Source organism: Pricia antarctica (assembly GCF_900101815.1).
In the GTDB taxonomy this organism is placed as follows: Bacteria; Bacteroidota; Bacteroidia; order Flavobacteriales; family Flavobacteriaceae; genus Pricia; species Pricia antarctica.
The window spans coordinates 57,672-115,342 of the sequence record NZ_FNAO01000004.1; the positions used below are offsets into that span (position 1 = coordinate 57,672).

At 43.9% G+C, this 57,671-nt stretch carries 54 protein-coding genes (1 of these 54 only partly in view); 35 read left to right on the plus strand and 19 right to left on the minus strand.

Going from position 1 to position 57,671, the window contains the following annotated elements:
* Positions 1–18 precede the first annotated feature (18 nt).
* The 7 genes from BLT07_RS20935 to BLT07_RS07860 all read left to right on the plus strand — a co-directional run bounded on the left by BLT07_RS20935 (position 19) and on the right by BLT07_RS07860 (position 4,972).
* Positions 19–189, plus strand: coding sequence for a hypothetical protein (locus BLT07_RS20935; RefSeq protein ID WP_175455282.1), 171 nt, complete (start codon positions 19–21; stop codon positions 187–189).
* A gap of 92 nt (positions 190–281) precedes the next feature.
* The gene (locus tag BLT07_RS07835; protein WP_091867490.1) at positions 282–2,360 is read left to right on the plus strand and encodes a prolyl oligopeptidase family serine peptidase; all 2,079 of its coding nucleotides are present in this window, start codon (positions 282–284) and stop codon (positions 2,358–2,360) included.
* A gap of 143 nt (positions 2,361–2,503) precedes the next feature.
* Positions 2,504–2,683, plus strand: coding sequence for a hypothetical protein (locus BLT07_RS07840; RefSeq protein WP_091867492.1), 180 nt, complete (start codon positions 2,504–2,506; stop codon positions 2,681–2,683).
* A 279-nt stretch (positions 2,684–2,962) separates the two neighbouring features.
* Positions 2,963–3,451 (plus strand): alpha/beta fold hydrolase, encoded by a 489-nt coding sequence (locus BLT07_RS07845; protein ID WP_091867494.1) that lies wholly within the window; start codon positions 2,963–2,965, stop codon positions 3,449–3,451.
* Complete coding sequence (locus tag BLT07_RS07850) at positions 3,408–3,875, plus strand: alpha/beta fold hydrolase (RefSeq protein WP_139205119.1); 468 nt, start codon at positions 3,408–3,410, stop codon at positions 3,873–3,875. The genes BLT07_RS07845 and BLT07_RS07850 overlap by 44 nt, the downstream gene beginning before the upstream one ends.
* A gap of 478 nt (positions 3,876–4,353) precedes the next feature.
* The gene (locus tag BLT07_RS21700; protein WP_175455283.1) at positions 4,354–4,563 is read left to right on the plus strand and encodes a DoxX family protein; all 210 of its coding nucleotides are present in this window, start codon (positions 4,354–4,356) and stop codon (positions 4,561–4,563) included.
* Positions 4,564–4,594: 31 nt separating this feature from the next.
* Positions 4,595–4,972, plus strand: coding sequence for a VOC family protein (locus BLT07_RS07860; RefSeq protein WP_091867506.1), 378 nt, complete (start codon positions 4,595–4,597; stop codon positions 4,970–4,972).
* 111 nt (positions 4,973–5,083) lie between these two features.
* On the opposite strand, the gene BLT07_RS07865 is transcribed toward BLT07_RS07860, so the two are convergent.
* Complete coding sequence (locus BLT07_RS07865) at positions 5,084–5,443, minus strand: VOC family protein (protein WP_091867508.1); 360 nt, start codon at positions 5,441–5,443, stop codon at positions 5,084–5,086.
* Positions 5,444–5,620: 177 nt separating this feature from the next.
* On the opposite strand from BLT07_RS07865, the gene BLT07_RS07870 reads away from it, so the two are divergent.
* The 7 genes from BLT07_RS07870 (at position 5,621) to BLT07_RS07895 (ending at position 12,039) form a co-directional block, all read left to right on the plus strand.
* On the plus strand, positions 5,621–5,998 hold the full coding sequence (locus tag BLT07_RS07870; protein WP_091867509.1) for a DoxX family protein: 378 nt from the start codon (positions 5,621–5,623) through the stop codon (positions 5,996–5,998).
* A gap of 178 nt (positions 5,999–6,176) precedes the next feature.
* Positions 6,177–7,055: a universal stress protein gene (locus tag BLT07_RS07875; RefSeq protein ID WP_091867510.1), complete on the plus strand. Its 879-nt coding sequence runs from the start codon at positions 6,177–6,179 to the stop codon at positions 7,053–7,055.
* 450 nt (positions 7,056–7,505) lie between these two features.
* Positions 7,506–8,345: a helix-turn-helix domain-containing protein gene (locus BLT07_RS07880; RefSeq protein WP_091867517.1), complete on the plus strand. Its 840-nt coding sequence runs from the start codon at positions 7,506–7,508 to the stop codon at positions 8,343–8,345.
* 145 nt (positions 8,346–8,490) lie between these two features.
* Complete coding sequence (locus tag BLT07_RS07885) at positions 8,491–9,417, plus strand: hypothetical protein (protein ID WP_091867519.1); 927 nt, start codon at positions 8,491–8,493, stop codon at positions 9,415–9,417.
* Positions 9,414–9,602, plus strand: a complete 189-nt coding sequence (locus tag BLT07_RS20715; RefSeq protein WP_139205120.1) for a hypothetical protein — start codon at positions 9,414–9,416, stop codon at positions 9,600–9,602. The genes BLT07_RS07885 and BLT07_RS20715 overlap by 4 nt, the downstream gene beginning before the upstream one ends.
* A gap of 106 nt (positions 9,603–9,708) precedes the next feature.
* Positions 9,709–11,364, plus strand: coding sequence for a hypothetical protein (locus BLT07_RS07890; protein ID WP_091867521.1), 1,656 nt, complete (start codon positions 9,709–9,711; stop codon positions 11,362–11,364).
* Positions 11,365–11,475: 111 nt separating this feature from the next.
* Positions 11,476–12,039 (plus strand): cupin domain-containing protein, encoded by a 564-nt coding sequence (locus BLT07_RS07895; protein ID WP_091867523.1) that lies wholly within the window; start codon positions 11,476–11,478, stop codon positions 12,037–12,039.
* 242 nt (positions 12,040–12,281) lie between these two features.
* Here BLT07_RS07895 and BLT07_RS07900 read toward each other — a convergent pair whose 3' ends face one another.
* The 7 genes from BLT07_RS07900 to BLT07_RS07930 all read right to left on the minus strand — a co-directional run bounded on the left by BLT07_RS07900 (position 12,282) and on the right by BLT07_RS07930 (position 21,525).
* Positions 12,282–12,569, minus strand: coding sequence for a hypothetical protein (locus BLT07_RS07900; RefSeq protein WP_091867525.1), 288 nt, complete (start codon positions 12,567–12,569; stop codon positions 12,282–12,284).
* Positions 12,570–12,738: 169 nt separating this feature from the next.
* The gene (locus tag BLT07_RS07905; protein WP_139205121.1) at positions 12,739–14,040 is read right to left on the minus strand and encodes a hypothetical protein; all 1,302 of its coding nucleotides are present in this window, start codon (positions 14,038–14,040) and stop codon (positions 12,739–12,741) included.
* A 235-nt stretch (positions 14,041–14,275) separates the two neighbouring features.
* On the minus strand, positions 14,276–15,490 hold the full coding sequence (locus tag BLT07_RS07910) for an aspartate aminotransferase family protein (RefSeq protein WP_217633302.1): 1,215 nt from the start codon (positions 15,488–15,490) through the stop codon (positions 14,276–14,278).
* Between the two features lie 60 nt (positions 15,491–15,550).
* Entirely contained in the window at positions 15,551–17,329 is a 1,779-nt protein-coding gene (locus BLT07_RS07915; RefSeq protein ID WP_091867529.1) for a tail fiber domain-containing protein, read from the minus strand.
* Positions 17,330–17,422: 93 nt separating this feature from the next.
* Positions 17,423–18,331, minus strand: a complete 909-nt coding sequence (locus BLT07_RS07920) for a CE1 family esterase (protein ID WP_175455284.1) — start codon at positions 18,329–18,331, stop codon at positions 17,423–17,425.
* 321 nt (positions 18,332–18,652) lie between these two features.
* Positions 18,653–19,402 (minus strand): LytR/AlgR family response regulator transcription factor, encoded by a 750-nt coding sequence (locus tag BLT07_RS07925; RefSeq protein ID WP_091867533.1) that lies wholly within the window; start codon positions 19,400–19,402, stop codon positions 18,653–18,655.
* 131 nt (positions 19,403–19,533) lie between these two features.
* On the minus strand, positions 19,534–21,525 hold the full coding sequence (locus tag BLT07_RS07930; protein WP_139205122.1) for a tetratricopeptide repeat-containing sensor histidine kinase: 1,992 nt from the start codon (positions 21,523–21,525) through the stop codon (positions 19,534–19,536).
* 913 nt (positions 21,526–22,438) lie between these two features.
* Here BLT07_RS07930 and BLT07_RS07935 point away from each other — a divergent pair.
* The 4 genes from BLT07_RS07935 (at position 22,439) to BLT07_RS07950 (ending at position 26,144) form a co-directional block, all read left to right on the plus strand.
* On the plus strand, positions 22,439–23,215 hold the full coding sequence (locus BLT07_RS07935) for a ferritin-like domain-containing protein (protein ID WP_091867537.1): 777 nt from the start codon (positions 22,439–22,441) through the stop codon (positions 23,213–23,215).
* 31 nt (positions 23,216–23,246) lie between these two features.
* The gene (locus BLT07_RS07940; RefSeq protein WP_091867539.1) at positions 23,247–24,077 is read left to right on the plus strand and encodes a ferritin-like domain-containing protein; all 831 of its coding nucleotides are present in this window, start codon (positions 23,247–23,249) and stop codon (positions 24,075–24,077) included.
* A 206-nt stretch (positions 24,078–24,283) separates the two neighbouring features.
* A complete protein-coding gene (locus BLT07_RS07945; protein ID WP_091867541.1) occupies positions 24,284–25,504 on the plus strand; it encodes a sulfite oxidase in 1,221 nt (406 codons plus the stop codon).
* A gap of 175 nt (positions 25,505–25,679) precedes the next feature.
* The gene (locus BLT07_RS07950) at positions 25,680–26,144 is read left to right on the plus strand and encodes a monoheme cytochrome C (RefSeq protein WP_091867543.1); all 465 of its coding nucleotides are present in this window, start codon (positions 25,680–25,682) and stop codon (positions 26,142–26,144) included.
* 114 nt (positions 26,145–26,258) lie between these two features.
* Here the strand turns inward: BLT07_RS07950 and BLT07_RS07955 are convergent, their stop codons facing one another.
* The 3 genes from BLT07_RS07955 to BLT07_RS07965 form a co-directional block, all read right to left on the minus strand.
* On the minus strand, positions 26,259–28,478 hold the full coding sequence (locus tag BLT07_RS07955) for a TonB-dependent receptor (protein WP_091868208.1): 2,220 nt from the start codon (positions 28,476–28,478) through the stop codon (positions 26,259–26,261).
* A gap of 449 nt (positions 28,479–28,927) precedes the next feature.
* Positions 28,928–29,230: a DUF6787 family protein gene (locus BLT07_RS07960; RefSeq protein ID WP_091868210.1), complete on the minus strand. Its 303-nt coding sequence runs from the start codon at positions 29,228–29,230 to the stop codon at positions 28,928–28,930.
* A 66-nt stretch (positions 29,231–29,296) separates the two neighbouring features.
* Positions 29,297–29,815, minus strand: coding sequence for a hypothetical protein (locus BLT07_RS07965; protein WP_091867545.1), 519 nt, complete (start codon positions 29,813–29,815; stop codon positions 29,297–29,299).
* A gap of 111 nt (positions 29,816–29,926) precedes the next feature.
* On the opposite strand from BLT07_RS07965, the gene BLT07_RS07970 reads away from it, so the two are divergent.
* Positions 29,927–32,836, plus strand: a complete 2,910-nt coding sequence (locus BLT07_RS07970; protein WP_091867547.1) for an FAD-binding and (Fe-S)-binding domain-containing protein — start codon at positions 29,927–29,929, stop codon at positions 32,834–32,836.
* Between the two features lie 170 nt (positions 32,837–33,006).
* Positions 33,007–34,263, plus strand: a complete 1,257-nt coding sequence (locus tag BLT07_RS07975) for a glycosyltransferase (protein WP_245726475.1) — start codon at positions 33,007–33,009, stop codon at positions 34,261–34,263.
* 214 nt (positions 34,264–34,477) lie between these two features.
* On the opposite strand, the gene BLT07_RS07980 is transcribed toward BLT07_RS07975, so the two are convergent.
* Entirely contained in the window at positions 34,478–35,593 is a 1,116-nt protein-coding gene (locus BLT07_RS07980; protein ID WP_091867549.1) for a DUF2914 domain-containing protein, read from the minus strand.
* Positions 35,594–35,782: 189 nt separating this feature from the next.
* Between BLT07_RS07980 and BLT07_RS07985 the strand changes: the two genes are divergently transcribed.
* Positions 35,783–36,625 (plus strand): 1,4-dihydroxy-2-naphthoyl-CoA synthase, encoded by an 843-nt coding sequence (locus BLT07_RS07985; protein ID WP_091867551.1) that lies wholly within the window; start codon positions 35,783–35,785, stop codon positions 36,623–36,625.
* Between the two features lie 446 nt (positions 36,626–37,071).
* Here the strand turns inward: BLT07_RS07985 and BLT07_RS07995 are convergent, their stop codons facing one another.
* Entirely contained in the window at positions 37,072–38,406 is a 1,335-nt protein-coding gene (locus BLT07_RS07995) for a serine hydrolase domain-containing protein (RefSeq protein ID WP_091867555.1), read from the minus strand.
* Between the two features lie 145 nt (positions 38,407–38,551).
* On the opposite strand from BLT07_RS07995, the gene BLT07_RS08000 reads away from it, so the two are divergent.
* The 14 genes from BLT07_RS08000 (at position 38,552) to BLT07_RS08065 (ending at position 52,375) form a co-directional block, all read left to right on the plus strand.
* A complete protein-coding gene (locus BLT07_RS08000) occupies positions 38,552–38,965 on the plus strand; it encodes a 3D domain-containing protein (RefSeq protein WP_245726476.1) in 414 nt (137 codons plus the stop codon).
* Positions 38,966–38,967: 2 nt separating this feature from the next.
* Positions 38,968–39,621, plus strand: a complete 654-nt coding sequence (locus BLT07_RS08005) for a peptidoglycan recognition protein family protein (RefSeq protein ID WP_091867557.1) — start codon at positions 38,968–38,970, stop codon at positions 39,619–39,621.
* An 84-nt stretch (positions 39,622–39,705) separates the two neighbouring features.
* Positions 39,706–41,169 carry a M14 family metallopeptidase gene (locus BLT07_RS08010; RefSeq protein ID WP_091867559.1) on the plus strand — a complete coding sequence of 488 codons (1,464 nt, stop codon included), beginning with the start codon at positions 39,706–39,708 and terminating at the stop codon, positions 41,167–41,169.
* Positions 41,170–41,379: 210 nt separating this feature from the next.
* Complete coding sequence (locus BLT07_RS08015) at positions 41,380–42,216, plus strand: outer membrane protein assembly factor BamD (RefSeq protein WP_091867561.1); 837 nt, start codon at positions 41,380–41,382, stop codon at positions 42,214–42,216.
* Positions 42,217–42,230: 14 nt separating this feature from the next.
* The gene (locus BLT07_RS08020) at positions 42,231–42,563 is read left to right on the plus strand and encodes a DNA-directed RNA polymerase subunit omega (protein ID WP_175455285.1); all 333 of its coding nucleotides are present in this window, start codon (positions 42,231–42,233) and stop codon (positions 42,561–42,563) included.
* Positions 42,564–42,610: 47 nt separating this feature from the next.
* Positions 42,611–43,816, plus strand: coding sequence for a bifunctional phosphopantothenoylcysteine decarboxylase/phosphopantothenate--cysteine ligase CoaBC (coaBC, locus tag BLT07_RS08025; protein ID WP_091867563.1), 1,206 nt, complete (start codon positions 42,611–42,613; stop codon positions 43,814–43,816).
* A complete protein-coding gene (porD, locus tag BLT07_RS08030) occupies positions 43,809–44,696 on the plus strand; it encodes a type IX secretion system protein PorD (protein ID WP_091867565.1) in 888 nt (295 codons plus the stop codon). Before coaBC ends, porD begins: the two co-directional genes overlap by 8 nt.
* An 81-nt stretch (positions 44,697–44,777) precedes the next feature.
* Positions 44,778–46,433, plus strand: a complete 1,656-nt coding sequence (gene recN / locus BLT07_RS08035; RefSeq protein ID WP_091867567.1) for a DNA repair protein RecN — start codon at positions 44,778–44,780, stop codon at positions 46,431–46,433.
* 38 nt (positions 46,434–46,471) lie between these two features.
* Positions 46,472–47,284, plus strand: coding sequence for an enoyl-ACP reductase FabI (locus BLT07_RS08040; protein WP_091867568.1), 813 nt, complete (start codon positions 46,472–46,474; stop codon positions 47,282–47,284).
* Positions 47,285–47,291: 7 nt separating this feature from the next.
* The gene (locus tag BLT07_RS08045; RefSeq protein WP_091867570.1) at positions 47,292–48,374 is read left to right on the plus strand and encodes a glycosyltransferase family 2 protein; all 1,083 of its coding nucleotides are present in this window, start codon (positions 47,292–47,294) and stop codon (positions 48,372–48,374) included.
* 34 nt (positions 48,375–48,408) lie between these two features.
* Positions 48,409–49,365, plus strand: a complete 957-nt coding sequence (locus BLT07_RS08050; RefSeq protein WP_091867572.1) for a CdaR family protein — start codon at positions 48,409–48,411, stop codon at positions 49,363–49,365.
* Positions 49,362–49,949 carry a dephospho-CoA kinase gene (gene coaE / locus BLT07_RS08055; RefSeq protein ID WP_091867574.1) on the plus strand — a complete coding sequence of 196 codons (588 nt, stop codon included), beginning with the start codon at positions 49,362–49,364 and terminating at the stop codon, positions 49,947–49,949. The genes BLT07_RS08050 and coaE overlap by 4 nt, the downstream gene beginning before the upstream one ends.
* Before the next feature lie 102 nt (positions 49,950–50,051).
* Positions 50,052–51,632, plus strand: coding sequence for a sensor histidine kinase (locus BLT07_RS08060; RefSeq protein WP_091867576.1), 1,581 nt, complete (start codon positions 50,052–50,054; stop codon positions 51,630–51,632).
* A gap of 29 nt (positions 51,633–51,661) precedes the next feature.
* Positions 51,662–52,375 carry a response regulator transcription factor gene (locus tag BLT07_RS08065; RefSeq protein ID WP_091867577.1) on the plus strand — a complete coding sequence of 238 codons (714 nt, stop codon included), beginning with the start codon at positions 51,662–51,664 and terminating at the stop codon, positions 52,373–52,375.
* A gap of 127 nt (positions 52,376–52,502) precedes the next feature.
* On the opposite strand, the gene BLT07_RS08070 is transcribed toward BLT07_RS08065, so the two are convergent.
* The 6 genes from BLT07_RS08070 to BLT07_RS08095 form a co-directional block, all read right to left on the minus strand.
* Positions 52,503–53,009 carry a gluconokinase gene (locus BLT07_RS08070; protein ID WP_091867579.1) on the minus strand — a complete coding sequence of 169 codons (507 nt, stop codon included), beginning with the start codon at positions 53,007–53,009 and terminating at the stop codon, positions 52,503–52,505.
* A gap of 103 nt (positions 53,010–53,112) precedes the next feature.
* On the minus strand, positions 53,113–54,027 hold the full coding sequence (gene miaA, locus BLT07_RS08075; RefSeq protein ID WP_091867581.1) for a tRNA (adenosine(37)-N6)-dimethylallyltransferase MiaA: 915 nt from the start codon (positions 54,025–54,027) through the stop codon (positions 53,113–53,115).
* Positions 54,027–54,875, minus strand: a complete 849-nt coding sequence (locus BLT07_RS08080) for an ion transporter (RefSeq protein WP_245726477.1) — start codon at positions 54,873–54,875, stop codon at positions 54,027–54,029. Before BLT07_RS08080 ends, miaA begins: the two co-directional genes overlap by 1 nt.
* 3 nt (positions 54,876–54,878) lie before the next feature.
* Positions 54,879–56,246 carry an exonuclease domain-containing protein gene (locus BLT07_RS08085; RefSeq protein ID WP_091867583.1) on the minus strand — a complete coding sequence of 456 codons (1,368 nt, stop codon included), beginning with the start codon at positions 56,244–56,246 and terminating at the stop codon, positions 54,879–54,881.
* Between the two features lie 85 nt (positions 56,247–56,331).
* On the minus strand, positions 56,332–56,985 hold the full coding sequence (locus BLT07_RS08090) for a YggS family pyridoxal phosphate-dependent enzyme (RefSeq protein WP_091867585.1): 654 nt from the start codon (positions 56,983–56,985) through the stop codon (positions 56,332–56,334).
* A 153-nt stretch (positions 56,986–57,138) separates the two neighbouring features.
* Positions 57,139–57,671 carry the 3' portion of a 3-hydroxyacyl-CoA dehydrogenase family protein gene (locus tag BLT07_RS08095; protein WP_091867587.1) on the minus strand. It continues 355 nt past the right edge of the window, so the window shows 533 of its 888 coding nt (coding positions 356–888); its start codon lies off the right edge, out of view — the gene reads right to left on this strand; its stop codon occupies positions 57,139–57,141.

The window sequence follows — 57,671 nt, forward strand, 5'->3', positions numbered from 1 at the left end:
ATGGTCACACCATAAACAATGCAGAATAAACACACCTCTGAATTTAATAAACTCAACACTGGTGTTCATAACAAATGGGAAAAAAATGTGGGTGATGATCAAAGCATCATGGCAATTTCGAGAGTAGGAAAAACCTTTTTTAGAATAAACCAAGATACAAGGCTAGTGGAAAAGAATGAAGAAGCATAGAAAATTGTAAACTTCTGCGCACTTCGGATACGGTGCGGGAAATGTCATGTTATAGCCTAAACTAGATGGTATCGAGTACACATTGAAACGCTATGAACACAAAAAAGTGCATTCTAATTCAATGGGTGATTTTAGCCTCCTTTTTCATCCTTCAGGCGCAAGACGACCCTTATTTGTGGTTGGAAGAGGTGGAGGGCGAAAAAGCTTTGGCATTTGTCGGCGAACAATCCAAGGCCACATTCGATAGTCTCAGTAAGGAAAAAGAATATAAAAATATTTACGATAATTCCCTGAAAATCTACAATTCACCGGATAAAATTCCCTATCCAACCATATACGGCGATTTCATTTATAACTCTTGGAAGGACAAAGATCACGAAAGGGGCATTTGGCGTAGAATGTCCAAAACCGAATATTTACGTAAAGATACGGTTTGGGAAGTTCTTCTGGACTTGGACCAAATGACCAAAAATGATTCCATACCATGGGTTTTTGCAGGTGCCACCGGGTTATACCCCAAGTATGATCGGTTTCTTGTAAGTCTTTCCAAAGGCGGAGTAGATGCCGCTGTTGTCAGGGAATTCGACCCCACCACCAAAAGTTTTTTACAAGATGGGTTTTTTATCGATGAGGCCAAAAGCGATGTCGCTTTTCTTGATGAAAACACGGTCATGGTTTCGACTGATTTTGGGGAGAACACAATGACCACCTCAGGATATGCTAGGCAGGTCAAGTTATGGAATAGAGGAACTTTATTGAAGGACGCCAAATTGATCTATGAAGGAGATAGTAAGGATGTTGGCTGTTTTGGTTATGTGCTGAGAGATGACACTGTGAACTATCCTATAATCCTAAATTATCACACCACTTTTACGGGAAGTGCTTTTCTATGGATGGATGACAAAGCCGTCAAGCTCGATGTGCCCGAGGATTGTAATATTCAAGGTATCCTGAATAATCAGCTTATCCTCGACCTTAAATCAGATTGGGAGGTCCAAGAAAGAATATATCCGCAAGGTTCTTTGATCAGCCTAAACTTACCTGATCTATTGGAGGGGAAAAAAGAAATTCAACTCATACTGCAACCTGATGAGTTTTCTAGTATATCGCAAGTGTCACAAACGCAAAATAAACTGCTAGTTAATGTATTAAGGAATGTGATCGGTGAATTGCATATCTATTCTTTCGATAAGGATAAATGGGAACAAAAAAAAGTTCCAACTATGGATTTTGGGACTATTTATATCATTGAATCCGATGCATCTTCTGACATTTATTTTTGTCAGTACGAGAATTTCTTGCATCCATCCACCTTATATGTAGCGGATGCAACCGAAAATTCATTGAAACCCTATACATCTCTTCCCACATATTTTGACGGAAGCAAGTATGAGGTAAGGCAATTCAAGTCAACTTCAAAGGATGGGACTTTGGTGCCCTATTTTGTAGTCTCCGCCAAGAACATAAAAAATGATGGGAATAATCCGACCCTACTTTATGGCTACGGTGGATTTGAGATTCCGGTGGCCCCATTTTATGCCGGAACTTTTGGCACTTCATGGTTGGATAGTGGAGGGGTCTTTGTTCTCGCAAATATTCGCGGCGGGGGCGAGTATGGCCCTATGTGGCATCAGGCAGGAATAAAGGAGAAAAGACAGAACGTCTTTGATGACTTCTATTCCGTGGCCGAAAATTTGATTTCGAAAAAAATTACGTCTCCCCGACATTTAGGCATAATGGGCGGAAGTAACGGCGGTTTGCTCGTCGGGACCGCCTTTACGCAAAGACCGGAATTGTTCAACGCAGTGGCTTGCCTAAATCCTCTGCTAGATATGCAGCGTTATTCAAAATTGCTGGCAGGAGCAAGCTGGATAGGGGAATACGGAGATCCCGATAAACCTGAAGAATGGGCATACCTTCAAAAATACTCCCCGTACCAGAATCTAAAGAAAGAAGTACAATATCCAGATGTTTACTTCTTTACCGCCACAACCGACGATCGTGTTCATCCGGGCCATGCGCGCAAGATGGCGGCCAAAATGATTGATTTGGGACATAAAGTCTACTTTTACGAAAATACAGAAGGTGGGCATGCTGGATCTTCGACCAACGAACAAAGGGCGACGGAAGATGCCATGCTATTTTCTTATTTTCTGATGAAATTGAACTAATGGGATAGTTCTCCGCCAAAATCGATGATGGCCACCTCGGTAACAAGAATGGATAAGCCCTCGGGATGCGATGCAACAATTGGATATTCCGCCCATAATATTATGTACAATTCCAAAGTGGAAGGCGGGTAACCCATAACAAATTGGCCGCTTCGATAGCCCGTATCGATATCGTTCTACACGGCCAAGGGTCTATACTCGAAAACAGTACCATTAAAGACAGTGGCTCCTGGGGCATTGATTTTGTACAGGGCGGAAATAGCTTGACGGATACGAACAATACCTTCGTCAACAATGAAGACGGCAACATAGTACCCAACTAATCTTATTAGGAAAACAATAATACTTTCGTATGACTATTGGAATAACTTTGGCCAGATAAACCTAACGGTCTTGGGTTCCTTCTGATTTAATAGGCTCAATGAACATAAGGGAATCCTAAAATTATACTCATTGTACCTTTGATATCATGGTAGTATTCCCCATTTGCTTATTAAAGGTTGAGAATCCCATTCTGAAAAGAATTTAGATTTCGAATTGTCTACTTTGAATGAGTCATTCGTTGAAATACAAGTCGATGTATAACATAGTATTGGAAACTTATGAATGCCATAACAAAGTACCAAAACACAAGGGCCAAACTCTTTGAGGAATTTCATACTACGGCCCAATCCAAATATCTTGAAACGATAGGTCCGTTCGGTCAAATCCACTATTTGGAATCAGGCCAAGGAACCCCTTTAGTCTTGGTTCATGGAGGGCTTGGCCATTCTAGCGAGTGGATACCCATTCTTAAGCCTTTGTCGGAACGGTATCGCCTATTTATTGTTGACCGGCCCGGCCTTGGCCTCACGAGCCCAATGGAAAATCAAGGAATCGGTTTTCGGCAAAACTCAACGGCATTCATCCACACGTTTATGAAAGGAATCGGGGTACCAAAAGCTATCCTCCTCGGTAGCTCGATGGGCGGATATTTTAGCATTTGTTTTGCGCTGGAATATCCTTGGAAAGTTGAAAAACTGCTCTTGATAGGAGCACCGGCGGGGGTTGAAACGTTGGATTCCCGCCCTGTTGCGGGCATTAGGTACTAAAGGGCTAAATAAAATACTCATCAAGACCCTGACACGGCCCAGCATTGCAGGTCATAAAAAAATTCATAAAAAACTACTGGTCGCCGATATATCAAAAATTTCAAAAAACTATCTGGAGCATAGCTGCGAAAATCATCAGCTACCAGGCGCTCTTGATTCCATGACCGATATGTTGCAAAGTGTTTTGACGTATAGGGGATGGCGGAAGAAATTGTGTCTTATAAATGAATTGAAATATGTCAAAATGCCCGTACATTTTATATGGGGCGATCAAGATGCCTTTGAATCCCCGGAAACCGGCAAACAAAAAGCATCCCAAATTTCCGGAAGTACTTTTGATACGATTCAAAATGCGGGACATAGTCCTTGGTTGGATCAACCTGGCTTATGTGCTTGCCTAATCCTCAATAGACTTGGCCAATAATAATATTGGTTCAACATAGTGATTCTTTTTCCTTAGAGTCGTGAGGAAGATAGAATTTTTGAAAAGTGGGTATTGAATTTACCTTGCAAGAGCAGCTTCCTTGGATGATTTCCAAAAAAAAGGAAGTACCAGTGTGATACGTCCCTTTTTGCCCTTGTAGAAATCGGATATTATAATAAAAAGCCCTAAATTACTTAAGGTTTTTTTTGTGCTCTGAGCGGGCACTAGACTATCGAGATGGGCAAAAAAATTTTAAATTTTTACGACTTTGTTGAGAACAATCTAAATTTCAACTATTCAAGGTAAATGAAATACATTTCACGGAATATGATTGCCCTATTGAGGTAGCTATATTTCGGTTGGCGAGATGTTAAAGGATGTATTTAACATAGGTTGCCATGATTTCAGCTTTAAGCGCAGCGGATCCGTTAAAATTGTATAATTTTAATTCGTCGATAGACTGAATCATGTAGAATTAGTGAGTACGCTTCTATACGCCATCCCTAAGACATCTATCCTTGGGACCATCTTGCTTACGGCATGGCTGGGCGGGGCGGTAGCTACCCATATCATCCATCATGATTCTCATTTCTATTTGCTTTTTCCGGTACTTTTTGAGATGCTCACGTGGCTAAGTATTTGGTTAAGGGATGGGCAACTTAAAACGATATTCCCTATAAAAAAGTAGGAGGACGGAACAATCCATAAAATCTAATATCATGAAAATTCCAAAAGGACACCAAGCCATTATGCCCTACCTAATGCTAAACGGGGCGAAAAAGTTTTTCGATTTTACCGAAAGGGTATTCGATGCCGAGCAGACCTATCTCAAATTTAGGGAGGACGGCAAGACCATCATGCACTCCGAAATACAGATCAACGGGAGTACCATCATGTTTTGCGAGGCCACGGAAGAATGGAAGGCACAACCGGCCAATCTTTTTGTATACGTGGAAAATGCGGATGCATCCTATAAAAAAGCAATCGATGCCGAGGCAACGACCATCATGGAACTTAATGATCAAGACTATGGCCGAACCTGTGGCGTTCAAGATCCAGTTGGAAATGTATGGTGGATCACTTCCACACAAGCGTGACTAAACAGATTACTACGGTAACAGTATATAAACCTAATTGTTCGACCCTAGCTACCTGCCTTTCAATTTATCAGTGTTCAACTTCCCGAAGGCATGCATCCGGTAGTTTGTTCAAGGTACATCCTGCCCGAAAGTCAACAAGTTATGGTCGAGATTCAGCAATGAAAATTCCTTTTGCCCCCAAGGTTTGACCTGCAGAGACCCGTTCGGATGGATGGCTATTTTTTTATCCAATATCCATTGATATGGTTCTTCTATGTTGTCGGTCCGAACATAGACCTGTCCGTAATTTTGCTCAGGATCCAGTGCCGCAAATTCAAAAAAGTGGATTTGGATGCCGTCTTTTTGAACCATTAGGTAGCCCTCGAAATCGGCAGTTCCGAATTCTTCAAATTCCAATTGGCTAAAATAGTAGTCTTTGGTAAGCGCCTTGTTGCGCATGGGCAGCTTAGGGTTGATTTCCGTTAGCATGACGTGGCGAGTTTAAACGATTTTATACATATTGGTAACCTTCCAAAGTTAATCATAAACCGAAAAAAATCCACAGTGAAAACAAATGTCGTAATCGCCCCTCCATATTGTCAAATTTACCCCGCTTGAATAGGCAAGATTGGATTAACTTTGATAAACAATCCCAATCCAGAGATTATGGCATCCACAAAAACGAACAAAATCATCTTTTGGACAACTGCCATTATAATCTTTATAATGGAAGGACTTATCCCCGCATTTACTTCACAGACCGAACTTGCGAAAGAAGGGATAAGACACTTGGGCTATCCTGAATATTTTGGTAATGCGTTGGTTGTTTTTAAAGTTTTGGGCGCTTTAACATTAATCATTCCGCAAGTGCCAAAACGAATTAAAGAGTGGGCTTATGCAGGGTTTGCCTTTGACTTTATATTTGCGGGAATCAGCCATTTTGCCGTAGACGGAATGGATTTCCAGTCCTTTTTCCCATTTCTGTTTTTAGTGATTTTAATTGTTTCCTATTTTTCATATCACCAACTAAACACCATAAAATAATATGTCATTTCAAGTCTAGCTCGATACTATTAAAAAGACATTAAAATTAGTTGAGACGGCCATATTTATTTCTCGGTGCATCTTAACTTGAAATAGGCCATAAAATCTCAGTTTAGAATCCGTTAATTCAGTTCCTTGGAATATATTTGCAGCACGTATTAATTCTTTGGAAATACTTATGAAATGTGTTCTGCTTGTTACGGATTTTTCTGCAAACGCCCGGAATGCACTCAACTACGGAACCTTGCTTTTTGAACGAATCCCGACCGTTTTTCTTTTGCTCAATATCCACAAAAAGCCAGCGGACAATGCATACGAAGGCGATGGGTTGAACTTTTGGGAGGAACAAGCCACGCATGCGCTTGGAAAGTTCCTAAAAGAGGTAAAAAGTGATTACAAAAATCCCAAGCATTCCTTCACTACCATTGCCAAACCATTGCCGTTCGCCAATGCCATAAAGGATGTGGTGGACAAGAACGCCATCGATCTCATTCTGCTACCTACAAAAGGACCAAGGGGTGCCAGGGAAACCTTCTTGGGTACTGATACGGTAAGGGCGATCAATAGCATTAAAAATGTGCCGATAATTGTGGTCCCAAACACTTTTACCGCAAAAAAACCGGCCCAAATCGTATTTTCCACCAACTTTGAAAGGGCATTTCAAAGAAACGAACTCGACGTCTTGGTATTACTGACGAAATCACTGCGTTGCAAACTAAAAATAGTACAGATAATGAACGATAGTCATTTGGACGAGTTTCAGAAACTCAACAAGGACTATTTGACCGATATCTTTAACGGATTGGAACATTCCTTTCAAAAGATCAAGGTAGAAACTTCGGAAACGGAGGCCATCAACGAATATGTCAAGAGGATGGATGGCGATATGATCTCATTGGTCAACCATAGGTACAATTTTCTGCAAAAAATCATCCAGGAAAATGTGGTTAAAAAAGTAACGTTCAACAGCGAGGTGCCTATTTTGGTATTGCCGGAACTGGTAAGTAACAGGCCCATTTCGGTGCGTACAGTTAGTGATGGAAAGATGGTACTCTAATTTGAATTATTCATTATAAATTTGGGTAGAATCGTGACAAGAGCTTTTCCTACTTCCGCAAAAGGCTGGTAATGATTTCAAAAAGGGCTTTTAAATCACTTATGGCACTAAAACGAACCGCATTTTCTAACCGCACCGAGGCCCATCCTGATTGTGCACAAAACCCTACCATTCATACAATTTCCTTATAAGCTGATCGGAAAAGTACTATCTTTAATCTGAATATTTCCAACCAACATTCCAATAACTAAGTGTAAAAAAGTCTGGATGCGAACGCCAGCTTTTTAGCCATTCCCTACGTAGGTTCTTCCCTTCGTCCGCCATTGCAAATCTTTCTTGCAACATTCGATAATACCGGCTTATCCTAAATGGAAAGCCTATTATCAAAAAAATTCTACCCGATTGATAGAAGGTTTTTCAAAATCCTAAATAGATTTTAAAAGATTTGAAATGATAATAGCATCAGAAATCGCACCCTCGCCTGAATTGTCCCCTTTTGTACGGTGCTACACCTATAGGCAGTTTGATACAAAGGGCTTGGACATGAAAAAACCATGGCATGCGGCGCATGAAGTATCACTGGTTTTTTTCTTTAATGCCTGGCCTGTTCATTTGTTGGACCCACATACTGGACAAATCTTACAAACTGGATCATACGCGGGTGTTTCGGGATTGGGGAGCCACTATAATGGTGAAATGACCTTTAACGGAGATTACTCTTTTTTTGAGATATATTTCAGACCGACCGGCTTTAATAAGATATTCGGTATTCCTTCTTCAAAAATTACCAACCAAATTATTAATGCGGACGACATTTTCGATTCAGAGGCCAGATACCTTTTTGAACGGCTTTGCGAGGCAAAAAGTCTTGTGACCATGGGAATCTTGGCGAACACCTACCTTTTGGCGATATTAAAAAGTCGGAAATCCGGCCATGACGTTAGCTTGACGTTCCTTTCCAACCTGATTACAAAAAATCCGGGAATGTTCAATGTTGCACAACTGGCTTACACCGCCAATATGTGCAGTAGGAATCTGGAACGTTATTTTTTGGAACAGGTAGGTTTGTCGCCCAAACAGTTTTGTTCCGTAGTGCGGTTCAACAATGCCTTAAATCTTAAGCTAAGCCATCCCCAAAAAGATTGGACCTCCATTGCCCATGAAGGTGGTTATTTTGACCAGATGCACCTTATAAAGGACTTTAAAAGGTTTTCCGGAAATGCGCCATCCAGCTTTCTAAAACATACCCCGATAGCCCAGGAAACCTATACAAGCCGTGTCGCTACATAGTCTTTAAATTGTCGTGTTTTTACTATCCAGTTGTGGGGGCAGCCTCTAATTTTGGTGGACCTAAATACAGACTGGTGTCCTTGTAGCTATCCGACTTACAGACCGTCAATAAAAAATGTAAATTTTAATCCTAAAAAATGGGGCCATGGAAATTAAAACTACTGAACAAGGCGTAGATACCGAGGCAATGACATCACTCGAGCTTCGACTTACATATGATAAGGACCTGGCTATTACGGCAACGAATATTGATCGCGTTTTAGATCAAAACGGAAAGTTCGGTCAATTATACGAAACGATAAACCTACACAGGCAGGCAGGCTTGGAAAGTTTATTTAAGCGCCGGTTCTCCGACACTTTTAACCCTGCGAAATTCAGGTGGCCCGAATATCTGTTTATCCCTACAGCGGCAAATGGCCATGATTACTGGATAAGCTCCCCGCCGGATAATCATAGATACGCCCTTGCCTGGAAATCACCCAACGACGGACCCAACACGGCATCTGTTGAAACCGGCAATCTATTCGTATTCGGCCAACTTCACAATGAGGGACCGACAGATACCCAATCGTCTACCGCTGCCATCGGGGTATTTTATGAACCTTCGATGACTTTGGGCGTGGTCGACTTTCAACCGTCAGTGCATTTTAAGGCGGAATTCCGTACGGCCCTTGAGTATTTCCCGGCACTATCGGCGGGGGGCGTACATATTTATGCGGAACTGTTGCTTGCCTGCTGGCAAAAGATACCAGGGCCCCAGGAATTTGATCTCATCGGCGTAAAGCATTTCGATGTAGCTACATCGGGACGGCGTGACCAATCTTTTGGCCCGGAATTGCAGCAAATTGAAAAATCGCTGGATGGACCGGAGCTTTCGGCACCTTTTGTGGTCGAGCGGGGCCGAAAATATTTATTCGCGGTAACGGGAAGGATAACGGTTGCATCGAACCTAATTTCATCCGATGGGAAGCCGTTGCCCGTTTTTAGCAGCTCACAGCTTAAGGTATGGGGCTCGCTAAACTGTCTTGTACCTCAAATGAATATTTATACAAAACGGGTAGATATACCGTGAGCAAACCCCAGCAGTCCTTTGGAGAGATGTCTTATCGAAGAGGCTGCCAGGGTGCATCGGACCCTAATGATGCCGGTTCCCATGAAAGTACGGCTTCCGATGGGTCGGATATCGACATCAAACGGTGGGATGATCAAATAGTCCCACTTCTCTTTTGCATTGAATGTGCCCTAATGTTCATATAATTCACAAACAAATGATCCGAGCAATGAAAATCAACTATGCGAGCACTCGAAAAATATGAAATTAATTGTAATCTACGAATATAACCATTAATCTAAAAGCTGCATTATGCCACTTTCCCGTACAATTGTCAACGTAAATAACGACCTCTCTCTCATAACTTACCTTTTAAGTGAAAAAAGTTTTCAAAGTCCCTGGTCACATCCAAATGTGCCTGTTATCGTATTTGCTGACTCGGCATTGCCAGGATTTTCAGTTTCACCTCACGGGGGACCTGTGGGCAGTGGAATGCCTTTGGAATTATTGTTCTGGGGCGATTGGTGGAATACCTCAGAAGGTGCGGACAGGCGTAATTTGCTCATAAATCGCACACAGGCATTACTGGCAAGTGACTACTTTTCCGAACTGAAGCAATATGGAATTGATAAGCCGTACTGGAGGGGTGCAAAAATTGTAACCGAGCCTGGGCCCCTGGCTGCTTTCAATTCAAATGATGATGTACAATCGGTACCCGACTTGATAGATGACCTGCTAGACGATGATGTGTTTCCCGATCCGGATGATGAGAAAATAGCCTTTATGGTTTTCATGGCAAAAGGCTTTACGCAAAGTATTGGGGCAAACGGAAGCCATACCAAAGATTACAATTATACGTTTCCATGGGATAAAGACTGGTATTGGGTTGCATGGGTCCGCTCATTTGGGGCCGAAACGGGTGAAGACCCTGAAGATGCCATGCGCACTTTCAGCCATGAGCTGGTAGAAATGTTGTCTGATCCTGAAATTGATGGATGGTATGCTAATAACGATCCGGGAAAAGGTGAAATAGGCGATGCAGCGTTTTCAGGTAACGTAAGGCAAACGGCGTGGGTAAACGGCGTGCATGTTTCATCTTACTGGTCTAACCAGTATGGGGCAACGGTCATTCCTATAGACCGAGACTACCGGGCAAGGATACTCGGCACCATTAAGTTGGAACACCGCGCTTTAGAACATGGCACGTTTAGGCCTGAACCGGCAGAGAGCCGTCTTTGTGAACTGCTGCCGGAATGTTGTTTTGTCGATAAGGATTATAAATTCACTCTTGCGAAACGGGATGAATTGGTAAGATTGAGCTTAGAGACCGAACGTTACCGCCAGCCCCAGTTTGCATGGTTTGTGGATAATATAGCAGTAATGGGTGATGGTGTATTAAACTTAAACGTTTTAGGCGGAACTTATGTGGGCCGAAAGTCATGGTTCAGCCAAATGAACGTAGCCATTCAATGTAAACTGCTGAACAACGAACTTACCTTAAGAACAATTGGTACCAACGTAAACTTTGATATTTCGGTGAATTGTAAGGTAACAGATGCTTCCATTACGGGGAATGTGAAAATAAATGTAATAGCTAACCCATCGGTCACTATTGGCTTTGTAGGGGAAGAAATAACCATAGATCCCGAATATGCAAATCAAAAAGCAGCATGTATTAAATCGGCTACAAGAATGTTTAAAGATTTAGGCAAAACAAAGCCTAGGCGAAAGGTAACGATTGGAGACCCGTTGGAGTTTGACTCAACTATCTTAAATGACTTACCGGCCTGGGCAAGAGTAAATGACTATCAAAAAGCGAGGGAAGCAATCAACCTTTCAAAAATGGCTAATGCGTACCTGCCCGCAGAGGAGGCCAAAGTGGTGATAGATGCATTGATAAGGGAAGCACCAGCGTTAGAAGCAGCGATACATATACAATCAAATAAAGACACGGCAACCTCCCATTAAAAGCACAGGGTAAAATCGCTAATGCAGGAAATCGGTTAAAAGATAAAAATACATGAAAGTTTACAGAACGGCGGGCAACGGTGGCCTCAATTAAATTAAACTTAGAATAATATGAAAAGAAACAAATTTATTGCTTTAGCGATAGCGGCCGGTTCAGCCCCTGCCTTTCTCTTTTCGGAAAATAAAAGAACATTTACCGGCCCCGATAATGGATTTAAAATACCGGCAGGTGAAGGGAGGCTACATGGCCATATTAAATTGAAAGGGGTAAACGCGAACATTTTGGACCTAAAAATTTCCGGGGACGATACCGATGGGGGGATGGCCATTTTTGAGCAAACTTCGATATCACAGGGAAAGGGCACTCCGCTACATGTCCATCATTTCCAAAATGAGGTTTTTTATGTTATAGAAGGAAAATATTTCTTTAAGGTGGGAGATGACGAATTCCATTTATCGGATGGCGACAGTATTTTTTTACCTCGAAAAGTTCCACATGCATGGACGCAGGTCTCCGAAAGGGGTAAAATGACGGTTACATTTCAGCCCGCAGGTAAAATGGAAAACTTTTTTGTAACCGTTGCGGCACTAGACTATGAGCCCACGAAAGAAGAAATGGCCAGAATTTTCGAGGATAATGAAATGAGCGTGGTAGGGCCGCCGTTGACTTTTTAAACAAAATCCTGGTTTCGGATTTAGTTTTCATGATTTAACAATCCCGATATCTCTGCAATCTTACGGAACATGCTGTTTAGCACTATTCCATTGTTAATTGAAAATTTGCACTGTTGCGTTAAAAAATGTGCTATGGCCGCTCTCGGTAACCAAGTTCAAGTTCAACGGCGGATTTCTAAAATTGTGGATCGCTCCAGATTAACAGAACCCCAGGGATTTTGGTTTTAAGAAGCTACTGCTGACTACTGCCCTCTGTCCAAACATCGCCCCAAGGCATCGCCACATTGGCCTACACAGGCTTCCCGTGTTTTACGTTGGCATTCGACCTGGCATGTAAAGTCATTTGGGGGGCAGCGCTTAAAGCATGCGTCTGCGGCCTCTTCGCCCTCTTCTTCGGTAGGGCAATTGTTGCGGCATTCCTTCCATTCTTCTACACAGGCTCCTTGACAGCTTTGGTTCAGGCTTCCGAGAAGGCCCATTGCCAGCACAAGGGCCATTGTGATGTAATTTATGTTTTTACGTGTTTTCATGGATATATTTTTTAGTGATTTTTTAAAATTCAATACTATGGGCTCTGTTGCAACTATGGGCTCTGTTGCACTTTTCGCCCTTTTCACCCTCGCCTATCGTCGCTCAAAAGAACCCTGTTCTCCGACAAAAATGGACTGGCAAACAATTGCTTATTTAATAAGGAAAGGATTAATGAGTAACAATGTAAGGATTATCGCGGTTGTCGTACCATTCAAGCTCAAAATTTGACTTATCATCTACGTATTTTTTATAAACAAAACCCCATTCACCGCCTTCACCATCTTTGCGGGTCAAGATCAGCTGGTGGCATGTATATTGCAACTCATAGGTATTCTGGTTAAGAAAGCTTACAGGGCCCGACCCTTGATAAGGGTCAAACGTTAGGTTCATTGTGTTCGTACCAGGCGTAAAATCATGATTGCCATTATGGTGGAAATCAAATATGTTATAGGCCAGAGTTACGGTCGAATCGCAAAAATTGCGGGTACTCGGTATGATGGCGGCTTCATCTAACTTGCCAGCAGTCTGAAATCTTCCGTTATCATATATGAACAGATTTTCTCTTAGATCGGTCCGGCCGTCATGCGGGTTAAACTCTACCCAGGTTAGATTGGGTGCAGGGTTATTCTTTTTGCAACCTCCACCGCCACTACCCGCCAATACACTTTGTCCTGTTAGATTATTACAGCAACCCCCCAAATTTTTATTGAGGGCGACCTTGCGACCGGGCGCCTTTACCTGTAGGATCTCATCGTTGTACAAATGAATGGTAAATTCCCATTGCCAAATTTTTTCATGTGATGTAAAATTTTGCGCTTCTCTAAGAATACTATTGCAGACATCGGCCTCATCGGGATCATTGGGATCGTCTATCTCGACCGGTTCGATAAATGTACTAAAAGGGATGCCATCTACATAGGGCATAAGCTGTAACGGAAAAGAGATGGGGTAGTCCTTAAAATCGGCCACGGGAAATTCCGCATCAATGTTGACCACATCGGTCGAATCCGTACTTTCTTCCGGAACAATTGGTACATCGTAATAGTAGGAGGCCCCGGGCACGTACACATAAAAGCCGGTTACGTTTATCGCGGGATCGTGCAGAAAACGTACCCTGTCGCCTACGGGAAGACCGCGCATCAAATAAATGCTATCCTTTACGTTGTTCCAGATAGCGCCATCGCCTCCCGATGGCGGCTGGCCGGGAATCTTGGTGGCGTTTACCAGCTTTAGGTACTGCGCGATTACATCGGCTTCCAGGGAGTCGGCAGGGGCGACGATCGTATCCTGCCCGCCGCCCTGATTGCCTTCCCCGGGGGGCTTAGCAATGGGCGGCGACTCCTTTTTGATTTCCTCCTCGTCCTTACTGCAAGCCTCGATGCAGATAACGATGGTTCCAAGAATTAGGAGCATGCGAAGACATCTCCCGAATACACTTACGATTTTTGATTTTTTTCCTGTTGTAAACATGGCTTTTCATTATTGGGCCTGTCTTCCGATTGCTATCGGTAAGAACGGGCGGATTGAACATTTGATAAAAGGTCTGGGGGAGATATGGAACCCGGCTTGGGTTCATTACCATAAAGCTATATACAACAGAAGGTATTTGCGAGACGGGATCTATGGATGGAGGACTTGGGTTTGTAGGTGGTAGGAACGGGTCAATAGGTGGTCGGGTCCGGGGATTGGTCATCTACTTTTTCAGCTACCACCTCCCTTTTCTTTGGCCACTAGCTAGCACATCATCAACAGCGGCCAGCAACCTACCACAAGCCGACTTGATTTCCGCTTCCGAAATGATCAATGGCGGGGCCAGGCGTAGGGCGTTGTTACGGAAAAGGAACCAATCTGTCAGTAGACCCATTTCCATGGCCCGGTCGATGACCGCCTTTACGATTTCGAACGACTTGAATTCCACGGCCATGAGCAATCCCATGTTCCGTATTTCCAGTATGGCCGGATGTCGAAGGTATTTTTTAAACAGCTCGGCCTTGGTTTCGACTTCTTCGATAAGCCTACTTTCGGTCAATACATTCAAGTTTGCCAGTGCCGCCGCCGCACTTACCGGATGCCCACCAAAGGTGGAGATATGCCCCAAGATCGGTTTTCTCTTTAAAACGTCCATGATATGTTGGGGGGCGATAAAGGCTCCGATGGGCATGCCCCCGCCCATGGCTTTCGCACATACTACAATATCCGGAACGATATCATAATGTTCAAAGCCCCAGAACTTTCCGGTACGCCCGAAACCGGTCTGTACTTCGTCCAATATCAATAAGGTTCCGGTGGCATCACAGCGCTGTCGCAATTGTTTAAAATAGTACCGGCTCGCCGCCATAACGCCAGCTTCCCCTTGTACGGTCTCCAAAATGATGGCGGCGGTATTTGTGGATATTTCCGATAGATCTCTACCATTTCCAAAAGTGATATGCTTGACATCGGTAAGCAAGGGGCGATACCCTTTTTTTAATTCCTCATTGCCGCAGACGGAGAGGGCGCCATGGGTAGAGCCGTGGTAGCTGTTGTGGCAAGAAATCAGTCCCGCCCGCCCCGTAAAGCGTTTGGCCAATTTTAAGGCACCTTCCACGGCCTCGCTTCCCGAATTTACAAGATAGCAGTTGTCCAGCTTTTTGGGCAAGGTCCGCAACAGGTTTTCCACCAGTTTTACCTGAGGACTCTGTACCATTTCGCCATAGACCATGACGTGCAGGTATTTATCCGCCTGCTTCTTTATGGCCTGGATTACCTTCGGATGCCGATGCCCAATGTTGCTGACCCCGATACCGGAAATAAGATCCATAACTTTTTCGCCGTTTTCGCCGTATAGGTACATGCCCTCCGCGCGTTCTATTTCCAATAGCAACGGAAAGCTAGTGGTCTGCGCCAAATGGGACAGGAACAATTGTCGATTGGTAATCATGATTTTTAGTATTTAAGGTTTATACTTGTTGATTATCAGTTAATTAATTGGTCTGATCTTTTAGTTCTTTACCAAGGCTTCCAACCGTTCTAGCCTTGTTCCAATATCTTCGATTTCAATAATTTGCCGATTCAATCTGGCCTTTTGGGCTTCGATCAGCACTTGCTGTTCCTGGACTGCCTTGATCGCCAATACCTCGAAACCGGCATAGTTGAGGGAATAAATGCCCGGTGACCGCTCGTCCGTGGAAACGGAGACCAGTTCGGGAAACAGTTTTTCCATATCCTGGGCGATAAAGCCGAGGGAGGTCTTTTGATCGGGATTGCCCTCCTTGACTTTGTAGGAAGACGGCACCAATTGCATCATATTGCCCAAAATTCCCTTTATAGGATTGATGTCGGATTTGAACCGGCGATCGGACAACGCATAGTAGTTTCCATCCACGGCATTAAACTCGCCCCTGACACTGCCATTGAAAAAGAGATATAAACCATTTCCCGTATTTACATATAACTCCCAATCCTCGTCACTACTGGCGTTTTGAATATCCAGACCAAAACTTCCATGGACAATTTTCATCATATATCGTTCGGCTTCGCCGGGAGATTGGCCCACGATAAACCCCTTGGTCTGAATGGCGAGCTCGCTTAGTCCGTCGGGCATATATTGGGCATGGGAAACGATACGTGCCCGGCCCAGTGTATTCTCCGCTTCCAATCGAATGGAGTGTGCGGCGTTTCCGGCCTCAACTGCCCCGCCGTTCTCGTTGCCCACGGTTATTGCCGGCAGCTTCCAACTTGACCCGATATTGTTACCCACCACCAGCTCTTTATCGGGATCGGTATTCCCGATGCCTACTTTTCCATTACCAAGAAGGGTGACATGGTCGGCCTCGACATTGCTGTTCTTAAACCGGAAATTCAGTTTGGAATTTTTTTGGTTGTTGGCGGCAAGTCCGTTGATGTTCCAATGCACGTTCTTTACATCGTTGTTTCCAAAGGAAATTCGGGCATAGTCCCTTTCATTTTCGGTAAGCAGCAATTGGGGCAGTACGTTTGTCGAATTGTTGGTAATTTCCAATTGGGCAGCGGGCCGGTTTGTGCCGATACCGACCTGGCCATTCTGCACTAAAATCATTCGTCCTTCAAATTCGGAAGCACCATCGACCTTGGCCCCGAACAACAGATTGGCACCTTTGCCAGTGGTGGTCATGGCCCATTGGTCTCCGTTTTGCGGATAGCCCAGCATTAATTTGCCCACATCGGTATTTACCCGCATATCGCCGTTCACTTCAAGTTTTGCTTCGGGAATTTCAATTCCGATACCTACATTGCCATGGCCGGTTACCAGTGCAGCTCTTCCCGACGATTCAAAGAAACCCCTGAAACCCGTACCTTCGGCCCTTCCTATAATTCCGGCGCCGGACGGATTATCGGTACTACCCAATACCCCGGCCACATTACCGCTGCCGCTTGAAAAGCCCACGACCCCGGAACCCTGTTCGGAGGTACCGAAAATAGCGGCTGAGCGCACGGCCACGAGGGATGATCCTGCACCCTGCCGCCCGGCAATGGCCAACCCGTTTGCCGTGGTGGTATTGGCGATGCCGAAAGCCATGTTATCGGGAAAATCGATTTCTTCCATAACAGGAAGTGAAAACCTTAAGTAGGACAAAGGAATTCCACCTCCGCCTTTAGAGAGTTTCAGGGAATCGTTAAAGATTCCGATGTGCTGTATATCGTTCGAGAGACCATTGTCCCTGGTACCGCCGATGGACTGGCCAAAGGAAGCCGCGAAGAATCCCCATAGTAATGCTATATTTAATGTTACCTTTTTCATGATATTTCACGTTTTATCAAACAACGCTTTGCGCCATACGCCGTACGCAGTTTTTTGCGCATGCCGTACCGTATATGGCGCATAGCCTGCCTATTACAAATCAAAATCCTTCATCCACTCCCAATGTACCTTTGCCCCGTGCATCGGATGGTTTCTTCCATTGGGATATTCGTGTTCCAGATCTTTGACTATCGCAAAACCGAAATCGTTTCGGGGTCCCGAATTGTTCGAATATTTTGCGACTATATATTTGCCGGGATCCCCAGTAGCGGTATAATTTGGGTTAAGCCCAAAACTGTCGATATATGAATTCAATATGGACTGCACTTGGGGATAGGTTGCCAATACTTTCGGGAAATTCAAGGACAATGGCGATGTGGCGCCGAGCTTGGCCATCAATTTGGCATCGGCCGCCCCGATTTGTAACAGAACGGGTAGTCTTCGTAAGGGCGTGAACGTCGTATCGGGCGGTATGGAACCCGCACACGCCACCACCGCCGACAATTTATCCGAAAGTTCAATGGCGCAACGTGCCGCCATTTCGCCCCCGTTGGAAAAGCCGACCATATACACCCGTTCGGTTTCCGTGTTGTATCTTGACGCCACGGCCTCGATCACTTTTCCAAGGAACTTTACATCGTCCCTGCGAATTACGTTATCGCAGAGTTCGAGGTCGTACCCCGTCCATTTTTCGGCGTTGTGCTTTTGCATGCCATCATCTTCGACGCAATCGTATTTCCATGCGGACGGGAATACCGTAATGATGTTCGCATCCTCGCCCTGTTGTACCCAACCGGAGATTTTATAGAACTTTTCGCCGTTGCCCCCGCTTCCGTGGAGCATCAGCACTACCGGAAACCTCGAACTGCCTTCATAGGTTTGGTGAATGTGGACGTAATATTCCCTGTTGTCCCCATCGACCTGTATGGCGAAACGGTGTTTGCCGGGCGTCGAGTTTCTTTGCTCTTTCTTGGTGTCGCTACTTTTTACTTGTGTTTTCATCTTTTTATTATTTTTAAGATTATTTAATACGGATTTGGGGAAGTCGGCCATGCGCCTTTTGTATTGCGGTGCAAGCCGGTATCATTAAAATTTAAAAAAGGGGGAAGGAGAAAATTTTTAGGGGGGAATCAATAGTATAAAACTACTACTCGCCCTTCGAAACCTCTATTCAAGATCGATAGATGGACTGGTCGGGTTTGTAGATGGCGGGAATAGGAGGATAAGTGGAAAGCAAAGTCCTACCCTCTAAAGTCCAAAATTTTACAGGGATGGATATTGGGAATATTCATTTTATATTGGGGGATACTATAGGAGTATGGCCTAAACCCTATTCAACATCCCCAAGAAAGCATCCTTCCTTCTTCGGGAAATGTCCACATGATGGTCATCAGTCATGATGACGTAGCCACCATCGCCTTTGAAGTATTTTTGGATGTGCCCCATGTTGATAAGGTGGGAGTTGTGTACCCGACAAAATCCGGAACCGGTCAACAGGTTTTCAAAATCCTTAAGGTTTTTGGAGATGACCTGTTTTTGATGGCCGGAAAGATAGAGCGTGGTATAGCTGCCGTCGGCCTCGCAGTAGATGATATCGTTGGTCCTGAAAAAGTCGATGCCGTCCAAAGTGGGGACGGCCAGTTTTTCGATCTTGCCGGAAGTGTAGTTTATATTGTGCAGTACGGACTGATAGCGTTGTCGCTTTCCGTTTTTTTGTAAATTTTCCTTTGTTCTTTTTACGGCGTGGATCAGGTCGTCCACGTCCAAGGGTTTGAGTAGGTAGTCGATGGCGCTAAACTTGATGGCCTTGATGGCATATTGGTCGTAGGATGTAACGAAGATGACCTCAAATTCGATGGGGGACAATTTTTGCAGCACATCAAAACCGGACATATTGGGCATCTGGACGTCCAAAAAGACAAGATCCGGTTTGAGTTCCGCAATAGCTTTTATTCCCGCTTCGGGACTTTCGCAGATCTGCAGGATCTCAACTTCCGGGCAATACTGTTTAAGTGCCTGCTGTAGCGATTGCCGGCCGTAATGCTCGTCGTCGATGATCAGTGTCTTTATCATTTTAAGTTTAGGGATTTAGTAAATTCATAATTTTCAATTTTTCATTTTCACTTCGTACCCCATACTTCGTAGCTTGAATTTTTCGTAACTCGTAATGCATAACCTATAATTTGACTTTCGCTTAAACCTAATCAGGAAATAGGAATATTGACGGTCACGCGAGTCCCCAAAGCCTCCCCCGCCTGGTTTGTCAGGTCGGTAATATGGATTAGTTTTCTTTGTAGTTCCTTACTGAGCAGCCTCAGCCGTTCCTCTGTAATTTTCAGTCCTAGGGACTTGCTCTTATATACCGATCTTTGCTGTAGCTCGAAAGCTTTTTGGCGGCCCACGCCATTGTCCTCGATCTCGCACACCAATTGGTCACCTTGCTGTTCTATGGAAATGGTAATCTTTCCGTTCCCGATGTCCTTTCTGTGCATCAGGCCGTGCCAGATGGCATTTTCCACAAAGGGCTGTAAGACCATGGAGGGCAGGTAGGTGTTTTCCAGATCGATATCGCCCTTGATGTCGATGTTGTGCTGTATTTCCCCATTAAAACGAAGGGATTCAAGTTGAATATAAGCCTCCAATAGGCTCAGTTCATCTTTTAGGGAAACCTCGGTGGACTCCGCATTTTCCAAGACCATCCGGATCAGCTTGCCGAACTTGGTCAGATATTTGGAGGCGTTTTTGTTGTCTCCGTCCAAAATCATCTGGTTGATGGAATTCATACAGTTAAAAATAAAATGTGGGTTGATCTGTGCCTGCAAGGCCTTCATTTCAAGTTCGGTGAGTTGGCGCTTAAAGTTGACTTCCTTGATCTCCTCGTTTTTGGAAGCAAGAACTTTTTGGCTTTTTAGGCGTTGGTGAAGCGTGTAGTATAGCAAACCGGCCAAAAGGGCAATCAATAGTACTCCTATAATAAATGCATTTTTTAGGGTAGCTTGACGTTGTGCTTCTTTTCGCTGCATATTTTTTTCCTGATTCAATACTATTATTTGCTGGTTTTTTTTTTCGGCTTCATATTTAATCTGAAGTTCGGCCACTTGGTTAAGATGGTTTTCGTTGATTAGGCTATCCTTATATATTTCATAATTTTTTCGACTATCCAGTGCCTTAGCGAAGTTGCCGTTTTCCTCGTAGGCGTATGATAAAAGGTCATAAGATTCTCTAATATAAGACTTAAAGTTTTTTTTTATTGCTTCTTTGATCAACCCGTTAAGGGCATTTATGCTCTGTGTGTAATTTTTTAGCTTGTAATCAATCAGTGCTAAATTAAATTCCGAGCTTAGAATATATTGTGGCAGACCCAGCGATTCGGCAATATCCTTTGATTTTTTATGAAACTCCGATGCCGTTTTATAATCGCCTTTTGCAAAATATATAATACCGATATTGTTCAAATCCATCCGAGCATCGTATTGTAAATCATATTTTTCATTTATTCGGAGGGCTTGGTTATGATATTGCAGGGCCTTTTCATAGTCTTTTTTTCGCCCATAAATCAGTCCTATATTTCCCAAAGCATGAGCCATTCTTTTTTGATCTCCCATACCTCTGTACAGTCTAAATCCCTTTTGATAATATTCCAACGCCTTATCGTTGTTATTCAAATCCATATTCGATATTCCAAGGTTTAAGTAAACACGGCCCAATCCAGTTGAATCACCCACTTGTTCGTAAAGCGCAAGAGCCTTTAACTGATCTTCTACTGCCAAGTAATATTCTCCATTGAAGTTATACGCCATTCCCCTGTTTTGATAAAAATCGGCTTCAACAGAAGAATCATGAAAATTACGAAGTTGTTTTTCTACTTTTCCAAGTAAATTCAGTGATTTGGGTATGTTGCCATTATAGAGATAGAAGTGTGCTAGTTCAATTCGAGCAACGCATACTCTTTTTTCATCGTTGATTTTTTTCCCAAGTGTTTGTGCTTTTTTAAAATAGTCCTCAGCCTTGGTAGTATCGATAGAAGTCAGAGATTTTCCAAGTTCCACATACAGATCTGTTTTGACCGAATCTTGGGAAGTATTCTTCAATAAGTACAGCAAACTATCGACATTAGCCGTTTCTTGGGCCTTCAAAAAAAAGCATGTCAATAGAAAAAAAAAGTGGATGGTCGACCAAAATTTTCTCGTTTTCATGGTCTTGAGGGGAACATCCCAATTAACCAAAGGATGTCAACAAACCAAGTTAAAGTTTACAAGTACTCTTTTTAGATAATTATGTGCCGTTTACACCATTTACTGTATAGTTAGATCAATTACAATTAATTTGGGCAAATCGATAAGATCTTAAAAAATTGAATCGAGAGATTCAGTTTTGCAGATCATTATAAAATCGGACACTAACCAGCCTATTAAATATATTAATTAATCCTTGCCGACGGCAACTTCCGACAGCGTATCCAAGAGCATCTTTTACTACCTTTAGAACCTTCTCATTTTCGTAATACCATGACGCGTTACCCAAAGGCGGGGTCGTTGCGCAATATGTGGTTAATGCCATAATCGTCGGTCCACACCAACATTTTTCGAGTTAGCTCTAATGCGGTAGTTTCGCATATTACATCATAGGAGTTCCTAGATTGCGATTACCAAAAAATGACAATACGGTTGGGGGTTCAGCTCGAAATCGACCCTCCTATTGGTCCGTGGCTTGTCCAGATGATTACACTGAAATACCTTAAATCACGAAGAACCTGTAGATTAGCGATTAAAGCCTTAATGTCTCGAATAGTATCGGTAATATCGACAAAGCGTTCATTATGTCGATTATTTGGTACTATCATGGACATTTTTTTGAATCTCTCCTTCTCATATAAGAATTCATCTAAATCTTTTTATTCGCTTGATCTATCAAACTCCCATACCATCCTATTCAACTATTTATTTCATAAGATTGATCCGATACAAATACGGATCTCATATTAAAAAATGTTAAATAAATGGTATTTATGTTAAATATGGGTCCTTTTTAAAACCGCGTCGTTTCATGTTACGTTGGTATTAATAGTAAAGAATTACAAACGGATTTAATAACTAAAACACAATCATTATGAAAAAACAGAAGATTACGGTCATCCGACCGAACGGAAACTCCGGAAATCCCCGAAGACAGTTTCTCAAACTGGGCGGATTAGCGGTGGCCGGTGCCGGCCTAATGATGGCCTGTAGCAAAGACGAGATGGCTCAAGCGCCTCAACCAATGCCACAACCGAATGCCAATGGCGACGATGACATGACGCCGGATGAAATGGGTATTTTCGATTTGGGCGAGGGCGATCTGGGCGTTTTGAATTACGCCTATGCCCTTGAACAATTAGAGGCCGATTTTTACACCAAGGTGGTTAACGGTTTTTACACCAACTGCTCCCAAGAGGAAAAGATGGTATTGACCGACCTTTATAACCATGAGGTAAATCACCGAGAGTTCTTTAGGGCAGCGATTGGTGCTGCAGTAGGCGACAAGAAGGAGCTGATATTACCGGATCTGGAATTTGATTACGGCGATTTTGACTTTAGTAACCGAGATCAGGTATTGAATACCGCGAAGGTTCTTGAAGATACTGGCGTATCTGCTTATAACGGTGCCGGTCAACTACTAAAGAATCCGATATATTTGGTTTTGGCCGGTAAGATCGTTTCGGTTGAGGCGCGACATGCTTCTGCCATCCGGACCTTGGTAAATCCTGGATCTGCAGATTTTGCAGGTGATGACGTGGTCACGGTTGATAATGGACTCGACCTTGCCAAAAACCCTTCCGAGGTGCTTAGCGCGGTTGCAGGACTGGGCTGGCTGCAAACTGAATTCACAGCGAAATTTTTACCGTAAAGGACTACTAACACTATAAAAACAATATATCATGAATATTATAAAATTTTTAGATGAATTTACCACCGACAATTTGGTCGCGAAAAAATCTTCGAGACGAGATATGTTCGGCACTTTTGGATCTTTGGGAAAAAAAGCCGTTATGTCCGCCATACCATTTGGTTTGGCTACCATGCCAGCGAAAATGTTCGCACAGGATTCCGGAAACGCAGCTGTTGACGCCCTACAATTAGCCTTGACATTGGAATATCTCGAGAATGAGTTTTACAACCGCGCCATCAATTGTACGGTACTTCCCGACGGAAGGCCGCGTATCGTATACGAGCAAATCGCAAAACACGAGGCGGCTCACGTCGATTTTTTGATTGCCGGCTTGGAAGGCGCGGGCGTAGAGCCCGTAGCTAAACCGGAATTCGACTTTACCGCCGGGGGGATGTTCGATCCCTTTCTTGAAAACGGTACGGACAAAGAAACCGCATATGCCCAGCTGTTAGCATTGGCACAAGCATTCGAAGATACCGGCGTACGGGCCTACAAAGGTCAGGCGACCAATCTTCAGGGTACGCCGTTTTTAACGGCCGCCCTACAGATCCACTCCGTCGAAGCAAGACACGCTTCTGAAATTAGGAGATTGAGAGGATTAAAAGGATGGATTACCGGCAACGAAAGAGGCGCCGGAATGCCCGAAGCAACCCAAGCTGTTTACAATGGTGAGGAAAATATAACCCAAGGTGGCGTCGATGTGACCACATTGGGTGACGGAGACCCGTTCGGATTTGATGCTTCTACCGAAGCTTATGATGAGCCAATAACCGGTGATACTGCCGTAGCTATTGCGAGTCTATTTATTAAAGCGTCATAGTTGTAAAAACTTAATTGATTTTCGTTTTAGGTTTTTTGATGAGCACTGCTGGGTAAAACCAGTGGTGCTTTTTTTATGCCTTCACGTCCAATTACTCACAAATTTTAGATTGAGACCTCGGTAAACTTGTAAGATATCAAGGTTTATGTTTAATTTTAGAGTCGATTCGAAAGAAATTCAAAAAGTATAATACAACCCAGTAGTCGATGCAACGAAGAAATTTTGTACAAAAAGCCACGTTGGCTTCCATGACCGCTTTATTGAGCGCCGATATTGTATTTGGTGCGTCCATGCCCAAATATTACCTACCGCTCGGTCTGCAAGACCCCGATCCCTTTAAAATGTTCGACAAGAACAAGGAAATGGTGGTACTGAACGATAAACCATGGAATATCGAGGCCCAAGCCCATTTGTTGGATGACAAGGTAACTCCCAATACAGCTATGTTTATCCGAAACAACGGCCTTATACCCGATGACCCGGATACTGCGAGCTGGACACTAGCCATTGACGGGGAATCAGCAAAGGAACAAAAATCATACACCCTTCAAGAATTGAAATCAAAATTCAAAACGCATACCTATCAGCTTACCTTGGAGTGCGGAGGCAATGGTCGCAGCGAATTCGATCCCCCGGCCAAAGGAAATCAATGGACTATCGGTGCCGTGTCATGTGCGAAATGGACGGGCGTGCGATTGCGAGACGTTTTGGAAGATGTTGGCGTGAAACCGGACGCTGTCTATATCGGCTACCACGCTGCGGATAAACATTTGAGCCAGAATCCTGATAAAGAACCGATTTCGCGCGGCGCCCCAATGGCCAAAGCTATGCAAGAGGAGACGCTATTGGCATTTCAGATGAACGGCGCCGATATTCCCTTGGCACACGGATACCCCTTACGTCTAGTTGCAGGGGGATGGCCAGCCTCGGTTTCGGGCAAATGGTTGAACCGCATCAGTATCCGAAACAAGGTTCATGACGGTGCCAAGATGGAGAGTCCCTCTTATCGGGTGCCCTGCAATCCGGTCGCCCCCGGTGAAAAGGTTAAGGATGAGGATATGTGCATAATCGAATCCATGCCCGTTAAATCCTTGATTACGTATCCCAAATCGGGAGCGATGCTCAAGGAAGGGCAATCCCTGAACATCCGCGGCCATGCTTGGGCCGGGGAATTGGAGGTGGCCCAAATGGAATATTCCATCGATTTCGGGGCGACCTGGAAAGATTGTCCCATAGAAAGACCCGCCAATCGCTTGGCTTGGCAGCATTTTTCCGCTAGAATAAATTTTCCCAAAAAAGGGTATTACGAAATCTGGGCCAAGGCAACGGACTCCCAAGGCGTTTCACAACCTATGTTATTGCCGGCATGGAATCCTAAAGGGTATTTAAACAATGCGTGTCATCGCATTGCGGTGAAGATAGGTTGATGTCGGATAACCCGCGTCGTCGATGTTTCTTCGAGCCGCTCGACTACACTCAAGATAAAGTAAAGTTGAGAGGGGTTCTTGCTCGCATCATTTAGATCTCGCCTGCCCCTGTGCTGATCGCAGTAAAAGAGCTCGACCGGACCGTTAAGCTAAAACGAATTTAAATTGGATTGATATGTCGGAGCAAAATAAATTCTGGAAAAGTTCAAGGCGGATATACCGTTTTTTGATAGTGGTCTGCGTCTTGGCGCTCGTTTCGGGAATCGTCATTTTCTATTTGAACCACGACGATATCGATAGCGATGAGAATGGAGAAAAACAATACACAACGTTCTCCGATGACGATCCGAACCGCATAGAAAATGGCATACATGTCCGCACTGGCCTTACCGATGCACCGGGACTGCAAGAGACGGTAGCTAACTGTACCAGTTGCCATTCCGCTAAATTGGTCATGCAAAATCGGATGAGTGCCGAACGTTGGCATGCCACTATCCGCTGGATGCAGGAAACACAGAACCTATGGCCCTTGGGTGCAAACGAAGCTATTATCGTCAACTATCTGACAACCAATTATCCACCCAAGAACAAAGGCAGAAGGGAAACTTTGGTCGGTGTGGATTGGTACGAGTTGAAGTAATATCTGCCCTTATGGAATTTAGCATAAAGGGGACCAAAGAAAAAGCGGAAGGCGCGTGATGATTTTGGTACGGCTTTAGGGATTCTTTGCGCTCCTAGTGTTTTAATTACTGTTCTAGAGCGGGATGTTGATACCTAAACTAATATTCCGCCCAATATTCGAAATACCATTCGTTTTTAAACGGGAAAGGTGCGAAATATAGTCTCTATCCAAAATATTATTCCCGCTGACACGAATATCCATAGATTGCTTAAAAATAGAAACCGTTCCTCCAAATCCGATATTCACTAAAGAATATCCTTCCGTAGTGGTCTCAAACGTACTGACCTTATCCTGTTTAAAAACGGATTTCAAGGTTAGGAAAACGTAACTGGAGTTTAACCATGAATCTTTTCTAGCAAATTCTGTACGTAGCGTGTTCGTAAGGCTATTGGCTGGAATCAGCGGCAGATATTCATCAGTGGCCGATTTTCCGGTGACGGTCTCGAAACTGCTTTCCACATGCAACCAGTCTAAGGGATGCGGATGAATGTGCACTCCTATTTCGCCGCCGTAAAGGTTGGCATTCTGTTGATTGTATATGAAAACGGCGTTTCCGTCGATGGTTGAACCGTTGGGTTCTATAAAGATGTAATCGTTGATGGTATTATAAAAACCATTGACATAAATTTCTAGATGTTCGTTGCCATATTCCAATGAGAGGTCGGTCTGCAAATTCTGCTCGTTCTTCAGTGCGCCATTGCCGATTTCATACCGATTGGTGCCCTCGTGGACACCGTTGGAGGTCAGTTCCGCCAAGTTCGGTGCGCGAAATCCGGTAGCGAGGTTGATGCGGCCGGTAAAATTTTTCAGAATATCATTTTTATAGCCTATCGCTGCATTGAAGCTGTTGAATTTTCGATTCAAAGTCTCAATAAAACCTTCTTCTCCCAAGACTCCGTTCGCTTCCCCGGCAATGGAGCGGTGGTCGTACCGAATTCCTAATTGCAGGTCGCTATCGTTTTTAAAATGCAGGTGCGAGGTGCCCAGAACGCCAATATCATCGGTGGTGGCATCGGGAATTAATATTTCTTCGCCAAAATTGGTGTTCGTCTGGTGCATGCCTTGAGCGCCGACAATGGTTTCGAGGTTGCCCCATTTGGGCAAATGATACTGTAGGTTGTAATTAAAGGTGGCCAGGTTCATATCCAGTGTCGCACCTTCTTCGCCCTCCTCAAACTCCTTTCGAGTGTTGAAGGTGTAGCCCAAAGTGGCTTCCAAGCTCGATTTGTCGAAAAAAACGTTCGTTTTGGAACTTAGAATGTGGTTGTCGATCTGCTGATAAGGTGATTCCGGGCTCCGGTCGCTGGTCTGCTGACCGATTTCTTCGGGAACACCCAATTTTAAGTTGTTGTAGTTGTATCTCAGCTCGGTCTTGAAAGTGGTGGATTGATATCCCAGTCCCGTTTTCAAATCGTACTCCCCAAATCGGGAATTGGTGACGTTCTGACCCCCGCCGGTCCCGTAATCGGTATGGCTCGCCGCACTTCCCCGAATTAGGAATTTTAATTTTTCGGAAGATGTGGCTATGCCCGCGTTGCCATCGAATCCGGTGGTATTTGAGAAATAGTTCAGATTGACATCCCCCTCCGTTTCTCCCGCGTTGGCAAATTTCTCGGGATTCAGGTACAGCACCCCGCCCATGGCGTCCGATCCGTAGAGTAGGGTGGCGGGGCCTTTGATAACCTCCACGCTCTCGATGCCGGCATCGCTGATTCCCAAGCCGTGTTCGTCGCCAAATTGCTGGTTTTCAAGGCGAACGCCTTGTGTATAGACCAAAACGCGATTGGAGCTTAGGCCCCGAATCACGGGTTTGCCGATGCCCAGTCCAGTAGATACGCTTTCCACGCCCGGTATATTGGTGATGCCTTCCGAAAGTGTCACGGCGCCCTTGGTCTTCAGTTCGGCCACGCTGGCGCGTTCTACCTTCATTACGTTTTCACGTTGTAGTTTGTGAAAGGGCGTCGAGACGATGACCTCTTCCATTTCAATCGCAGTGGGAGAAAGCGCGACGTTAATCGCGTTGCTTCCCTTTTTGAGCGTTAAGGTTTTTGAATAGGTCTGGAAACCAATGGAGGAAACTAAGATCTTATAGTTTCCGGTAGGCAGTGCGTTGATTTTAAATTGTCCGTTTTCATCGCTGATACTGCCTTTTTCTAGTTGTGGAAAATAGACGTCCGCGCCGAAAAGTGGTGAACCTGACGCATCATCGCTGATACTGCCTTCCAGCGAATTTTGGGATTGCCCATAAAGGGCGAACATTGCCAAAAGCAATGTTATATAGATACGTTGCATATACATATTGATTAATGTAATTCTTAAATAAAACAATGTTAATGACAAAGAATTATGCAACACAGGGAGGACCCCTTAATACGAAATGATGTTTTTGGAATTTATTAAGGAAGGAATAGGGAGGGTAATTGTTTTGAGGTAAAACTACAGGAAGCTTTTTCGTAACCGTCCAAAAGGAAGGATAGAATTGGGGAGAAAGTTTGAACTTTTGAAAGGCGCAATCTACTTCAGCCTCATGTACATGCAACGTTTTAGCATTCTTACATTCCGGGTGGTGGTGTTCAAAAAGGGCATGGGACAATTTGGTCAGCGATGGCGCTAAAATGCAGGCGACCAAAAGCAGACAAATAGAGGAAACAAAAAAGGATGCAATCCGTCGCATGCGGTAAAACTAAGAAAACATAAGGTAGGTAGGTGTTAAGAAATTGTAAAGTGCTTCGACGTTGTATTCATTTGAACAGAAATCCCAATCCCAAACGGTTTAGCGTTTTCTTTTCAAAATTCCAGAAGAACGTGAACTGGCCGAAAAGCCATCCGATGAGTACCAATAAAACCTGATAGATAGGAAAAATCAATAGAATACGTACCGGCCAGAATAACCAAGGGTTCGTGGTTTCCCGGTCCAGCCCAATAAATTCTGTTATTGGGGCTGCCAATTTTGTCGCCGCGGAACCTGTCACGGCGAACACGATACAAATAATGACAATCTGGAAATTGGTGTCAATGCCCCAGCGTTTTTTTAGTTTTTCTATTTTCAAGCGAAATCCTTTGGGTTCAAATATACGGATTTACAGTTGAAAGAAATTGTACTGCACATATCAAAACTGATATCGGACACCTAGGGCAATATCAAAATTAAAGCGATTGTCAAAATTCCCGAAACCGACGACACCGTATTCGGGGCGAACGTCCAAGGAGACTAAAACCGGAATATCAAAGTTGTACTCGATACCGACATCGCCGGCGACAAGGGCAAAAAAGCCACCATCGACTTCTTCTATAACGTTAGGGTTATTTGCGTTGGGAACCGGTTCAAAGCTTACACTACCTACACCCGCACCGAAGCCATAATACCAGTTTAGGCCGCGATCGATGCCATATACCCATTGGTACAATCCGGTCAGTTTGATTGCATCGTGCTCCCGGCTATCCCTGTAGCCAAAATCGATTTCCGCTCTTGTGTATCGCCCTAATAACCGTTGGTACGATATTTCGGCGCCGAAACCGTCGCTGTCCCCCAAGCGGAGTCCGAAGGCGTTATCGGCGATTTCTTGGGCTTGTAAGTTGGTAAATGAAGTGCAGATGCCCATTAAAAGTAGCATACTAAATATTTTCATGGTATTTTGTTTGAATATGTTGATTTATATGGATTTCCGGGTTCAAAAATATAGTTTTGCCGTATCCCTTCAACCATAAAAACTTACTTTTGCAATCAAAATTGCTTTCCATTGGATAAAAATTTACTTCAAGAGCTTGGCGCGTCGCTGCAAGGGCAGTTGGTATCCGATAATCTTACCAAAGCCCTATATGCTACAGATGCCTCCGTGTATCGCAAAACACCCCTTGCCGTGGTCTTTCCACAAACTATCGCCGATATCAAAAATTTGATCGCTTTTGCCGGCACCCATAACGTAGGACTGATTCCGCGAACGGCAGGAACTTCTTTGGCCGGGCAATGTGTTGGCGAGGGTATCGTTGTGGACGTTTCCAAACATTTCACTCAAATTATCCATCTCGACGAAGAGAAAAAGCAGGTTACCGTACAGCCGGGGGTGATTCGCGATGAGCTGAACCAATATCTCGCACCCTACGGACTATTCTTCGGCCCCAATACGTCCACCTCCAATCGCTGCATGATCGGCGGTATGGTCGGCAATAATTCCTCGGGTACGACCTCGATTCAATACGGTGTGACCCGGGACAAAGTGGTTTCGCTCAAAACGGTGCTTGCGGATGGTAGCGAAGCGGAATTTAAGGCCATTTCGAAGACGGATCATGAGTTTAAAAGGACAATGGATTCATTTGAATCATCTATTTATAAAAACATATATAACGAATTATCTGATAAGGATATAAGGGATGAAATACTATCCGAATTTCCCAAACCTGAAATTCACAGAAGAAATACGGGATACGCCGTAGACGCGCTTTTACAAAATCCCGTTTTTGGGATGGGCGATGCCGATTTCAACCTCTGCAAATTGTTATGTGGTAGCGAGGGCACCTTGGCATTCACCACGGAAATCACGTTGCAATTGGATGATTTGCCACCCAAGTTATCCGCTATGGTGGTAACACATTATTCCACTTTGGAAGATTGCTTGAGCGATGTGGCTCCCGTTATGCTCCACAGCTTGCATACCTGCGAGATGATGGACAAGGTGATACTGGACTGTACCAAGAACAATCGTGAACAGCTGAAAAACCGCTTCTTTGTAGAAGGCGATCCGGCAGCGCTCTTGATGCTTGAGATAAAAGCGGATACGGAAACCGATTTAGAACGACAATTGAAGGCCTTGCAGGCAACCATAGCCAAGTCGGGACTCAGTTATGCAAATCCAGTATTGAAGGGTGACGACATTAACAAAGCCATAGAATTGCGAAAAGCGGGACTCGGCCTCTTGGGCAACATGGTCGGTGACCGCAAGGCCGTGGCCTGTATTGAGGATACCGCCGTTGCCGTGGAAGACTTAAAGAATTTTATCGCAGAGTTCACTGAAATCATGAAAGGCTACGGTCAAGATGCCGTGTATTATGCCCACGCTGGGGCAGGGGAGTTGCATTTGCGTCCCATTTTGAATTTAAAGCAGTCCGCCGATGTGGGCATGTTCCGGGGCATTACGACCGATGTTGCCAAATTGACGAAAAAATACCGGGGCTCATTCAGCGGGGAGCACGGAGATGGCATCGTTCGGGCCGAATTCATTCCCCTGATGATTGGCGAGGCCAACTATGAGCTGCTCAAACGGATCAAGAAGTATTTTGATCCCCAGAACATATTCAATCCCGGTAAAATCGTCGATGCCTATCCGATGGACGAATCCATGCGCTACGAAATCGACCGCCGAGAACCGGAAATAAAGACGATGTTGGATTTTTCCGATAGCGAAGGTATCCTCAAAGCGGCCGAAAAATGTAACGGTAGCGGCGACTGTCGAAAGACAGAACACATGAACGGTGCTATGTGCCCCAGTTACCATGCCACCAGAAACGAGAAAGATACGACCCGCGGTAGGGCAAACGCATTACGGGAATTTTTGACCGTTTCGGACCAAAAGAACCGGTTCGACCAAAAAGAATTGAAGGAAGTGTTTGACTTATGCCTTAGCTGCAAGGCCTGTGCCAGCGAGTGCCCCAGTAACGTCGATGTTGCGATCCTAAAATCGGAATTCCTGTACCAATATCAAGAAGCGAACGGCTATCCACTGCGCAGTAAACTTTTTGCCTACAACACGAAATTGAACCGACTGGGCAGTAAGGTGGCGGGTCTCACTAATGCGGTCTATGGTTCTGAGTTTCTTAGCGGATGGTTGAAAAAATCCGCAGGGGTAGCCGCTCAGCGAAGCCTTCCCAAGGTATCAAGTTTTAATTTCGATATGTATCTTCAATCCTTTAAAAAAGAATATTCTACATCGAAACGAAAGCTTGTCTTGTATATTGATGAGTTCACGCATTATCTCGATATCGAATTGGGAAAAGATGCCATTGAATTATTGACACGCCTGGGGTATGAGGTGGAACTTTTTTATGGGGAAAGCGGGCGCACCTACATCTCCAAAGGATTTTTAAGACAAGCCAAAAAACTAGCTTTGACCCATATACCCAAACTTAAGGCTTTTGCCGACCAAGGCCATCCCGTGATCGGTTTGGAACCATCGGCCATTTTGACCTTTCGGGACGAATACAAACGTTTTTCCAAAGATTCCGTAACCACCAACGCCATTGCCGTGAACTCCTTTTTATTGGAGGAATTTCTATCCCAAGAAATCCAAAAGGGAGAACTGACAGCGGAACATTTTACCAAGGAGGCAAAAATCATAAAAATCCACAATCACTGTCATCAAAAGGCTTTGAGTAATCAAAAAGTAACCTTTGATGTACTCAATCTTCCAGAAAATTATATGGTTTCCATTATTACATCGGGCTGCTGTGGTATGGCGGGTTCCTTCGGGTATGAAAAGGAACATTATGATATTAGCATGCAGGTCGGGGAGTTGAAACTTTTTCCGGCGGTTCGGAAAGCTGCGGAAGACACTATCATCTCGGCCAATGGCACCAGTTGCCGGCACCAGATCTATGATGGCACCAAAAGAAAGGCGTTGCATCCGGTGACGATTTTGAAGGAGGCGCTGGCGTAAGGTTTGTCAGATCGAGCCTTTCGACGGCGCTCAAGATAGACTAAACTCGAAACCTAATGACAGGTAGCCTTTTGTCAGGTCGAGTGCAGTCGAGACCTAATTAGCGCGTAGCCACTTGGAGTTCTCGACTGCCCTCGAACGGACGTATCGACCTTGAAAAACTTTATAATTTGACATCTGAGCTCTTTTATAAAAAAACGGTCCTCTTCATCGGTTTCACTTGGCCTGAGCCCACCTCTACGGCTGCAGGCAACCGGATGCTCCAGCTGCTCTATTTTTTTCTGGAACAAAAATACCGAACGATTTTTGCTAGTGCCGCCGCCGAAACTCCACTTTCGCTGAACTTGGAAGCTATGGGCATAGAAAAGGCATCTATACAACTTAACGATGCTTCATTTGATGAATTTGTGATGGGTTTAAATCCCGATATCGTCATTTTCGACCGTTTCCTGACCGAAGAACAGTTCGGCTGGCGCGTGGCAGAATCCGTTCCCGATGCCTTACGGATCTTAGACACCGAAGATTTGCATTCGCTACGTAACACACGGCAGACTTTGTTTAAAAGGGATATTCCCTTTTCAATCGACGCCTGGTTGCAGAACGATACCACCAAACGTGAAATCGCAAGTATCTACCGAACAGACCTTTCCCTCATAATTTCGAGTTACGAGATGCAGTTGTTGACCGACACCTTGAAAATCGACAAAAACCTGTTGCTACATCTCCCTTTCATGTTGAAAGCTTTGGATGAACAGACCGTAAAAAAGTGGCCGTCTTTTGACGCCAGAAAAGATTTTGTATGTATAGGTAACGGTAAACATGCGCCCAATATCGATGCTATCCAATGGCTTAAAAATGAAATATGGCCGCTGATCCGAAATAAGTTGCCCGACGCTGAACTCCATATTTATGGGGCCTATCTCCCCGAACATATCCAACACCTGAATAATCTCAAAGAAGGATTCCGAATCATGGGATGGAGTGAAAATGCCGAAACCGTTTTAAGGGAAGCTAAAGTGAGCTTAGCTCCCTTGCGCTTTGGGGCGGGCATTAAAGGAAAATTGACCGATGCAATGCGGGCAGGCACTCCTACAGTCACTACCTCCATCGGTGCCGAGGGCATGCATACCGGTCTTAATTGGAACGGCCAGATTGCGGAGACGGCCGAGGATTTGGCCCGTGCCGCCGTTTCGCTGTATCAAAATCACGAGAAATGGCGTTCTGCCCAACTCAATGGCATAACTATCATAAATGGCTTGTATGATAAGCGTGTTTTGCATCAAAATCTAGCTGGAAAAATAGCGAATCTTGGAAATAGGCTCGAAGAACACCGAACCCAAAACTTTATAGGCGCTATGTTGAGGCATCAAACACTGGCCAGTACGAAGTTTATGTCAAAATGGATCGAGGAGAAAAATCGCAGTTAGAATTCGCCTATCTAGAAAGAATCACGATTATTAAAGATGTTAGCCGGGGATATTAAAAAAAATTAATAGGAATCCGCCGCGTTCTTCGGTGGGGGATTGAACATAACCCCTAAAGTTGCATTGGGGGCCAATTATCATCTGTTGTACTATTAAGGATAAGACTTTGTATACGAGTTCGATTATTCGGTTTGTGAACAGTGATTTTTAATCGCTGTCAAAATTTTCGCTGTGCGAATTTTAGACTATCCGAAGAAATACGAGTCACAATCTCAAAATCGATAACCCCCAACACCAGACCCTCTTTGGTGATGACGTCCACTTTCCATTGGCCGGATTTTACATTGCTTTTATAGGTATACCCACGAAAGCCGCCCGTACGGCCTCCGGTTATATTAAACCCGATGTCTTCAACAACTTCCCATTCTTCTGCGACGGCATTGTACCATTTCCAGCTATGGAGGATGGATTTTTTCAAATCCGTCGGTGCGAATATCGACGAGAAAACATAGACTTTTTCTCCGGGGGTAAAGCTGAATTTTAGCTTGTGGTCCCTCCAAAAAATATAATTATCTTCCTTTTCATAGCTGACCACGTATTTGTATTTTTCTATACTGATATCATGTGCCGCTATTCCTTCATCCAAAGCCAAGGGTACGGGGGGAATAAGTTTAAGGAAATACATCAGATTGATGAATACGTAAATGGACCCAATGATTCCGATCAATTTAGGCATACGGATTTCCATTCGTGTAGAGTGACTTGATGCGTATATCAAGATTATCAAGAGCAACGTACTTCCTAAACTGACAAAACCTGAAAATAGAAAAATGGAGGTGCCCATATCCCTAATAAATACGGGAACCATAAAGGTGAAAAATGTAAAACTGATAAAGAAATACACGCTGAACTGCAGGTATTTGTTGGAGATGCGTTTTTTAAGGAATTCGTTGGCAAAAAGCAAGGCGACCAATATGATAAAAAACGTCGCCGTTTTGGAGAGGGAAACACTTCTCGAAAAGTAGATGACGTAGGCACTGGAAAGTCCCCCGAAGAAAAACTGGATGGCCAGTGGAAAAAATTCCTCGAAACGCTCCAACACCGTGTTGTTCCATCGCCCGTCATCCGCTAAGTTATAGCCGTACAGGGTAAGGGTCAAACATGACATGTGCAGGCACAGCACCACTAAATCGTAGGTTCGGTCGATACGGCCAAGCGTTAAAGTATCAAAAATAAATCCTCCAATAAAACATAGGATAGGGGCGTATTTTTGGTGCTTTCTGAGGAATCTACGGAACTTACTGTTTCTAAACCGTGCAACTATTTTGTTCATGGTGTACCGAAGCAGTTTTTTTATGTTAATGAAGGGCGCCTAAACCTAGTCGGTCCTTACTGTAACGTTTTCGTTCCTGTTTATTGTATACATTCAATACTCTGTTTGGAATTTTGTTTTGAGGATAGGTAATATCCTAGGAATTCCACCAATATGTGTTACTTTGTAAGACAGTAAAAAAAATACACCATGCAAAAACCCGATTGGAAGACCGCCAAGGATTTCGAGGATATTACCTATAAAAAAAGTAACGGTGTGGCCCGTATCGCCTTTAACCGACCGAATGTACGCAACGCCTTTCGGCCAAAGACCACCAGTGAACTCTATCAGGCTTTTTACGATGCGCAGGAAGATACGTCGATCGGCGTCGTTCTGCTTTCCGCGGAAGGCCCATCGACCAAAGACGGCATCTATTCTTTTTGCAGCGGTGGCGACCAGAAGGCTAGGGGAGCGCAGGGCTATGTGGGGGAAGATGGACAGCATCGCCTGAATATTCTTGAAGTACAGCGGCAAATTCGTTTCATGCCGAAAGTGGTAATTGCCGTCGTGCCCGGTTGGGCCGTTGGGGGCGGACATAGTTTGCACGTGGTCTGTGACATGACCTTGGCCAGTAAAGAGCATGCCATCTTCAAACAGACCGATGCCGACGTTACCAGTTTTGACGGGGGATACGGATCTGCCTATCTCGCCAAAATGGTGGGACAGAAAAAGGCCCGTGAAATTTTCTTTTTGGGGAGGAACTACTCCGCGCAGGAAGCCTATGAAATGGGGATGGTCAACGCCGTAATTCCCCATGAAGAACTAGAAGCAACCGCGTACGAATGGGCGCAGGAAGTGTTGGAGAAATCTCCAACTTCGATAAAAATGCTAAAATTCGCCATGAACCTGACGGATGATGGTATGGTAGGGCAGCAAGTGTTTGCCGGGGAAGCGACTCGATTGGCGTATGGAACGGAAGAAGCCAAGGAAGGGCGGAATGCTTTTTTGGAGAAGCGTAAACCTAATTTTGGAAACGACAAGTGGCTACCTTAACCAAAAAGAGCCCCTCCGTTAGGAAAGGGCTCTTTTATCGAGAACACTATATGAAAAATGAAAAATTAACTCCGTTTTAATTACAGTGTAAACATACGGTCATCTTTCGTCGAAAGGAAAAGTTTGTTGCGAAATGGGGAATTGATGTGGTGTAAGGTGTTAAAATTGTTGTGTAGGGCTTTTCTTGCTATTTAAATTGGAATCTATTAATGATGATTGTTACAAACCTAATTTGAAAAGTAAGCTGAAAATTGGGCTTAATCCAGTTTGTGAATTCCTTGCCTTCTTTGTGTTCTTTGCTGTTAAAACAAATCTGCCTAGCAAAACCAAATCAAGCGAATTTAAATACAGAAAGCATTCAGGTTCACACAAAAGGAACGGAGAAAACGAAAGCGCTGAAGAAAATTTACTTCTCCGCGATTAGGTTGGCCCAAAAACGATTAATTCTATTGTATCGATGCGACCACATCCTTTAAAAAGCCATTAATATCAAATTCAGGCTCCTCGGCCAAGCCCGTTCTGACTATTACCAAGTCTTTAGAGGGGATGATAAATACCCGCTGCCCCTGATAGCCGTTGGCGGAATACATGTCCCTCGGCACATCGGGATATTTTCCACCGGAGTTCAGCCAAAAGTGGGCTCCATAGTCCCCGTCGGAATGGGCGGTCGGCAGAGTAATGTAGTCTATCCATTTTTTGTCAAAGAGCTGCTCACCGTTCCAGTTGCCCTTGTTGAGGTACAACAATCCGAATTTGGCCCAGTCGCGGGTGGTGGCCCATCCATAGGAAGAGCCTACGAAATTGCCTTCCATATCGGTTTCGATAAGCATGGAATGCATACCAATTTTATCTATGAGGGCGATGTAAGGAAAATCGATGTATTCATAGTGTGTTTTAAACTGTTTCCTTAAAATTCCAGATAACAGATTGGAGGTGCCGGAGGAATAGTTCCAAACTTTCGTAGGTGTAGCTATGGCTTCGTTTTTGGCCTGTGCCAAAGTCATATCGGAGTCGAGAAACAACATTTTGGTAACGTCGGAAATCGAGGTATAGTCCTCGTCCCAGGCGAGTCCGCTTTGCATGCGCAGTAGGTGGTTCAGGGTGATATTCTGACGACCGTCGTTTTTCCAATCGGGTACAGGGGCAGGTTCGTCGAGATCGATTTTGCCTTGATATTCCAAAATTCCGTACAGGGTTGCTACTATACTTTTCGTCATGCTCCATCCGAGTACCGGGGTATCTTTTTTAAAGCCCTTGATATATTTTTCGGCGACGATCTGATTTTTGTAGGTGACCAAAACCGTTCGGGTTTTTTGACTTTCAGGATTCGAGAAAACGTCTTCAACGGCTTTATCCAGCCGCTGATAATCTACATTGGCGAAGGTAGTGTCCTTGCTTCCATTATTTCCATAGGGAAAAGGCAGCTCGTTTTTTAAGCCCGTGCGATGGGGTTTGGGCGTAATGGTATTTGGATCATACTTGTCGTTGATTAGCGTGCAGCCGAGCCCGTCACGACAAATGGACTTTCGTTCCATCAACCCGAATACCGAGGCCGTGGCCTGTTTTTCGTTGGGATCCTCTTCAACATCTGCCAGTTTTATCAATGGTACGTCGTTGTCGTTCAGGGTGACGGATTCGGGACTTCTATCCGTCAGAAAAACAGTAGAAGCCATGTTCTTCGAGGCATAACCGGAAATGATATTGAGTTTGGGATAGTTAAAATAGGCCACCACTACAAAGATGACCAAGGCGACAAGTAATACTCTTTTAAATAATTTCATGGTTTGCGGTTAGAAGAATTCGTTTCAAAAATAAGTCAATCCATCCTTTAAATGGGAATGTTATATGAAAAGCTTACCGCCATCCGAACGAGGGAGCAAAAAAATACCGATATTGTCGTCAGAAATAATCATCCCCTTTCGATAAATGAACAGAATTCGCCCTCTTTTCCTGCTTTCCACGTTGCTGTTCGTTTCCTGCGCCGAGCAAAAGAAATATATTTGGAAGTCCAAGGTAGTAAAAGTATCCGCCTACAATTCCACTCGCGCCCAAACGGACGGATTGCCGACTTTGGCGGCATGGAGCGATACTTTGGTACCCGGAATGAAGGCTGTTGCGGTATCACGAGACCTTATTGCGCTAGGGCTCGACCATAACACCCAAGTGAAAATCGAAGGCCTAGAGGGTGTATTTTTGGTCAAGGATAAAATGGCCGGCCGAATGCGAAACAAAATAGACATTTATATGGGCAGGGATATTGAAAGAGCAAGGGAGTGGGGGACCAGGAGACTGAAAATCCAATTTCGGATCAGAAGGGATTCCGCAGCAATTATTGACTAACTATGAAGAATTTTTTGATACCCATACTGTTTGTGCTGCTCCATGTTTCCTGCAAACCGCAAGTGGAAATCATCGACAAACCCATAATTTTCGACGAAACCCGCAGGGAACTAACCTTGGAGTATCTCAAAGACCATTACGGATTGGACCAGGATGCCCCGACCATCGACCCAAAAATGATCGTGCTGCACTGGACGGCCATTCCCACCTTTGAAGGCTCGTTCGATGCGTTCAAAAATGTAAAATTACCGAGCTGGCGGCCGGATCTCGAGAATGCAAGTGCCCTTAATGTTTCCTCCCATTTTCTGATCGATCAAGACGGTACGATTTACCGCCTGATGCCTGAAACCACCATGGCCAGGCACGTCATCGGACTCAACCACACCGCCCTCGGGGTAGAGAACGTCGGTGGCACCGAAGGCAAGCCTCTTACCAAAGCACAACTCAAGTCGAACATAGGCTTAGTGGAGTACTTGGCCGCGAAATACAAAATTGATTATTTGATCGGTCATTACGAATACAGGAATTTTGAGAATCATCCGCTGTGGTTGGAAAAGGACGATGGCTACCGGACCAAAAAAACAGATCCGGGAGTAGATTTCATGCAGAAAGTCCGGCAAGCGACCCAAAATCTCAATTTTAAACAGAATCCCTAGAGTATCTATTGCCGTTTGTACTATCTAGATCTTCTACTAAAAGGAAAAACTTTCAAATCAATACCAAATTAAAACCGACCCCCAATGCACTTTAAACTTGTGTTCTTAGCCTTATTTACCATTATCATTGCCAACGCCCAAGAAAACGACATCACCGAATCGCTCTACGAAACCTATGACAAGTATCGTGAGACGTCCCTCGACAAGCGTCGTACCAAATACCATGAACTGCAGCCGCTAATCGATACATTCCGGAAAAATCCGAAATTTACCGTACAGGCCGTGGGCCAATCCATTGAAGGGAGAAAACTTTCGCTGATCAGTATCGGCTCGGGAAAGACCGACGTCTTCCTCTGGTCGCAGATGCACGGTGACGAACCGACGGCCACCCAGGCCATCTTCGATATCCTCAATTTTTTGGACAGTGAAGATTTTAAGGTAGAAAAACAGGCCATCCTAAAAAGCTGTACCCTTCATTTCCTGCCCATGCTGAATCCTGATGGGGCAGAGGTGTTCCAACGAAGAAATAGACTGGGCGTCGATATAAACCGGGATGCACTTCGGCTACAATCCCCAGAAAGCCGTGCGCTCAAACGGGTTCGGGACAGCCTTGATGCGGACTTTGGTTTCAACCTGCACGACCAAAGTACGTATTACAATGCGGAGCGCACGGAAAAACCAGCGACGATATCCTATTTAGCCCCCGCCTATAATTATGAAAAGGAAATCAACGATGTTCGTGCGAATGCCATGAAGGTCATCGTTTTTATGAACGGAATCCTTCAAAAATATGCACCAGGACAAGTAGGTCGGTATAACGATGATTTTGAGCCGCGCGCTTTTGGCGATAACATCCAAAAGTGGGGTACGAGTACTATTTTGATCGAATCCGGCGGATATCAAGAGGATGTGGAAAAACAGGAAATCCGTAAATTGAATTACGTCTCTATTTTATCCGCTATTTATACCATTGCCAATGGAAGCTATAATGACATCCCCTTGGGAGATTATGAGAAAATCCCTGAAAACGACCGGAAACTCTTCGACCTGAAAATCGAGAACGCCACTTATCCGTTACTCGACAACGACTATGTCATCGATATCGGCATGAATCGTTTGGAAGTTGACAAAGAAGACCATACTGATTTTTGGTATAGCAGCCGCATTCTCGATCAAGGCGATCTTTCGACCTATTATGGGTACGAAACCTTTGATGCATCTGGCTATACGATAGTTCCCGGAAAAGTATATCCTGAAACTTTAAAATCAGTGGAAGTCCTGGGAAGGCTAAAAATCGAATCCCTCTTAAAATCCGGACATACCTATATCCGGGTAGAAAATATTCCCAAGGATATGTTGGATTCGCCGTTTCCCATCCATATTATCGGACAAAAGTATGTGGTGCCAGAATTTAACATTGAGGTAGGCATTAACCCGACTTTCCTTCTTGAAAAAAACGGGAAGATCGAATATGCGGTTATCAACGGGTTTCTCGTCAATGTTAACAAGAGTGCGGCGGGCTTCGGAAATGCCATGATTTATAGGTGAAGTCTATAATTTGGGGATACATCTTTTGGAACTCGGCATCTCGACTGTAGTTTATGCTGAGCGCGGTGGAAGTGCTCGATATTACCAATTTACGATTGTCAAGTAGCCTGTTAAATCTTCCACAAAACCCTTGTTTTGCATATTTCTACGGCTAACTTAGCGTTATAGAAATAGTTTTCTTTATCCAAAAGGAATCCGTAATTTTGCAAAATGTTTTTTAAAATTAAGAGAATAGTCCCCCTATTGTTTTTGGCCGGTGCGCTGCATTCGTGCAGTGAGTACCAAAAAGTACTGAAAAACGAGGATGTTAAGGCCAAATACGATTTGGCCCAGAAGTTTTACGATAAGGGCGATATGAAACGTGCCAACCGCCTGTTTGAGCAAATTGCCCCGAAATATGTTGGGAAGCCTCAGGGTGAACGGGTCATGTTCTTCTTCGCGGATAGCTATTTTCAACGCGGGGATTTTAATATGGCGGGCTATCAGTTCGAACGTTTTGTCAAGTCGTATCCGAAAAGTGAAAAGGTGGCTGAAGCCTCCTTTTACGGTGCTAAAAGCTATTTCGAACTATCACCTCGGTACTCGCTCGATCAGACCGATACCGATAAGGCCTTGATTAAACTACAGAGTTTTATCAATATGTATCCCGATTCGGAATATTTTGCCGAGGCGAACGAGATGGCCAAAGATTTATCTACCAAGAAAGAGCAAAAAGCCTATGAGATCGGCAAACAATACAATAAGTTGGGGGAATTTGATTTTACGTTCCTAAATCCTGCCATCAGTGCTTTCGATAATTTTATTTCTGATTTTCCGGGATCGATCTACCGAGAGGATGCCATGTACTACCGTTTCGAATCGGCCACGCAGTTCGCGATGAATAGTTTTGAACGGCTAAAACCGGAAAGAGTAAAAGAGGCCCAAGCGGACTATGATGCCCTGAAAAAACAGTTTCCTGAAACCAAGTACGCCGTAAGGGCGGATAAATTGTTGGAAAAACTTACTTCAGATCAGCAAGAGATTGCACAAGAAAAAGAAGCCAAATAAATTGATATTAAATTATGGATATGAACGACTTGAAAAATTCAAAAGCTGCAGTTAGCACGAAAACGATCAATAAGAACGATTTCGACAAAAAAACGGATAATATATATGAAGCCATTTCCATTACGGCCAAGCGAGCCGTTCAAATCAATTCCGAAATCAAAAAGGAGTTGTTGGAGAAATTGGAAGAGTTCGCTACCTACAGCGATAGCCTAGAAGAGGTCTTCGAGAACAAAGAGCAGATCGAAGTTTCCAAATTCTACGAGAAACTTCCGAAACCCCATGCCTTGGCCGTCGAAGAGTGGTTAAACGATAAGATATATTTCAGGAATACGGAGAAGGAGGAGTAGTTTCTAGTGAGCAGCCCTGAATCCACGTTCAAATCTAATTTTGGCATATGCTAGATGGCAAGAACATCCTTTTAGGCATTACCGGAGGAATTGCCGCTTATAAAACCACGTTTTTAGTCCGTTTGTTGATAAAAGCCGGCGCCCACGTCAAAGTTATTTTGACGGAGCGTGCCGGCGATTTTGTTTCTCCCCTTACTTTAGCGACCCTTTCTAAAAATCCCGTTTTATCCTCTTTCATAAGTGAAGAGTCTGGAAGTACGGATTGGAACAATCATGTAGCACTGGGTCTTTGGGCCGATTTGATGTTGATTGCGCCAGCTACCGCCAATACCTTGTCAAAAATGGCGAACGGCACGTGCGATAATTTGTTATTGGCTACCTATCTTTCCGCAAAATGTCCTGTTTTCTTTGCGCCCGCAATGGATTTGGATATGTACAGGCATCCCTCTTCAAAAATGGCTTTCGAAAAATTAAAATCTTACGGCAATGTGATGATTCCCGCAACCTCGGGCGAATTGGCCAGCGGATTGCACGGTGAGGGCAGAATGGCGGAGCCCGAGGATATCGTCCGTTTTATACAGGAGTTTGTATCGCAAGGATTGCCCTTGTCCGGTAAAAAAGTACTGATAACGGCGGGACCCACTTATGAAGCAATCGACCCTGTCCGGTTTATCGGAAACCACGCTTCAGGACAGATGGGCTTTGAACTTGCGGCAGTTGCAGCAAATTTAGGAGCTAAAGTGGTATTGATTTCAGGACCATCCCATCAGACCGCCACCCATGAATCTATCCGTTTGGAAAAAGTGATTTCCGCCGATGATATGTACCATGCCGCGCATAAAAATTATCCAGATGCCGACATTGTTATTTGTGCCGCCGCAGTCGCCGATTATCGTCCGAAATCCGTATCCGAACAGAAAATTAAAAAGAACAAAGCCGAGCTTTCCATTGCGCTGGTCAAAACGAAGGACATCCTGTTATCGCTCGGAAAAGCAAAGAAAAAGCAATATCTGGTGGGCTTTGCTTTGGAAACCGAAAATGAACTCGATAATGCCAAGGCCAAACTGAAAAAGAAGCATTTGGATGCTATCGTGCTCAACTCCCTGAACGATACCGGGGCCGGATTCGGAACACCCACTAACAAAATTACCTTTTTAGATACCAATTCCGCAATAATACCGTTTGAACTAAAGAGCAAGGCCGAGGTAGCCCAAGATATTTTCTCCGAGATCATTAAACGAATCGATGCGTAAAATCCTTATTTTGTTGGTAGTTTCATGCTTGGGACTGTCGTTACAGGCGCAAGAGCTGAATTGTACGGTTACCGTAAATTCCGATCAGGTATCGCAGACCAACCAGCAGATATTCAAGACTTTGGAACGTTCGTTGAACGATTTTGTGAATAAAAACAAATGGACGAACCGCACCTATCAAGAAAACGAACGGGTCAATTGTCAGATGTTCATTACCATTACCAAGTACGAATCCAATCGTTTTGAAGGCAATATCCAAATCCAATCCTCCCGTCCCGTTTACAATACCTCGTACGATAGTCCGGTGTTTAATTATAAGGACAATGACTTCAATTTTGAATATATCGAATTTCAACCGCTAGTGTTCAACAAGAACGTTTTTGAATCGAACCTAATAGGCGTTGTATCCTATTACGTATACGTTATTCTGGGTTTGGATGCCGATACTTTTGCCTTGGAAGGGGGTACCGATTCGTTCCGAACGGCCCAACAAATAACCACACAGGCGCAGGGAAGCAATTTCTCGGGGTGGGATCAGAATAGTGATCGCAGCCGTTTCGAATTGATAGATAATCTGTTGTCGAACACGTATCGCGAATACCGTATCGCCATGTACAATTACCACCGAAAGGGTCTTGATATTTTAGGCGATAACAATAGTACAGGCAAACAGGTTATCGCCGGTACGATGAAACTCTTCGAGACGATGATCAAACGCCGTCCCAACGCGTTTTTGATACAGACCTTTTTTGACGCCAAGGCCGAAGAGATCCAAAATGTTTTCTCCGATGGCCCCAAAGTGGATATTGTCGAATTGAAGGAAACCCTAAATGCCGTCGCTCCCACCTATTCCAGTACTTGGAAGGATATTAAGTATTAAATTAGGCCTTCGCTTTTACTCCGATTGCCATTTTACTGAATTATCGATTATCTTTACCGCACTAAAACTTTACAGTAGCCAGTGCTCGCAAACCTTTCCATAAAAAACTACGCCCTTATCGATGAACTGAACGTTTCGTTCACGGACGGATTTACCGCTATCACAGGAGAAACCGGAGCGGGTAAGTCTATTTTACTGGGAGGCCTTTCGTTGGTCCTGGGAAAGCGGGCGGATCTTTCTTCTTTACGGGATAAGGATACAAAATGTATCATCGAGGCGGAGTTCAGAATTGATAAATATGGATTAAAGTCCTTTTTTGAGGATAACGATCTCGATTACGAGGAGCGTACGATCGTGCGAAGGGAAATACAGCCCAGCGGGAAGTCCCGTGCCTTTATCAACGATTCCCCGGTCACCTTGGATATCCTTACCGAACTGGGGGATAGCCTTATCGATGTGCACTCCCAGCACCAGACCTTGCGTTTGGCGGACAACGATTTTCAACTGAAAGTTATCGACGCCTTGGCGGATAACGGGAAACTGCTAGCCACCTATTTGGATAACCTGGAGGGATACCGCAAAACTTCTAAGGAACTTGAAGCGCTTATCGATTTTCAAAGGGAGGCCATAAAAGAACACGATTACAATAGCTTTTTGTTGGAAGAATTGGAAGCCGCTCCATTAAAAATGGGTATCCAAGAGGAGCTGGAAGAGCGCTACGAACAACTGAACAACGTTTCAACTATCTTGGAACTACTGTCCAAGGGATATCAACTGTTGAACGATGATCAGGTAGGCGTGGTCAATTCGCTCACTGAATTAAAACAAGTTTCCAACCGTTTGTCCGGTTTTGGAAGTCAATATACGGACCTGAACAAGCGGATACAGTCCGTATTCATCGAGATCGATGACATAGCCGAAGAGTTACAGCGATTTCAGGAGCGTGCCGAAGCCGATCCACAGTCGTTGGAAGAGACCAACACCAAACTACAGCAGCTTTACGATTTACAAAAAAAGCACGGGGCAGGGGATGTTTCAGAATTACTGGAAATCAAGGAAGCCCTATCCGAGAAGGTTAGTTTTACCGAAAATTTGGAATCCGATATCCAGAAAAAACAAGAATTGCAATCCGTTCAGCAAAAAGAACTGGATACCTTGGCGGAGTCATTATCCGCCCAGCGTAAAAAAGTGCTTCCCAGTCTTAAAAAACAATTGCAGGATAGTTTATCGTCCTTGGGCATGCCGAGTGCGACGTTCAAAATTGAAATATATCCTTCCAAAGAGTTCAAGAATAACGGAAAAGATGCGTTGATGTTTTTATTCTCCGCAAACAAGGGTACGGATTATGGTGAGCTTAAAAAAGTAGCCTCCGGAGGGGAACTTTCCCGAATCATGCTGACGATAAAGTCCATTCTAGCCAAATACGAGCACCTGCCCACCATGATGTTCGATGAGATCGATACCGGTGTTTCGGGCGAAATCTCCAATAAAATGGGCGACATCATGAACGCTATGAGCGAGACCATGCAGGTATTTTCCATCACCCATCTGCCGCAAGTAGCCTCAAAAGGCGATCATCATTTTAAGGTCTTTAAAATCGAGGAAGGCGGAACGACCCATACCAAAATGAAAAAGCTTGATCCCGACGAAAGGGTAAGGGAGCTCGCTGGCATGTTGGGCGGTAAAGATCTGACCGATTCGGCCATGGCGCATGCTAGGGAGTTGTTAAATTTTTAGATATCTTTGAAATTATTGTAATAAATTAACTTGAGAACATGGCATACAACTTATTGAAAGGAAAAAAAGGAATCATTTTTGGAGCTTTGGACGAGAATTCCATCGCCTGGAAGACCGCCGAAAGAATACACGAAGAAGGCGGTACTTTTGTGCTGACCAATGCACCCATCGCCCTGCGGATGGGCCAAATCGATGAACTGGCCAAAAAGACCGACTCTGAAGTCATACCTGCCGACGCCACCAGCGAAGAGGATTTGGAGAATTTAGTAGCCAAATCGACAGAAATTTTAGGGGGTAAACTTGATTTTGTACTACACGCGATAGGCATGTCCGTCAACGTACGTAAAGGCCGCGCCTATACGGATGAAAAATATGATTTCACTACCAAAGGCTGGGATATTTCCGCACTTTCCTTCCATAAGGTTTTACAAACGCTGCATAAGGCCGACGCCATGAACGAATGGGGCAGTATCGTTGCCCTGACTTACATGGCGGCGCAAAGGGTTTTCCCCGATTATAACGATATGGCGGATAATAAAGCGTATCTGGAATCGGTAGCCCGAAGCTTTGGCTATTTCTTCGGTAAGGACAAGAAAGTAAGGGTGAATACCATTTCGCAATCCCCCACGGCGACCACGGCAGGGCAGGGAGTTAAAGGCTTCGATGGCTTTATCAATTACGCTGAAAAGATGTCGCCATTAGGTAATGCCACGGCCCTAGAATGTGCGGATTATACCGTAACCTTATTTTCCGATCTCACTAAAAAAGTTACGATGCAAAACCTTTTTCACGACGGTGGATTTTCCAACACCGGTGTCAGCCAAGAAGTGATGGAGCAGTTTGCGAAGTGATTGCTGAATGAAAATAGCCTTCTCCTTCATAATCCCAGTGTATAACCGGCCCGAAGAGATAGGGGAGCTATTGGAAAGTCTGGCCCTACAGACCTATTCCGATGCCTTTGAAATCGTTATTGTCGAGGACGGTTCTACCATACCCTGCGAGCAGGTCATTGTGGATTTTTTGCATAGGCATGTGGAAGGAAAAGACATGCTTTCCGTCACCTACCTCAAAAAGCCCAATTCCGGTCCTGGTAGCTCTAGAAATTATGGGATGGTGCGCGCCAAAGGCGATTATTTTATTATTTTGGATTCCGATTGTATTTTACCGCCCCAGTATCTCGCTACCGTAGAAAAATCGCTTCTAAACCACTATGTTCATTGCTATGGTGGTCCAGATGCGGCGCACGGGTCTTTCAGTTTGGTTCAAAAGGGGATTAATTATGCCATGACGGCCATATTGACCACGGGCGGCATTCGCGGTAACCGAAAAGTATCGGATAAGCTTTCAGGCGATAAAAGTACAACTTTTGGACAAAAAGGAGGGTTTCAACCGCGTAGCTTTAACATGGGCATTTCCAAATTGGCATTCGAGGCAACGGGCGGTTTTGGAAATATCCATCCGGGGGAAGATCCGGACCTAAGCTTTAGAATTTGGGAGAAGGGTTTTACCACGAAGTTGATACCCGAAGCTTTCGTTTATCATAAAAGACGCATCGACTGGCATAAATTCTTCGTTCAAGTAAAAAAATTCGGTATGGTCCGTCCAATTTTGAACCGTCGTTATCCGAAAATGGCAAAGATGACGTATTGGTTTCCTACCCTGTTTTGCCTGGGATTTTTAACGGCAGTCCTATTTTGGAATCTTGGAATAATACTTCCTATGGGGTTGTATGCCTTCTATTTTGGACTTATTTTTTTGGATTCCCTATTAAAAAACAAAAGCTTGGCCATAGCAATTCTATCTTTGGTAGCTGTATGCATTCAATTTGTGGGATATGGTTACGGTTTCCTTAAGTCCACCATCTTCCTTAACTTTAGCGGCAAGAAGCCTGAGACGCTATTTCCGTATTTATTTTTTAAGGATGCGGATAGGGTAGATTGAACTCGTCTTGAGACAGGTTCATTAATTCAAATCGATGATAAAAAGCATAAAACGAGCCCTGAAAAAACGAAAAGCAAAGGTATTCTTTGCATTTTTGGGATGTTCTGCCGCTATTTGGTTTATCAATGCCCTATCACAAACCTATGTCAGTACCGCAGCCTTTGATTTGGAATACGTGAACTTCCCCGAGGGATATTTGTTCAAAGGTGCCTCCAAAAAAGAAATGGATGTAAAGATCAGGGCCGGAGGATTCCAGTTTCTCGGATTTAATTTCAAAAATAAAAAAGTGAGTATTGACGTATCCGAAGCGGAGAAAAGCGATTCCAAATTCTATGTTCCCGAAAATGACTACCGCACTCAAATAGAAAAACAGATGACCGGTTCGATGGCCCTTTTAGAAATCGACAATGACACCCTCTTTCTTAATATGCTTCCGGTAATCACTAAAAAGTTGCCCGTTAGACCCCGGGTGAAAATTAACCTGGCGCAGAACTATCTGTTAGACGGAGAAATTCTGATGACTCCCGATTCGATTTCGGTGATCGGTCCAGAAGATGAAATAGATAGCATCACCCAAATACGAACAGAAAAATTAACGTTGCCCGATCTTACCTCCGATTTTGTGGAAGAGCTGAACTTGTTTAAATCCCCAACACTAAAGAATACGTCCTATTCAGAAAGTACTGTCATATTGAGCGGTAAGATTGCCCGTTTTTCGGAAAAGATTTTTGAAGTGCCCGTTATGGTCATTAATCTTCCCGACGACCTAGACGTCAAGACGTTTCCCGATAAGGTATCCGTTATATGCAAAGCGAAAATGAACTATTTAAAGGAATTACAACAAACGGACTTTGAAGTGGTCGCGGATTATAAGGGTAAAAAAAAGGAAGCATCCAAAGCATTACCGCTCGTGCTGCTCAAAAAACCTGAAGGGCTCCATAGCGTAAAGCTTAAGGAGACCGAAGTCGAATATATTGTCAAAAAGATATGAAATATGTAGGCTTGACCGGGGGAATAGGCAGTGGTAAAACTACCGTTGCCAAGATGTTTACCCAGCTCGGCGTTCCGGTATATAACTCGGATGATGAGGCCAAACAACTCATGGAAAACTCCACATCCTTAAAAAAAGCGCTAAAAACCCTCCTTGGCGAAGCCGCCTACAAAAATGAAAGGTTAAACAAAACCTTCATCTCAGATCAGGTTTTTAATGACACATCCCTTTTAGGGCAGCTGAATTCCATCGTGCATCCGGCGGTAAGAACGCATTTTTTAGAATGGTCGAAACAACAAAAAACGGCCTATGTAATTCAAGAGGCCGCAATTATTTTTGAAATAGGCTCACAAAATTTTTACGATAGAATCATATTGGTGACGGCACCCGAAAATCTCCGAATACAACGTATTATGGATAGGGATCCGAAAAGCTCCCCTACGACTATAAAGGCCCGAATGCAAAACCAATGGAAGGATACCCGAAAAATCGCTTCCTCCGACTATATAATCGAAAACCTTGACCTGAAAACGACGGAGCGCCAAGTTTTGAAAATACACCGCGCCCTCCTTGAGAATAGCTAAAATTCCAAATTTTAACATTTCTGTTAAGGTTTGGTTAAACACTTCGATTGCTACTGTTAAATCTTTAATTTTACGAAAATAGGATTAACACAACACTAGTACATGAACAAAAGGTTATTTGTACTGTTGGTGGTGTTGATGAGCCTCTCCCTGATAGGAATAATCTTGGTGCAAGTTTTCTGGATCAAGCAATCGGTAGAGGATAAAGAGGAGCAATTCACCACTACGGTATCCGAAGTATTGCACAATGTTTCGGAAAAAATAGAGGAGCGGGAACGAAAGGATTATTTCGAACGCTATATTAATATAAAAGATAGTGTAGGCGAACCCAGGAGTTCGCATCTCAAGGATATATTTTTCATTGACCGAGACGTCAACTCCAACGAAATCCGTTTTTATTCCCACGGTATACTTGAAGAGGATTACAATATAGCATCAACGTTCTTTGACAATGGCAATGCCAGTGATACGACTACCATTAAGGGGTACACCAGTAAGCGCACCGAAACGATTTACAAAGAAGATTTCGGTTTAGACGGTAAGGGATATCGATTGACCGCGAAACAAAAGCTGGAAAAAATTGGTGGACTTTCTTCTATGGAAAAAGCGGCCTTTGAAGATGTTTTCAGAGAATTTGCCAAGAAAGTCCCGATTCACAAAAGAGTGAGCAAACAAGAAATTGAACTGCTTTTGGATCGTGAGCTGCGGAATCGCAATCTGAACCTTGACTTTGAATACGGCGTATATAGTAGGGGAATGCCGACGAAGGTAAAATCCCCAAAGTTTAAATTTGCAGAGAACACGCTATATAAGACCCCTATTTTTAAGGACAGTGAGGGAAACAGTAGTTTTTCGCTTTTGATTTCATTTCCGAAGAAGAAACGGTTTTTGATGGGTTCTATCTTGTGGCTGGCCATTTTGTCTTTATTGTTTACTCTTGTGATCGTAGCTTCCTATACAGGTGCTATTTATCAGCTGATTCGACAGAAACAGATAGCGGAAATAAAATCCGATTTTATAAACAATATGACCCATGAGTTCAAAACGCCTATAGCCACCATAAACTTGGCGGTGGAAGCCATACGGAATCCGAAAGTTATCGGTGACCACGAGAAGGTGCTGCGTTATCTTACCATGATACGGGACGAGAACAAGCGGATGCACGCACAGGTCGAGAACGTATTGCGCATATCGAAATTGGAAAAAAACCAGTTGGATATTAGTAAGGATAGGGTAGACGCACACGACATAATTCATGATGCCATAGCGCACGTCGAGCTTATTGTAGCAGATCGAGGTGGTTATATTGAAACCCATCTCGACGCAGAACGCAGTGAGGTAGTAGCCAATGAGATGCACTTTACCAATGTCATTGTCAATATTATGGACAATGCCATAAAATACTCCCCCGAAGCACCGCGTATCGATATTTTTACGGAAGTGGCCAAAAACCACATCATCATAAAAATACAAGACCATGGTGCCGGGATGAGCAAGGCGGTAGTTAAAAAAGTTTTTGAAAAATTCTACCGCGAGCATACGGGAGATATACATAACGTAAAAGGACACGGTCTTGGTCTCGCTTATGTTAAAAAAATTATAGATGATCATCAAGGCGAAGTCTATGCGGAGAGTGAAAAAGGAAAAGGAAGCACTTTCTACATAAAATTGCCTTTAATCTGAAGTCCCAGTGACTTCGCTAACTCAATACTATGGAAACAGTAAACAAGAAAATACTTTTGGTAGAAGACGATCCCAATTTCGGGATAGTACTCAAAGATTATCTGTCAATGAACGATTTTGACGTTACCTTGGCAAAAAACGGAATGGAGGGGTTTGAAAAATTTAAAAAGGATAATTATGACATCTGTATTTTAGATGTCATGATGCCCTATAAAGACGGCTTTACCTTGGCCAAGGAAATCCGCGAGAAAAACGAACATGTACCTATCGTTTTTCTTACCGCCAAGACCATGAAGGAAGACGTTCTCAAAGGCTATAAGGCCGGTGCCGACGATTACTTGAACAAGCCTTTCGATTCTGAAGTACTCTTGATGAAAATTAGGGCGATACTTCAAAGAAAATCGTCGAACTCATTGTCCGAAAGTAAGAAGTTTGAGTTTGAATTAGGTAACTTTCATTTGAATTCCAAATTACGTTTCCTAAAGTATAAAGACCAAGAAGCGATAAAACTATCACCCAAAGAAAATGAACTTTTGCGCTTGTTGGCCCTTCACGAAAACGATTTGATGCCAAGGGAACTCGCACTTACCAAAATTTGGCGTGACGACAATTATTTTACTTCAAGGAGTATGGATGTCTATATCGCTAAGTTGCGAAAATATTTGAAAATTGACGATGACGTTGAAATCCTGAACATCCATGGCGAAGGCTTTCGTTTGGTGGTGAAGGAAGAGCAGAAATAGAATTTCCCCCATACTTTAAGGGATACAATTATAAAAAAATAGACCGATTCTATCTAGAACCGGTCTATTTAAGTTGGTATTGTAAATTTTACAATTTAAAAAGAAAATAGGAAATCTAAGGCAGGGGTCAGCCGCGATGGTTTTGATTCAATTGCTTCATAATATCGGCAACTATTTCCGGGGGTGTGGCCGCGATGGAAACCGAAACCGCATGAACCGGAATTTCTAAAGCTTCAAATTGTGAACGTAAAAGCTCTGGTGGCATAAAATGACCCTTGCGATCGGCCAATCGTTTCGAAATCAGTTCAAAGGAGCCTTCAAGATACACAAATTGTATTCGATCTAAGCCTTTCCGAAGTAACTTTCGATACTTGCTTTTTAATGCGGAGCATGCAATGACCGCCCCTTTATCTGAATGTTCTTTGGCCAGTTCATTCAGCCGTTCAAGCCAGCCTTTGCGATCATCGTCGTTCAATGGATGTCCGTGGGCCATTTTTTCAACATTAGCTTCAGGATGATAACCGTCGCCGTCAAAAAAGGAAATTCCGAGTTTTTCTGCCAGAAGTTTTCCGATGGTAGTCTTTCCGGAACCGGAAACTCCCATGACGAAAAATATGTGGTCGTTTTTGTCCATCTTTAAAAGTGTATAGGTATTGGTTAAAAGTAATACTCCGGCTATCGTTGACCTCGGCGGCTATTAGCCCAACTCAATCCAACAAACCAAGGAACCCGAACCGTTAAACTGTATCTCGCATTTTATTTTCTACTTCAGAAATCAGGGCATTTCTCTCAATGTCGTTAGATACCCATAGGGTATCGTCGTTTTTTCGGAACCAGGTCATTTGGCGCTTGGCGAATCGGCGGGTATTCTTTTTTATTTCCGATATCGCAAAATCCAAAGTCCAGTTACCCTCCAAATAATGAAAAAGCTCTTTGTAACCGACTGTTTGAAGGGCATTTAGGTTTGAGTGCTCTTTTAGCTTTTCGACTTCCGATATCAGACCTCGGACGATCATGTCATCTACTCTTGAGTTGATGCGGTCATAGACGAGTTGCCTATCTGCCTTTAAACCTATGCTTATCGTTCTGAAAGGCCGCGATTTTTTCGCCTTTTCCAGAAAGGAGGAGTAGGGTTTTCCCGTGCCAAAACAAATCTCAAGGGCACGTATCAGACGATGGGGATTTTCTTTGTCCACTTTTTCATAGTAGCCGGGATCCTCCTCTTTTAATTGCTCCTGAAGTTTTTCGATGCCGTTTTGCTCATATACCTTATTCAATTGTTTTCTGATATCCGGATCGATTTTGGGAAATTTGTCCATTCCCTTCGTTACGGCATCGTTATATAAACCACTGCCGCCGACCATTACTACGATATCCTTTTTCGTAAAAAGTTTTTCCAGTAGTTGAAGCGCTTCCCTTTCAAAATCTCCGACCGAATACGCATCCAAAATACTCTTTTGCTGAATGAAATGATGCTTTGCGGCGGCCAGTTCTTCTGCTGATGGTACGGCGGTACCGATGCACATTTCCTTATAAAACTGTCTGGAATCCGACGAAATAATTTCCGTATCAAAATGCTTGGCGAGGAAAATTGCCACTGTGGTCTTTCCGATAGCGGTGGGGCCTACGATGGATAGCAAGGTCTTATTCATTATAGCTCACTTCCACAATTATAACAATATTTAGCATCGTCTCTATGGCCTTCTTTTGCACAAGTGGTACAGGCTTGAGTGTTTACGTGTACAAACTGATCGTCGTCCGCATCTTTATTACTTTTGACCTGTTTGCCCATTTCTGCAGTAACGATACCCGTCGGAACGGCAATGATGCCATAACCTAATAACATAATCATCGTGGCAATTAGCTGGCCTTGTGGGGTAATTGGTGCGATATCACCATAACCTACGGTAGTCAGCGTAACGATAGTCCAATAAATACTGGTGGGAATACTCGTAAAGCCAGCCTGTTCACCTTCGATGTAGTACATCAAGGTACCCATTATTACCGCTATGATGAACACGGCAAACAAAAAGACAGTGATTTTCGCCCTACTGTCTTTCAGGGCTTTGCGCAATTGAGAAGCTTCACCTAAAAACCGTACCAGTTTTAAAATTCTAAAAATCCTTAATAGTCTTAAGGCCCTTACCGCCAAAAACACCTGTGAACCCACTAAAATATACGAAAGATAAAGCGGTATGGTGGAAAGAAAATCGATGATTCCGTAAAAACTAAAAATATATTTCCACGGTTTTTTAATGGTGACGATACGGGCAATATATTCAATGGTAAACAAAATCGTGATGATCCACTCAAATACGAAGAGACTTCGATGATAGGTGGCATCGATCCATTTGACACTTTCCAGCATAACCAGCAGAACACTGATAATTATGAGTATGAACAAAAGAATGTCAAACCATTTACCCATAGGGGTATCGGCCTCATAAATAACTTCGTGGACTTTGTGTCTCCAGCCCTTTTCCGGTTTGGTTCTTGGCAAAACTTAGGTGCTTAGGTGCAAAATTTTAGAAACCTTTCTTTTTCTAAGGTAGGTTTCAATAATATGTTCGGAAGCATCGTTTCCGGTCATTGGAACGATAATGGATTCTAAAATATGGATGTTGTTGATTTGATGGTTCAAGTCGTAATAGCCTAAACCCTTAAAATGACCGTTTTTGATTAATATGGCACTGTGTTCACCAATATCACGTCCTTTGTCGACAATAACCATATTTTTATCACAGAGCGAATACTTGCTGACGGCTTCGGAAACTTTTTGATTGTAATGTTCAATACTTTCCTTTCTAATGCAGGCACCGTCACACTCACCGGAATCGTAATTGGAACAATTCTTTTTGGCCGCGGAGATACCATTCAGTTTATCGCACAATCGGAATTCCTTGGTCAGTTTACGGATAAAGTTCTCGGCGGCCATCATACTATTGAAGGTAGCGAAACTGCCGTTTTTATCCTTAAGATTTTTGGCCTTTAATATCTGGTAGCCATTTTCATCGGTGTGCGTACATACCCCATGAGAAAAGTTTTGTAGGGGGGATTTTTGATTGAATTTTGGTCGGTTGCGGACCAGTTCTTCGTTTTCCTTCAAAAGGGCCACAAGTTCGCTACCGGTTTTTTCGTAAGTCACCTTTTTGGTCGCTTTCTGTAGTTGCCTTCCCTTACTGCCGCTTTTGGTGAAATGTTGGTTTACCCGCTTTTTCATGTCGCTGCTCTTTCCCAAGAATATGATCTCACCCTCTTTGTCGTGCATGTAATAGACCCCGACCTCCGAGGGTATCGACTCCACGATATCCAATTGTCGATCGGACAGCTCCCCATGCGTCTCTTTTCGTATTACATTCTTAATAATGGTTTTATCAGAATCTTTTGTAAGTAATACTTTAAATAGTTTTAGGGTGGCCAACGCATCGCCGTTGGCCCGGTGACGGTCACTCACCGCAATACCGAGGGAGCGCACCAATTTTCCCAGACTGTGCGATTCCGCTTCGGGAATCAGTTGTTTCGAAAGGTCAACCGTACACAACGTCTTTCGTTCGAAATTATAGCCCAACCTACGGAATTCCGTCCGCAAAATTCTGTAATCGAATTGGGCATTGTGGGCTACCAGTACCGCATCTTGCGTTATCTCGACGATACGCTTGGCCACTTCATGGAATTTGGGAGCGGTGCGCAGCATTTTGTTGTTGATACCGGTAAGTTTGACCACAAAAGGCTGGATTTCCTTTTCGGGATTCACTAGACTGATAAATTGGTCCACCACTTGATGGCCATCGAACTTATGAATGGCGATTTCGGTGATGCCTTCTTCGTTGTATTTTCCTCCCGTCGTCTCTATATCGAGTATGGCGTACATTTAATTTTAATGTTTTTTCAAGATTCTTCGTTAGACTTACAAAGTACCCCTATTTGCCGTGGAATACATTGCATGTCTTTTTTGCTTATTTTCTAGCTCCAAAGATACTACTTCCTATGCGTACCATGGTGCTGCCTTCTTCGATGGCGATTTTATAGTCACCGCTCATACCCATGGAAAGGATATCTATTTCGGGAAGCCTGGTTTTCAATTCTACAAAATGGGATTTTAATTGTCTGAATTCCCGACGCACTTGGTTTTCGTCATCGGTAAGTGTGGCCATGCCCATCAGGCCTTTAATATTGATATTCTCCAATTTTTGGAATTCTTCGGAAGCCACAATTTCTTGCAGCTCCTTCTTATCCAAACCAAACTTGGTATCTTCTTCCGCAATATGAATCTGAAGGAGGCAATCGACGGTTCTATCCGCTTTTTTAGCCCTTTTATTGATTTCCTTTAACAATCGAAAACTATCTACACCGTGAATGAGGGCTACGAAGTCGATCATGTATTTCACTTTGTTGCGCTGTACGTGCCCGATCATGTGCCATTGGATGTCCTTTGGCAAACTTTCCCATTTGTCCACCATTTCCTGCACTTTGTTTTCGCCTAGAATACGTTGTCCGGCCTCATAGGCTTCCTGTAAATCGCTCACCGGTTTTGTTTTGGATACGGCGACTAGAGTCACCTGTTCGGGAATCGAACCTTTTATCTTTTCGAGATTTTCTTTTATGGACATATGACTGTTTGAATTAGAATTTTAAGGATAAAATGATGATTGAATTTGCACGGGCTATCAACCACTGGCTTTTAGCTGTTGACTGCTTGATTATTAGCACTGAGCGGACTTAACATTGACTAACAAACGACACTGCCCAACTTTAAATTCGTATTACAAGTGCCTACCGCTAACCTTCTCCGCTTTTTTCGACTCGGAATAATCATAAAATCCCTCTCCGGACTTGACGCCCAATTTCCCTGCGTTTACCATGTTGACGAGCAGGGGACAGGGGGCGTACTTGGGATTTTTGAGTCCGTCGTACATGACGTTTAAGATAGATAGACATACGTCCAATCCTATATAATCCGCCAATTGTAGGGGACCCATTGGATGCGCCATACCCAATTTCATAATGGTATCGATTTCAGATACTCCCGCTACGCCGTGATACAGGGTTTCAATAGCCTCGTTGATCATGGGCATTAAAATCCGATTGGCAACAAAACCGGGATAATCGTTGACCTCCGTTGGGGTCTTTCCCAATTTCTGGGAAACTTTCATGATAGTCTGGGTCGTTTTGTCGGAAGTTCTATAACCACGGATAATCTCTACGAGTTGCATGATGGGCACAGGATTCATAAAATGCATACCTATTACCTTGTCCGGTCGTTGAGTCGCCGCAGCAATTTTTGTGATGGATATGG

What these genes read in the sequence shown, in the direction of transcription:
- BLT07_RS20935 (WP_175455282.1), top strand. Translation starts at nt 19, where the DNA reads ATGCAGAATAAACACACCTCTGAATTTAATAAACTCAACACTGGTGTT.
- BLT07_RS07835 (WP_091867490.1), top strand. Translation starts at nt 282, where the DNA reads ATGAACACAAAAAAGTGCATTCTAATTCAATGGGTGATTTTAGCCTCC.
- BLT07_RS07845 (WP_091867494.1), top strand. Translation starts at nt 2,963, where the DNA reads ATGAATGCCATAACAAAGTACCAAAACACAAGGGCCAAACTCTTTGAG.
- BLT07_RS07860 (WP_091867506.1), top strand. Translation starts at nt 4,595, where the DNA reads ATGAAAATTCCAAAAGGACACCAAGCCATTATGCCCTACCTAATGCTA.
- BLT07_RS07865 (WP_091867508.1), bottom strand. Translation starts at nt 5,443, where the DNA reads ATGCTAACGGAAATCAACCCTAAGCTGCCCATGCGCAACAAGGCGCTT.
- BLT07_RS07870 (WP_091867509.1), top strand. Translation starts at nt 5,621, where the DNA reads ATGGCATCCACAAAAACGAACAAAATCATCTTTTGGACAACTGCCATT.
- BLT07_RS07875 (WP_091867510.1), top strand. Translation starts at nt 6,177, where the DNA reads ATGAAATGTGTTCTGCTTGTTACGGATTTTTCTGCAAACGCCCGGAAT.
- BLT07_RS07880 (WP_091867517.1), top strand. Translation starts at nt 7,506, where the DNA reads ATGATAATAGCATCAGAAATCGCACCCTCGCCTGAATTGTCCCCTTTT.
- BLT07_RS07885 (WP_091867519.1), top strand. Translation starts at nt 8,491, where the DNA reads ATGGAAATTAAAACTACTGAACAAGGCGTAGATACCGAGGCAATGACA.
- BLT07_RS07890 (WP_091867521.1), top strand. Translation starts at nt 9,709, where the DNA reads ATGCCACTTTCCCGTACAATTGTCAACGTAAATAACGACCTCTCTCTC.
- BLT07_RS07895 (WP_091867523.1), top strand. Translation starts at nt 11,476, where the DNA reads ATGAAAAGAAACAAATTTATTGCTTTAGCGATAGCGGCCGGTTCAGCC.
- BLT07_RS07900 (WP_091867525.1), bottom strand. Translation starts at nt 12,569, where the DNA reads ATGAAAACACGTAAAAACATAAATTACATCACAATGGCCCTTGTGCTG.
- BLT07_RS07905 (WP_139205121.1), bottom strand. Translation starts at nt 14,040, where the DNA reads ATGTTTACAACAGGAAAAAAATCAAAAATCGTAAGTGTATTCGGGAGA.
- BLT07_RS07910 (WP_217633302.1), bottom strand. Translation starts at nt 15,490, where the DNA reads ATGATTACCAATCGACAATTGTTCCTGTCCCATTTGGCGCAGACCACT.
- BLT07_RS07915 (WP_091867529.1), bottom strand. Translation starts at nt 17,329, where the DNA reads ATGAAAAAGGTAACATTAAATATAGCATTACTATGGGGATTCTTCGCG.
- BLT07_RS07920 (WP_175455284.1), bottom strand. Translation starts at nt 18,331, where the DNA reads ATGAAAACACAAGTAAAAAGTAGCGACACCAAGAAAGAGCAAAGAAAC.
- BLT07_RS07925 (WP_091867533.1), bottom strand. Translation starts at nt 19,402, where the DNA reads ATGATAAAGACACTGATCATCGACGACGAGCATTACGGCCGGCAATCG.
- BLT07_RS07930 (WP_139205122.1), bottom strand. Translation starts at nt 21,525, where the DNA reads ATGAAAACGAGAAAATTTTGGTCGACCATCCACTTTTTTTTTCTATTG.
- BLT07_RS07935 (WP_091867537.1), top strand. Translation starts at nt 22,439, where the DNA reads ATGAAAAAACAGAAGATTACGGTCATCCGACCGAACGGAAACTCCGGA.
- BLT07_RS07940 (WP_091867539.1), top strand. Translation starts at nt 23,247, where the DNA reads ATGAATATTATAAAATTTTTAGATGAATTTACCACCGACAATTTGGTC.
- BLT07_RS07945 (WP_091867541.1), top strand. Translation starts at nt 24,284, where the DNA reads ATGCAACGAAGAAATTTTGTACAAAAAGCCACGTTGGCTTCCATGACC.
- BLT07_RS07950 (WP_091867543.1), top strand. Translation starts at nt 25,680, where the DNA reads ATGTCGGAGCAAAATAAATTCTGGAAAAGTTCAAGGCGGATATACCGT.
- BLT07_RS07955 (WP_091868208.1), bottom strand. Translation starts at nt 28,478, where the DNA reads ATGCAACGTATCTATATAACATTGCTTTTGGCAATGTTCGCCCTTTAT.
- BLT07_RS07965 (WP_091867545.1), bottom strand. Translation starts at nt 29,815, where the DNA reads ATGAAAATATTTAGTATGCTACTTTTAATGGGCATCTGCACTTCATTT.
- BLT07_RS07980 (WP_091867549.1), bottom strand. Translation starts at nt 35,593, where the DNA reads ATGAACAAAATAGTTGCACGGTTTAGAAACAGTAAGTTCCGTAGATTC.
- BLT07_RS07985 (WP_091867551.1), top strand. Translation starts at nt 35,783, where the DNA reads ATGCAAAAACCCGATTGGAAGACCGCCAAGGATTTCGAGGATATTACC.
- BLT07_RS07995 (WP_091867555.1), bottom strand. Translation starts at nt 38,406, where the DNA reads ATGAAATTATTTAAAAGAGTATTACTTGTCGCCTTGGTCATCTTTGTA.
- BLT07_RS08000 (WP_245726476.1), top strand. Translation starts at nt 38,552, where the DNA reads ATGAACAGAATTCGCCCTCTTTTCCTGCTTTCCACGTTGCTGTTCGTT.
- BLT07_RS08005 (WP_091867557.1), top strand. Translation starts at nt 38,968, where the DNA reads ATGAAGAATTTTTTGATACCCATACTGTTTGTGCTGCTCCATGTTTCC.
- BLT07_RS08010 (WP_091867559.1), top strand. Translation starts at nt 39,706, where the DNA reads ATGCACTTTAAACTTGTGTTCTTAGCCTTATTTACCATTATCATTGCC.
- BLT07_RS08015 (WP_091867561.1), top strand. Translation starts at nt 41,380, where the DNA reads ATGTTTTTTAAAATTAAGAGAATAGTCCCCCTATTGTTTTTGGCCGGT.
- BLT07_RS08020 (WP_175455285.1), top strand. Translation starts at nt 42,231, where the DNA reads ATGGATATGAACGACTTGAAAAATTCAAAAGCTGCAGTTAGCACGAAA.
- coaBC (WP_091867563.1), top strand. Translation starts at nt 42,611, where the DNA reads ATGCTAGATGGCAAGAACATCCTTTTAGGCATTACCGGAGGAATTGCC.
- porD (WP_091867565.1), top strand. Translation starts at nt 43,809, where the DNA reads ATGCGTAAAATCCTTATTTTGTTGGTAGTTTCATGCTTGGGACTGTCG.
- BLT07_RS08040 (WP_091867568.1), top strand. Translation starts at nt 46,472, where the DNA reads ATGGCATACAACTTATTGAAAGGAAAAAAAGGAATCATTTTTGGAGCT.
- BLT07_RS08045 (WP_091867570.1), top strand. Translation starts at nt 47,292, where the DNA reads ATGAAAATAGCCTTCTCCTTCATAATCCCAGTGTATAACCGGCCCGAA.
- BLT07_RS08050 (WP_091867572.1), top strand. Translation starts at nt 48,409, where the DNA reads ATGATAAAAAGCATAAAACGAGCCCTGAAAAAACGAAAAGCAAAGGTA.
- coaE (WP_091867574.1), top strand. Translation starts at nt 49,362, where the DNA reads ATGAAATATGTAGGCTTGACCGGGGGAATAGGCAGTGGTAAAACTACC.
- BLT07_RS08060 (WP_091867576.1), top strand. Translation starts at nt 50,052, where the DNA reads ATGAACAAAAGGTTATTTGTACTGTTGGTGGTGTTGATGAGCCTCTCC.
- BLT07_RS08065 (WP_091867577.1), top strand. Translation starts at nt 51,662, where the DNA reads ATGGAAACAGTAAACAAGAAAATACTTTTGGTAGAAGACGATCCCAAT.
- BLT07_RS08070 (WP_091867579.1), bottom strand. Translation starts at nt 53,009, where the DNA reads ATGGACAAAAACGACCACATATTTTTCGTCATGGGAGTTTCCGGTTCC.
- miaA (WP_091867581.1), bottom strand. Translation starts at nt 54,027, where the DNA reads ATGAATAAGACCTTGCTATCCATCGTAGGCCCCACCGCTATCGGAAAG.
- BLT07_RS08085 (WP_091867583.1), bottom strand. Translation starts at nt 56,246, where the DNA reads ATGTACGCCATACTCGATATAGAGACGACGGGAGGAAAATACAACGAA.
- BLT07_RS08090 (WP_091867585.1), bottom strand. Translation starts at nt 56,985, where the DNA reads ATGTCCATAAAAGAAAATCTCGAAAAGATAAAAGGTTCGATTCCCGAA.